The sequence below is a fragment of the Candidatus Pedobacter colombiensis genome, assembly GCA_029202485.1.
Lineage (GTDB): Bacteria > Bacteroidota > Bacteroidia > Sphingobacteriales > Sphingobacteriaceae > Pedobacter > Pedobacter colombiensis.
The window spans coordinates 403,700-461,370 of record CP119313.1 but is presented as its reverse complement, the minus strand read 5'-3'; the positions used below and the strand labels follow the sequence as shown (position 1 = coordinate 461,370).

Genomic DNA, 57,671 nt, shown 5'->3' with positions numbered 1-57,671 from the left:
TTTGGCGGAGTCCCCCTGGACCTTGGTGCCGGTGAATTAAAATTCAATACGTCAACCGTAAGGACTTCCAAACGCAATACCGTACCGGAAGTGTATACCAAAGGAATATTCCCCGATCTCCTGATAGCCATTGACCAATTGCCAGCTTCTGGCCGAGTGGTGGGCGGCGTTACAAAAACTGTTGCACGCCTATTTCTGGCAAAGGCCTATCTGACGTATGCCTGGTGGTTGCAAAATCCGAATAACATTCCTACCTACCCAAGTGCACAAAGAACTGACCCTGCAGGCCATGATGCAGCCTGGTATTTCCAACAGGCCTATGATGTAGCTGTAACCGCGATCCAAAATCCTGGGTCATCTGGCTTGCAACCAACATTCTATGATATAAGCATAGCAACCAACGACCGCAACAGTGAGACTATGTTGTATGCTGATCACACGCAAACCAGCAGTCTCTATAATGGTGGCGACCTGGGTTATAGCACCGGTGGTTTCAGTACCGATAGCTTCGCGCATTGGTTCTGGCAATGGAACTATACCAATATCCAGAGCAGTAAATCAAACACAAGCTGGACTCCTTATAATTCCGTACAGCGTGCGGCAGTTCAATCGTTAGGCCGTCCATGGACCATGCTAGCCCCTCCACAGGCTGTATTCAAGACAACCTTTGCGGATAAAACGAATGACTCACGTTATGATGGAACTTTCGTTACCCGTTATCGTAGCAATTTTAAAGAGGCCGGATTAAATGCCACTTACGTGTACAATGCTAATTTCTTGCCAGTGGCTAACAACGAGCCGATACTGACCTTCTTGCCTGCTGATGTAGGCGGTGTGGACTACTCGAATTCAACATTCAAGAGTACGGTTGGCGCGGGAGTTTTGCCTGCAAGAGCAGATTTTGTGATTGAGCCTAGTGCCTTTAGCCGTATTTGTTATCCGGGCAATTGGAAACTAGGCCCTTACCGCACAGACAATAATGGCGGTCTTGGGTCTCCAAACGGTAGTGTAACCCGCCCATTCCCTGTGGCTAAGTTCTCCGAACTATTCTTTATTGCAGCCGAAGCAGCAGTTAAAGGCGCTGTGACCAAAGCCGTTACCGGCGTCTATTCCAATGATGGAACGGCCCGAGGTTTGATCAATGTGATCCGCGCCCGCGCCGGCAAGTGGAGCTTTGACAACGGCAACAATGTCATTAAGATACAAGATAACAGCGTAGCTATGATCGCAGCTACTCCAGTTACCATTGATATCAACTATATCCTTGCCGAAAGAAGCCGTGAATACTTCGGTGAAGGCTATCGCTGGTTCGATTTGTCCCGCACGCAGAAGTGGATCGAACTCAGCAGTACCTTTGTCATCGCCGGTAAGACCAATGCTAACGATTGGAACGATCATACAGTCGGTACGTTCACCCGTACAATTACCCCGAACTATTATCTACGTCCCATCCCGCAATCACAGCTGGATGCTTTGGATATGACACCGGAGGAAAAGAAGAACTATCAAAATCCTGGTTATTAATTTCTATTGGTTGAGCAGGTGTGCCCCCTAAACGGATCATGCTCTCGGAGGGTGTCTTTTCAGACACCCTCTTTTTTTATAAAACAACTTTGAGAATATATATAGGAACCTGTATAAGACACGTTCCACATGCTCTTGGTATCAATCCGCAGTGAGTCCGCCATGAGTCCGCCTTTTTACTAGAAAAAGGCGGACTCATGGCGCTCTAATTGCATTAGGAAGGCGGAGTTACTATGAGCTTAAGTAAGGGGGCTAATACTACGATGTACATCAGTCCTACCATCTAAGTATCTGTTTGTCTTATTTTTTACATCTTTGTAAAATAATGAAATTTCCGATATACAGCTCAAGGTACTTTATTATCATAGGAATATTTATGTTTCTATGCTTTGCAGGGATATGGTTTTTCATGTCAGGTAAGCTGAGTAAACGCACAGAGCAGATTAGTATAGAGTTGGCTACTAAAATATACCAGCTAAAATCTAATATCATGCACAATGAATTTGAGGGATTTACAAAAGGAATTAACGATTCAGAAACCATTTTACCTGAAATTCATTCTAAAAACGATTTTATTGCTCATGAGAGAATGGTTGAAGCCCTCTTACTTAGTCACCCTAAAATAAATAAAGGCTGGTACGCCATCGCCAGTAAAAATGATACCATTTACAAAGCAATTCAAAAAAAAGGTAATGCATACAATCATACCCCTATTTTAAAAGATCAGAAAAACTGGGTTCAAAACCAGCTTCTTCATAAAGATACTACCGGCACTAATGGAGCACTGATTTCTGTAACAGATACCTTGCATTGGCTAATCGCCTCCAGGCATAAACTCGCAGACTCATCAGTACTGATGTTTGGTTTGGATATTAACCTTAAAGAACTTCAGCGTTACTTATGGAGTGTAGATACAGTAGGCCGAGCTTATGCATTTATTACTGATGAAAAGGGCTATTATGTAACCAACCCTGTTGAAAAACTAATAGGTACCAAAATGCTGGTCCCTGTAAGTCATTCTTCCGGAAAAACTTTACTTGCAGACAGCATTAGCAGTTATGAAATAGTAACTTCATCCTATTTACAACTTCCTGTGGTACGTTATTATACGCCTTTAAACATAGCCTCAATGAAATGGACAATGGTAATCGACACCCCTGTTCTGGCTGTAGACGAGGATGTAAAAATTATTGAAAAGTACATGATGATCATGTTCATTTCTGCGGCATTAATTATACTGCTACTGATTTCCTGGTCGCAGGCCAAATGGCAAAAGGAATTTATGCTTCGCCAACAATTGGAGATGAACAGGAAGGAATTATCACTTGAAAAACAAGCGCTAAGCCTTATTGCCGAACGCCAGCAAAAGGAAAATGCCTTGCTACAACTCAATACCCTTAAAGAAAAAGTAAACCCCCATTTTCTTTTCAATTCTTTAAGTTCATTGAATGCACTGATTGAGAAAGACCCTGAGCTTGCACAATCCTTTGTGGTAAAATTATCAAGGGTGTATCGATATGTGCTTGAGTCTTATCCTAATGGATTGGCCACCGTTGCCGAAGAACTCCGATTTGTAAATGAATACTTCTTTCTACTGAAGATAAGATTTGGCGATGCACTTGAACCTTTGGAATTGAGAATTTCTGATGTCCACCTTCAGGAGCACATCCCATTTATGAGTTTGCAAACCCTGATTGAAAATGCAGTAAAACACAATATGCTCTCGAAAGAGAAGCCGCTTAAGATCAATATTGAAAGTGTGGACGACTATATTGTAGTGACCAATAACCTCCAGTTGCGCAGTGATGTTAGAGACTCCAGCAAGCAAGGCTTAAACTATCTTCAAAGTACCTATGCCTATTTTGGCACAGGGCAGTTGAGGTATGGTGTGGAAGGCCAACTCTACAAATGTTATCTCCCGGTATTGCAACTCCCTGAAGCTTAACATAGGAATAACGCTCAATTAACATTTTTTTCACTCCCTAAAACTGCGCTTTCACACTACTAAAAGTGCCAGCCCACGCGGTATTGTTTCATAATACACAAACATTCAGGCATTTTAGATTTATGATTTTAAATAAGACTTCGCTTATAGCTTTATTTATTCTTATCTCAGGGATTGGTGTAAATGCGCAAACTTCTAAAAAACTTCCTAAAGCTGCAGTAAAAAAACTCAGCGCTGATTCGCTTAAAAAGAAAGCCGATCAGGATACGACTAAAAAAAACACATTAAAGGACTATAAATCCTTATTAAAGAAAGCAACAACTGTTAATGGTATATTCAAAGTACATCAGGTAGAAACAGATTACTATTTCGAGATTCCACTAAGACTGATGGATAAGGACTTTTTGGTAGTCAACAAAATTTCTTCGGTTCCTATGGCCATTAATGAGGCCGGCTTAAACAAAGGGATGAATTATGAGAATAAAGTTATTCGCTTTCATCCAAATAAGCTGGCAAAAACAGTTTGGGTAAAAACCATTGTTCCGCAAGTAGAATCCCCTGCAGGAGATGCCATTACCCAATCGGTAAAAGACAATTTCGTAGGTTCGGTAATTGAATCCTTTAAAATCGAAGCCTACTCACCCGATTCATCGGCAGTAGTGATTAAAGTAAATAAAGTATTTGATGGTACTGAAAAAAGCTTTAATGATGTATTTACTCTTATCGGTTTGGGCACAAGTCCAAAAACAGCGTTATCGGGCATTGAGCACATTAAAAGCTTCCCTGAAAATGTAGTGGTACGTTCATTATTGAGTACATCAGTAACAGAGGGACAAAGTAGCATTGCTATCAGTGTAGCAGTAACTACAAATATATTGTTGCTGCCTGAAGCACCTATGAAGCCTCGCTTTGCGGACAACAGAGTTGGCTATTTCACCACGCCAAGATGGTATTTTTCGGATACACAACAAAAACTGGAAACCAGGGAACTGATTACCAAATGGAGGCTAGAGCCTAAACCGGAAGACAGAGCACGTTACTTAAAAGGTGAGCTGGTGGAGCCGGCTAAGCCTATCGTGTTTTATATAGACCCCTCTACTCCAAAACAATGGAGACCGTATATCATTGACGGTATACACGATTGGCAGAAAGCATTTGAAGCTGCTGGTTTTAAAAATGCCATTCAAGCTAAATTGGTTACAGATTCAGCCGATTTTGATGGCGATGATGTTCGCTATTCTGTAGTTACTTATGCTGCATCACCAAAATCAAATGCAATGGGCCCTGCAGTAGTAGATCCTCGTTCAGGTGAAATTCTGGAATCAGATGTGATCTGGTGGCACAACGTGATGACTTCATTACAATACTGGATGCGCGTACAAACGGGCATTATTGATACCGGAGCAAGAAAAAACAACTTTAGTGTGGAACAAATGGGTCATGCTATCCGCTTTGTGTCCTCACATGAAATTGGTCATACTTTGGGTTTAAAACACAATATGGGTGCTTCGGTAGCTTACCCTGTTGATTCATTACGTTCTCCAAGTTACACAGCTAAAATGGGTGGAACAGCGCCTTCTATTATGGATTATGCGCGTTTTAACTACGTAGCTCAACCTGAAGATCACGTAACCAACATTACTCCGCAAATTGGCGTATATGATAAATATGCCATTGCATGGGGATACAGATGGTTAGATACTCAAGACCCACGCAAAGAGCTGGAAACACAAAAAGAGTGGATCAAAGCACATCAGAACGATCCCTTGTACCATTATGGTGAGCAACAAAGTGTGGTAGTAGATCCAAGAGCACAATCTGAAGACCTGGGCGATAATGCCATGAAAGCCAGTGAATATGGCTTAAAAAATCTGCAACGCTTGGTTCCTCAAATTTTAAACTGGGCGGCTGAACCTGGAGATTCTTATTACCAGGCAGGTAAACTTTATATGGCTACAGTATGGCAATGGAATACCTATGCAGATCATGTAATGGCTAACATTGGTGGCTATTACCTGGAAAACCCTGTAGCTGGTGATGGCAAAAAAGCCTATACCCCGGTACCTAAAGCCATACAGGAAGAAGCAATGAACTACCTGAAAAAAGAGTTGTTCAACCTCCCACAATGGTTGTTTAATCCACCCCTGTTGTCTAGCACTTTTGCCATTAAGGATACCCCTCTTGGACCTTTTGAATATGGACCTTATAACCTAAAACGTGAACAACAATCCTCATTGATGTACAATTTATTGGCAGATGATCGTTTATTAAGGTTATTAGAGATGGAATCCATTTATGGAAAAGATGACGTATATACAGTTTCGCAACTGCTGAGAGAGATTAGGGAGACAACATTTAAACAGACGCTAAAAGGTAAATCACTATCGCTTGAGGAGCGAATGACCCAACAAAACTATGTAGATGTTTTGCTTGTAAGTGCTGACAAGCTAATGGAAAAGGTAAGTAAAAAAGCCCTTCAACCCTTAGTAAAAAGCAATTTACCTGAATTGTGTGACCTTACCCCTCGTGCTTTTAAAGACAATACAGCTGTTAAAGGTGATGAACTTAGAAATATTCATGTAAGTTCTATGACCAGGGTTTCTGATGTGGCCTCGGCAAAAAGAGCTGAACTGATGAAGATCCTAAATCTGCTAGAAAAGAATAAAAACAGCGGTGATGAAGAGACAAGGAACCATTACATGGACCTTATGCTAAGAATACGTCAAAACTTAAAAATCAATTAAACCATCAATAAATAAGTACAAATGAATAAAATTTTATTATTTTTTCTGCTGCTCTCACTTGGCCTTAAAGGCTATAGCCAGGAACAAACCACAGTTACCGGAACGGTGCTGTCGGAAGACGACGGCAAACCCATCCCCGGAGCTTCAGTTTTCGTGGATAAATCCGGAATTGGTGAGCAGTCGAGCCCAGGCGTGATACAGAACACTGTTATTGGCGCAATGACGGATATGGATGGCCATTTTACTTTAAAGGTTCCTGCCGGAACTACTTATTTAAAAGTGAGCTATCTGGGTTACAATACAGCAATGGTAAATATTACCAACAAAACTAAGATTACGGTTTCTTTAACCAACGACAACAAGGTGTTGAGCGAGGTGATTGTAAACGGTTATACGGATATTTCTAAACGTAAGAACACGACCTCTATTGCGAAAGTTGACTATGACAAAATACGTCAGACTGGTGTTGCCGGTATTGACCAAATGTTAGAAGGACAGGTTGCTGGTGTTGCTGTTGGAAACCTTACTGGTGGTCCCGGTGCTGCGCCGCAGATCAGAATCCGTGGTACAGTTTCCTTAAACGGTTCACAAGATCCGTTATGGGTATTGGACGGCCTGCCTTTAGACGGTACCAATTTGCCAAATACCATTGAAAAAGACAATATTGATCAATTGCGCAACTTACCTATTGCAGGTTTAAACCCTGATGATATCGCCGACATCACGATCCTTAAAGATGCTGCAGCTACTGCCATTTATGGCGCCAGAGCAGCGAATGGTGTAATTGTTATTACTACCAAAAAAGGAAAGAAAGGACCGATGGCTATCAATTTCTCTGCAAATACATTTATTTCAGAGCGTCCAGACTTATCGAAGCTTAACCTGATGAATGCTACTGAAAAAGTGGACTTTGAATTGGGCATGGCTAATCGTACAGACTTAGACTACAGAGCCGGTAACGGTGAAATAGCCAGAATTTTGAAAAAAAACGGTGAATTGAATAAATACAGAACCGGTGGTTTTTCTGCTTTGAATTCTTCAACTCAGGAAGCGATCAATGCTTTAAGAGCAGATGGAACAGATTGGGGTAAAGAAATTTATCAAAATGCCATTAACCAGCAATATACTTTAGGTTTATCAGGTGGTAGCGACCAGGCTACTTATTATTTCTCTGGCGGTTATTACAATGAAAAAGGAACGACTAAACAAACCGGTTTAGAGCGTTACAACATGACCTTGAAAACTGATTTTAACATCTCTCAGAAGTTGAAAGCAGGGGCAGCAGTTTTTGGTTCAAAAACGACCCGTTCAAATTATCTGGCAGATGTTGATGCATTTACCAACCTTAGTACTTATACAAGGAATGTCAATCCTTACCAAACCGTGAGAAATGCAACTGGCGGTTTTAACTACGATCCTGATATTTTTGGTAACCGTGGTGGCGATGCCTATATTCCTTTTAATGCGGTTGAAGAACGTGAAAACACACGTTATACTTTAGATAACAAGAGCCTAAAAGCAATCTTGGACCTGAGCTATCAGATCCATAAAAATTTGAATCTTCGTACGGAATTGGGTCTTCAATTTGAAGATACTGGCATAGAGAAATTTGGTGGACAAGATTCCTATTATACGCGTAAATACAGACAGAAGTATGAGCTTTGGAACTCCAGCACCAAAAAATATGAATCTTTTATCCCTCAGGGAGGAACGATTTACAATCAAAATGCAAATAGTTTCCAATACAACTGGAAAACAATTTTAGAGTATAAAAAGGTTTTTGCTGAAAAGCATGAAATTGAGGCCCTTGCAGGAACGGAATTCAGAAGAACTAATAATGAAGCCATCTCAACAAGAGCTTTTGGTTTTAACGAACGTACCTTAACTAGTAAAGGAGTTATTTATCCAGACCAAGGTTATGCCAACGCAAGTGATTTGATTCCTTATAAAAAAGAGTTTGTTGAAAATGCTTATGCTTCTTTTTATAGTACCTTATCTTATACTTACGACAGAAAATATACCGCTTATGGTAGTATTCGTTATGATGGATCTGACTTATTCGGTGTAGACCCTAAATACAGATATTTACCTATTTATTCCTTGTCTGGTGCATGGAATGCTAGTGAAGAGCAATTTATCAAAAATATCTCCTGGATCTCGAGCCTACGTGTTCGTACTTCATACGGTTTACAAGGAAACATAGATAAAAGTACTTCTCCTTTTGTAGTAGGAACTTATACCAACACCGGTATTCTTCCAGGTCCAACACAGCCAACTATTGGAGTAACTAGTCCGCCGAACAATAAGTTGAGATGGGAAAAAACTTCTACTTTCAATGCGGGTGTTGACTTTGGAATATTCAAAAATGCTGTTCAGGTAACTTTTGATTATTACAACCGTTTCAGTAAAGATTTAATCGGTGTTGAAGAGTTACAACAAGAAAATGGTTTTGATTTTACCAGCTCTAACTTCTCTCAATTGAGAAATAAAGGATTAGAGTTGACCATTTCTACAAGAAACCTCAATACAGCTAACTTCTCATGGTCAACTGATTTCAATATTGCCCATAACAAAAGTAAGGTAATCAGAGAAAAGGTTCGTCCCAATCAGTTTATGCCGTCTAAGGAAGGCTATCCTGTAAATGGAATCTGGGTTATTAAAACGGATGGATTAGACAAAGACGGTCTTCCTATATTTGTTAGAGATGGCAAGAAGCTTTCTTTGGAAGAGTTTTACGGATTATATGATCCAAATGCCGATGTGGAATGGTTAGCAGGTTATGCTGTAAATAGCAAATACACAGGTAAAGCATTCCAGGATCTATATACTTATGCAGGTGATGGCGATGCACAGTTTATAGGTGGTTTGACCAACCGTTTCCGTTATTCGAATTTCGATTTATCGATCTCTGCACTTTTCAATATCAATAAATTAGTGAGAACTACGCCAACTTATAATCCTTCACAAGTAGATCGTGGAAGGAATTATTCAAGAGATATTCTTAATGCCTGGTCTCCAACAAATACAGGCAGTACCTTACCTGGAATTTATGGCAGAGATAGCTTTAATGGTGATAGATGGATGGCTTATAGCTGGCAGGATGGCAATGACCCAGCTTATAGCTACCAAGCCCTGGATATTTTCGTGAAAAATATGAGCTATGTACGTATCAACAGCATCCGTTTAGGATACACTATGCCAGCAGCAATCGCTGGGAAAGTAAAAGCAAATAGCTTGAGAATTAGCCTGGAGGCAAGAAATCCTTTCGTAATCGGTACAGATTACAAAGGTTATTTTGATCCGGAAACTTATGGTAACATCTATGCACAGCCGATCACGAGAAGTATTTCTGTTGGTCTAAACGCAACTTTTTAATTCAGAAACCATGAATAAGATTATAAAATTAACAGCCATTCTGTTCTTGATGATATCAGCCAGTAGCTGTAAAAAATATTTAGATATTGAGCCGGTAGGAAAAGTAATCCCTACCACAGTAGAGGATTTCAGAGCACTATTGAACTCAGGATATACTCAGTTTCCAAGTCATAAATCTAACCTGGCTTTTCGTACAGACGAATTGCTATTGAATACCGCTAAAACGGAAACAGCAAACTATTACGACCAGTACAAGTGGAATGACTTGAATCCAGATGCCAATTCTTTGGAAATGCCTTACGGTGCTTTTTATACCTCTATTTTCTATGCTAATTCTGTGATTGAAGATATTGAAGCAAAAGCAGGTGTATCAGCAGAAACGGCACAAATTAAGGGAGAAGCTTATTTGCTTCGTGCTTATGCAGAATTTGAGTTGTTGAACTTATATGCTAAACCTTTTGATAAGAATACTGCGGCAACAGATCGTGGTGTTCCAATTTCTTTGAAAATTGATTTGGAAACGAACTACAAGCCTTCAACAGTAGAGGTGGTGTACAATCAGATCTTTGCAGATCTTGCTGCAGGACAAGCCTTATTAAATGTAACTACTTTTCCTGCTGGTCAGAACTACCGCTTCACCAAACGTGCAGCTCTAGCTTTAACGGCAAGAATTTACGAGTATAGAGGAGAATGGAGCAGCGCATTAAAAGCAAGCCAAGATGCATTGGCAATCAATAACACTTTACAAGATCTGAATGCAGCAGGAGCAACTTTTGCGCCTAACCATTACCAGTCTGTAGAAAATATCATGTCGATGGAGAGAGCTTTTAATCCAGGGGCCTCCAATTCCTCGTTCATGTCTCCGCATTTGTTAGGGATCTATGACCCGATCAATGATAAAAGATATGCCTTGTATTTCCAGAAATACAACGTCATGCCTTGGGACGATGACTATGAAGAGAATAAAGATAAAATAGTGTCTAACAAAGGTAGTGATATTGCTTATAAAATTACCTTCCGTAATGCCGAGCTTTACCTGATTAAGGCAGAAGCAGCTTTACAAACAGATGACCTGAGTACAGCATTACAAACTTTACTGGCTTTAAAAGTGAAACGCTTAACGCCTGCATACTATGCAATAGAAAAAACTAGAATTTCCGGCTTAGGTAAAGCAGACTTATATCAGGAAATTATCAGAGAGAGAGAAAGAGAATTGGCATTGGAAGGACACCGTTGGTACGATTTAAGACGTTTCGGTCAGCCTGAAATGAAACATGAATTTAAAGGGGCAATTTATACCCTTCAGAAAAACGATCCAAGATATACGATCCGTTTCCCTCAATCTGCGATTAAAGCAAATCCGAACCTTCAATAGCACTAAAAGAGAGATAAGTGCGGGTGATTAACTCCGGTCTGTGTTTCACAGACCGGAGTTTTTTTTTACTTTTACGCTCAAGCATAAAAATTAATGAGGGTATTAATTATTGAGGATGAAGAGTTGGCGGCGGATACACTGCAGAAAACCCTCATGCACATTAATCCAAACATACAAATATTAGCCATTCTAGGCACCATAGAAGCTGCTGTAGCCTGGTTAAAGAAGAATACTGCCGACTTACTGTTTATGGATATTCACCTTGGTGATGGAGAAAGTTTCCAGATTTTCCAACGGGTAACTGTAAATAGTCCGGTCATCTTTACCACTGCTTACGATCAGTATACCCTAAAAGCATTTAAAAATCAGGGCATCGATTATTTGTTGAAACCATTTGATGAAGAAGATGTACGTGTGGCTTTGGCCAAGCTAAATACCATACGTAACGCATCAGATATAGCACTCCCTCAAATCCAACCAGAGCCTCCAACAGGTAAACTTAGGAACAGGTTTATGGTTAAAATGGGTAAGCTGATCAAGACGGTACAATCGGACGATGTGGCGTATTTTATGGCGGATGATAAATACCTTTTTCTGATGACTAAAGATCGGCAGAACTACATCATTGAAGAAACCATTAGTAGTTTGGAGCCACAATTGGACCCCGCTGATTTCTTCAGGGTAAACCGAAAATTCATCATCAACATTGATGCGATTAAAGAGATGTACAAGCTATCGAGAAACCGGGTAAGGATTGTACTCAACCCCGCTCCTGCTGATGGAATTGAAGTAATTGTTAGCGAAGAACGCGCCGAAGCGTTTAAGAATTGGCTTGATTTATAAGCCAACCCACCCTATTTCCCATACCCAGATTGTGATCATTTTGTTAAAATAATTCATAAAATTTGTATCTCTCAACCAAACATCGTAATATTGCGATGTATAATTATGGGACTTACTAAATCAGAAATATTTACCGAAGCGCAAAACCAACTTTCGCAGTTGTTGAAAGCAATGGCACATCCTGCACGTATCGCTATTTTACAGCAGATAATTTCTGCCAATGCTTGTATTTGTGGTGATCTGGTAGAAGAACTGGGTTTAGCGCAAGCCACCATATCTCAACATTTAAAAGAGCTTAAAAACGCAGGTATTATACAAGGAACCATTGAAGGTGTAACCGTATGTTATTGTATAAATCCTAAAACATGGAAACTATTGGAAACGCAATTGGGTGCTTTTTTGGGGTCATTTAAAGATCCTAAAAACTGCTGTTAACCCTTTTTTTATTCATATCAATCGTAAAATTGCAATATTATGAACACGACAGAATTAACTACCTGGAACACATTTAAAGCCACTTTACTGCAACATCCTGAATTGACACTTCAATTCCAATATGCTGCAAACCAGTGGGTAGATGCCTCTTATCACATCACCGAAATTAAACAGGCCCCTATTGTATCCGTAGATTGTGCCGGTATTATGAACGCCTGGACCGAAATCATTATACAACTTTGGGAGCCTACAGTAAAAGAAAGTGATAGCGCAATGCAGGTGAACAAAGCCCTGTCCATCATTGAGCTGGTAGAAAAAAGTTTACCGCTTAATCCTTTAGCTATTGTAAAAATAGAGTTTGGTAATTCCTCTTTCGACACCCGCCAGATGTATCCCAGCGATATCATCATTGAAGGAGCTAACCTGATTGTCAAGCTAAGCCCGGATTTCACACAGTGCAAAGCCATTAACAGAGGCGGAAGTTGTAGGACTACAGATACCGGTGAAGAATGCTGCGCGCCTGAACCAAAAACAGAAAAACCAAAACTAGTAATGATGAACCTGGCTGCTGACGGAAATGTTTGTGCTCCGGGATCAGGTTGCTGCTAACAAATAAGACGAATGAAAAAAGTATTGATTTTATGTACAGGTAATAGCTGCCGTAGTCAGCTGGCCGAAGGGTTTATCAGGCATTTTGCCGGTGATGCCGCAATCGTTTACAGCGCCGGAATTGAAACACATGGTGTGAATCCCAGAGCCATAGCCGTTATGGCTGAAAGTGGAATTGATATCTCTGGCCATACCTCCAATAATGTTAACGAGTATGCCAATATAGACTTTGACTACGTAATTACGGTATGTGACAATGCGAGAGAAAGCTGTCCGTATTTCCCCACTAAAGCACAAAAATTTCATTATAACTTTCCTGATCCGGCTAAAGCAACCGGAACGGAAGAGGAGATAATGCAGGAGTTTAGGAAAGTAAGAGACATGATTGAGGCCTACTGTTTTGATTTCGTTAAAACGAATCTTAGCAATTAAAAAACTTCTCCATGTTAGCAAACAATTGTGTACCCGCAACTGATAGGAAAAAACTTAGCTTTTTAAATCGTTATTTAACCCTATGGATTTTCCTCTCCATGGTTTTAGGTATTGGAATTGGCTATTTTATCCCTTCTTCGGCAGGCTTTATCAATTCATTTTCAAGTGGATCAACGAACATTCCATTAGCCATTAGCCTGATTTTAATGATGTATCCTCCACTTATAAAGGTAAGGTATGAGCAAATGGGTGAAGTGGCTGACTATCCCCTGTTTATACATCCTGCTTATACACCCTGCTTTAGAGAAAAATTACCTTCTCAGAAACGGCCTCAGCGTTCTTCGCTTCTTCAGCGAAGCAATGCAGCCGTAGAAGAGAACGGTTATTTTTCAAAGTTATTTTTCAACCCCAATAGAGTTAAACTGCAACTCGTATAACCTTTTGTAATACCCATTCAGTTTAAGTAGCTCCTGGTGCGTCCCCATCTCCTTAATCTCGCCTTTATCAAGTACCAATATCTTATCCGCTTTCTGGATTGTTGAAAGACGGTGGGCGATCACAATAGACGTTCTACCCTCCATCAAATTTTCTATCGCGTGCTGGATCAGCATTTCCGTTTCTGTATCTACAGAAGAAGTAGCCTCATCCAATACTAAAATAGAAGGATTATAAACCAATGCCCTGATAAACGAAATCAGCTGTGCTTGACCTGCAGAAAGCGTAGCACCACGTTCCATTACATTGTATTGATAGCCTCCAGGCAAACGCATTATAAAATCATGTGCACCGACTTTTTTAGCAGCATCAACAACGTCTTCCATTGTTATGCTGCTGTTATTTAGTGTAATGTTGTTGAAAATCGTATCAGAAAACAGGAATACATCTTGTAAAACTGTGGCGATGTTACTACGCAGGTAATTGAGTTCATAATCCTGAATTTTTATCCCATCAACCCTGATCTCCCCTTTCTGGATCTCGTAAAACCGGTTCAGGATATTGATCGTAGAAGATTTCCCCGCACCTGTAGCTCCTACGAGAGCAATGGTTTTTCCGGCAGGTACTTCGAAAGAAATATCTTTCAGCACATAGTTTTCCTCATTATAGGCAAACCATACTTTATCAAAAGAAATAGCACCTTTCATTTGTTCAGGTACAAATGAGCCATTGTTTACTGTAATTTCATCGGTATCTAACACTCTAAAAACACGCTCGGCCCCTACCATTCCCATTTGCAGGGTATTAAATTTATCAGCAAGCTCCCGGATTGGCCTGAACAGCATGTTGATATACAAAATAAACTCGGCAATAATCCCTGGGGTTACCGTTAAAGGTTTAGCTAGAATACTTCTTGAACCATACCATACCAATAAGCCTAGTGACATGGCTGAAATGATCTCAACAACCGGGAAGAAAATAGAATAGTACCAATTGGAACGGATATTTGCATCGCGATAGCGTGCATTGATCTTTATAAACTTTTTATACTCCTGCTCTTCGCGTGCAAAATACTGAATGATCGACACCCCTGAAATATGCTCCTGCAGGTAAGTATTAAGGTTGGACACCTCTGTTCGGATTTCCTGAAAGGCGGACTTAATGGCCTTTTGAAAAACAGAAGTCGCCACAATCAATAATGGCATCGGCAACAATACCATCAGGGTAAGCGCCCAATCTCTATAAACCATCACCCCAATAATCACTATGACCATTAAAATATCGCCAATAATCACAATTAAACCTTCAGAGAAGATCTCGGCAATGGTTTCGAGGTCAGATACTGTGCGGGTAATCAGCTGTCCAATGGGTGTATTGTCGAAATATTTAAGTCTTAGCTTGGTAATGTGATTGAACACATTAATCCGTAAATCGCGAATGGCTGACTGCCCTAAAGTATTGGTGAGCAGGGTGTGACTAAATTGTATCCCTGCCTGTAAAACCAGGAGTACCAACATGAGGATAGTCATCCCCAGCAGTCCATTGTACTGATCCTTCATGATGTAATTATCCAACGTATGCTGAATAAGAAACGGTCTGGCAGGTGCAATTAAGGCTAGTAGTATGGTTAAAACAATAGAAAGAATAAAGGTTTTGCGGTAAGGCTTAACGTACTGAAAAACTCTTTTCAATAAGCCCACATTAAATGCATCACCGGTTATTTTAGACATATTTATTTTACAAAAGGATAAATTACATTTACTAAATATAAACCACAGGCAGGAACGGATTGACCGGCATTGCTTCGGTTTTTGCTTTCAACAATTTGCTTAAACTCATCTAAGTTGAGCTCCTTTTTGCCAATTCTTATCAGCGTTCCTACAATTGCACGCACCATGTTTCTTAAAAAACGATCCGCCCTGATCGTAAACTGTAAACCTTCCTCTTTCTCTTCAAAAAAGGCAGTGGTAATTTTACAGTTGTTTGTAAAGGTTTGTGTATTTGATTTACTGAAGCAGGAAAAATCGGTATAACCTAAAAGCAGCTGAGCGGCTTTATTCATAGCTTCCATATCAAGCTCCCCTTTGTACAACCAGGAACGATTAAGTTTAAAAGGATCTTTATGAAAATGGATTTGATAATGGTAAGCTCGTTCTGTTGCATCAAAACGTGCATGGGCAGTATCATCTACCCGAAATACCCGCTTTACGGCAATTTGATAGGGTAATAAAGAATTGATGCCGGTTACTGACTTTAATGGATCCGGCACCTTAGCAGTAGATCTTTCATCGGAATTATCTGCATCCGCAATTTGCAGATCAAAATGTGCATAAAATTGTGTAGCATGTACACCACTATCCGTACGGCCGCAGCCTAAGGTACTTACCAGTTGTCTGAAATAAACAGATAAAGCTTTATCCAGGCACTCCTGCACTGTAATGGCATTTGGCTGTATTTGCCAGCCGTGATAAGCGGTGCCGTCGTACGACAATTCAATAAAATACCGTTGCATATTCAATTGTACAAAATTATCTTTTTAATCGGATATCGGATTGGTTACTATTTGCTTTTAATATATTTGTTGAAATTATTGAACTGATATGATACAACGCGTACAATCTATATGGCTGCTTTTAGCTTCATTCACCTTGATCTGCCTGTTTTTTATTCCTTTAATAACCAAAAGTGTCAACAATACAGAATATTTGCTGTACATAGATGGGCACCAACCATTGATTAAGGGAGCGAGCGCCGAATCAATTGTGGTTACTCCCATTGGAGCGATGATTATAAATGGCATAGCAGTTTTATTGTGCCTGACCTGTATCTTTCAATTTAAAAATCGCGTTATGCAAAAGCGTTTAATTATGATCAATATGGTATTGATCATCACCACAGCGATATTGTCGGCTTTAAATGCCTCATTGTTACCGGGTGGAATCGCCGGATCGTCGCTCCATATTGGCTCTTCTTTATTTATTTTAGCGCTTCTATTTTGCATGCTTGCCATACGCGGAATTAGAAAAGATGAGCAGTTATTAAGGTCGGCCGACAGACTCAGATAATTAATTGCTTGATTTTTATTTAGTTACAAAGATATAAAATACCAAAAAATAAACTTACCTTTGCGGCTTAATAAATTATTATACATGATAAACCCATTTAGTAAATTGGGGATAAGTGATGACGTTGTTAATGCTGTAAAGGATTTAGGTTTCGAAAATCCAACACCTATTCAGGAACAAAGTATTCCTGTGCTGTTAGAGGGCAATAACGATTTTGTTGGTTTGGCCCAAACAGGAACAGGAAAAACAGCAGCATTTGGTTTGCCGCTGTTAGAATTGATAGACTTTAAGAGCAATAAGCCTCAGGCATTGATTTTATGCCCTACCAGAGAGCTTTGCTTGCAAATTGCTAGCGACATCAAGAATTTCTCAAAAAACATCAGTGGTGCTAATGTCGTTGCCGTTTACGGTGGCGCAAACATTATGCAGCAGCTGCGTGAAATTAGAAACGGTGTACAAATTGTAGTGGCTACACCGGGCCGTATGTTGGACATTATTGGCCGTAAGGCTATAGATTTCAGTAACGTGAAATTTGTAGTGCTTGACGAAGCTGACGAAATGTTAAACATGGGTTTCCAGGAAGACATTAACGATATTTTGTCGACTACACCTGACGATAAAAAAACATGGTTATTCTCTGCAACTATGCCTCCTGAGGTAAGAAGAATAGCTAAGAACTACATGGACTCACCTGTTGAGTTAACCATGGGTACTAAAAACACCGGTAACGTAAATATCGAACACGAGTACTACATTGTACGTGCGAGAGATAAATACGCAGCTTTAAAACGCATTGTGGATTTTAATCCGGAAATTTTTGCAGTAGTTTTCTGTAAAACCAAACTGGATACACAAGATGTAGCTGAGCACTTAATTAAAGATGGTTACAATGCTGATGCTTTGCATGGTGATTTATCTCAGCAACAACGTGATAAGGTAATGCAGCGTTTCCGCGACCGTAACATGCAGTTGTTAATTGCTACTGATGTTGCAGCCCGCGGTATCGACGTAAACAACGTTACCCACGTAATCAACTACTCTTTACCTGATGAAATTGAAAGTTACACTCACCGTAGTGGTCGTACCGGCCGTGCAGGTAAAACCGGTGTATCTATCTGTATTGTGAACTCGAAAGAGTTAGGCAAAATCCGTCAGATCGAAAGAATCATAGGAAAACAGTTTACTAAAGCTGCACTTCCTACCGGTTTTGACGTTTGTGAGAAACAATTGTTTGCTTTGGTACACAAGGTTCACAATGTTGAGGTTAACGAAAACCAAATTGAGCAGTACATGCCACGCATCATGGATGAGTTTGCTGAGCTGAGCAAAGATGAGGTGATCAAACGTTTTGCATCTTTAGAGTTTAACCGCTTTTTAGAGTATTACAAAAATGCACCTGACCTGAACTCTTCTTCAGATGAAAGAGGTGAACGTGGTGAGCGTGGAGATAGAGGTCCAAGAAGCAGCGAAGGTTATACCCGTTTGTTTATTAACCTTGGTTCTGTTGATGATTTTACAAGAGGTGACTTGTTATCTTTTGTTTGCAACAATGGTAAAATCAGCGGAAAAAGCATTGGTAAAATTGACCTGAAAGGTGTTTATTCATTCTTCGAAGTTGAAAATGCTACTGTTGAATCGTTATTCAACAACTTTAAAGGTGTTGAATTTAACAACCGCGGAGTAAGGATCGAAAAAACAGCTGACGGTGATGGCGGTGGTCGTAGTCGTGGTGGTTTTGGTGGCGGTGGCAGACGTGAAGGCGGAAGCTACGGCGGCGGAAGACGCGAAGGCGGCGGTGAACGCAGAAGCTATGGCGGTGGAAACAGACGTGAAGGTGGTAATAGCGGTGGTGGTTTCAGAGATTTCTCTGGAAGAAGCCGTGAAGACAAAGGTGGATCTGGAAGACGCGAAGGTGGATACGGTGGTGGTGATAGAAGACGTAGGTCTTAATTACTACCAATCAATATATCATAAAAGGCCTCCGGAATTTTTTCTGGAGGCCTTTTTACTTTATAGATAGATATAGAGTTACATTTTATGCTCAGGTCTGTTTCTTATCTGACTAGCTTTCAGATAAACTCGCCCCCCTTTTTTGTTTACATAGTATTTCCTGTTTTTGCTATCGATATACACATCAGTTCCATCAGGTGCCATTTTACCTTTATACACTTTATCCGCAACCTTAGAGCTACCTTTTACAGCAACCTCAGCAGTTTTATGGCCCACATCCGTTGCAGCGTGACCAATAGCTTTACCTGTTTTATCAATCGCTTTACCTACTCCGGTTTTTTGTTTTTCTTGTGCACTAGCACTAAAGACAAGAGTGGTGCACATGGCCAGGGTTAAAATCCCAAATAAATACTTTTTTTTCATCGTTGTATGGTTTTTGTGTACTATAAAACCATTAACAATCAATACAGGCCTTTTGTTTTTTCAGTTAATTAAGCTGTTCGGTAAGCAGACGCATTTCAATATGTGGAGAATGTTTTTCATATAGGATAGCATATACCGCCCTACTTATGGGCATATCTACCTTATACTTCTTATTGATATGATGCATACAACTAACAGCGTAATACCCTTCGGCAACCATATTCATTTCCAGCTGAGCAGACTTTACGGTGTAGCCCTTTCCAATCATATTACCAAAGGTGCGATTACGGCTAAATTGCGAATATGCAGTAACGAGTAAATCGCCCAGATAAGCAGACTCCTTTATATCTCTTGTAATGGGATGAACCGCATCAACAAAGCGTTTGATTTCGCGGATGGCATTAGAAATTAATACCGCTTGAAAATTATCGCCGTAGCCTATTCCATGACAAATACCACTGGCTACAGCATAAATATTTTTCAGCACAGCTGCATATTCTGTCCCGAAAATATCATCCGAAACATTTGTTTTAATGTACCGGGTATTTAAAAGGTTAGCAAAAAAACCTGCAAGACCAACATTCACGGAGGCAATGGTTAGATAAGATAGTTTTTCCAAGGCCACTTCTTCTGCGTGGCATGGCCCACTAATCACCAGGATGTCTTCTAAGGGAACATTGTATTTCTGGTGAAGGAACTCACCAATGATCTGATTTTCATCCGGCACGATACCTTTAATGGCCGAAACGATCTTTTTACCTTTCAGCTGTTCCGGTGTAACAGCACTCAATGTTTCTTTAAGAAAAGCGGCAGGTACATTTAATACGATATAATCCGCTTTCTTAATAATCACAGCTATATCATCAGATATATTTTCTTCGGGAATCCTGACTTCAACCGAACTTAAATAATTAGGGTTGTGCTTATATTTTTGAATATGCGCTATGGCTTCTGCATTTCGCATCCACCAATAAATCTCTTTTGCAGAAAAGTTATCTGAGAGCATTTTTATAATAGCAGTAGCCCAACTACCCCCACCAATCATTGCGACTTTAGGTATCATACATTATAAATAAAAAATCCCGGTCTAATGTTTTAAACCGGGACAATTTACTCATTTAAAAAGTATTGATAAAGTTTACTTCTTACCAGGTTCAGCAAACAATTGATCCTTAGTCACTTTCTTTACTTTCATTCCATCCTTTAATTTGTTTTGTATGACAGAATAAGGGCCGGTTACCACTTCCTGACCAGCTTTAAGTCCGGATTTAATGATGATAAACTGATCGTTCTGGATACCTGTAGTAACTTCTACTTGCTTAACGGTTTGATCAGCGTTGTATACATAAACATACTGCTTCACTTTCTTGTCAGTAAGTTTATTTTTTTGTTTTTCAGCGTTCTCCTGATTGCCTTCCGGTTTTTTATCTTTATCATCTTTCTTTTTATCTATCGTAAAAACAGATTGAATAGGAACAGACAGGCCGTTTACAGTTTCGCTTTCTATGTCCACAGTCGCAGATAACCCTGGTCTGAATGGTGATGGAAGATCTTTAGCTCCACCGGTGATGTTACTGTAAGAATCGGCAAGGATACGAACCTTCACAATAAAGTTAGTCACCTGATCTACAGAACTCGTTGCCGAACCCACATCTTTAGAAGAACTAGCAATTTCTGTTACCGTACCTTTAAATTTTTTATCTGCAAATGCATCTACTTCAATAGTAGCCTGATCGCCAACCTTTACCCTGTTGATGTCGTTTTCGTTCACATCTACGTTTACTTCCATAGAAGAAAGGTTTGAAATCCGCATGATCTCTGTTCCCGCATTTTGAACGGTTCCCAAAATACGATCTCCCAGCTCTACAGAAAGCTTAGAGACTACCCCATTTACCGGGGCAAATATGGTCGCTTTGGCCAGGTTGGCACTTGCCTCCTGAACATTTGCGCCTGTTTGTTCTAAACTAAACTTTGCAGCATTAAGGTCCTCTTTTGCCCTTCCCAGATTAGTCTTTGCAGTTAAATATGCTGCTTTTGCTGCGTCAAATTCGGAAGCAGAGATTACCTTTTTATTGAACAATTCTACATTGCGTTTATAAGTTACTTCTCCATTTGCAAAATTAGCCTCAGCTTGTTTAAGCATCTGAGCAGCTCCAGCCACGCTGGCCTTTTGTGAGCTATAGGAAGCAACAGCGCGGTCGTACCCCGACTTAAGCACATCTGGACGCACTTTGACCAATAGCTGCCCCTTCTTTACAACATCGCCTTCTTTAACCAACAGCTCTGTTACCTCGCCCGATACTTCCGAACTTAGTTTAACTTCTGTCTCAGGTTGTATTTTTCCACTGGCAGTTACTGTTTCTATAACTTTTCGCTCTGCGGCCTTTTCAGTGGTTATTTTTTCGCTCTTATCACCACCAATAACTCCGGAATATACACCAACAGCAATCAGGACAATGATAATTCCTACTATAATTAATATGGGTTTTAGTTTCATCTGTTTTTATTTATTTGATTCAAGAGTGCTTTAAAATACAATAGGCTGTCCAAGGTAATAGTCAATCACTTTGGCTCTGAATACAATGTCATATCTTGCCTGGATCATATCTATTTCTGCTTTATTTAAATTCGTTTGTGAGGTATTAAAGTCTAAGGAATTAACTAAACCAACAGCATATCGTTGTTCAATAACACCAAATGCGTCCTTTTGCGCCTGAAATACTTTTGTGGTCGAAGCATATCGGCTCTCGGCAGCTCTTAAATCAGCAACAGCCTGATAGATCACCTTGCTCAGGTTGTTCTTTGCCAGCTGTTCCTGATTTTGATTTTGCAGATAATTAATTTTAGCCTTCCTAACGGAAGTTCTTACATTAAAACCATTGAAAATTGGGATTTGAAGACTTAAACCAACATATTGTCCAAAGTTATCTTTCAACTGATCTAGGAACTTATAATTATCCGTTACTGTAGTAAAATCAGCCACAAGCACCCTTTCATTCGTTGTTTCTGTCCTACCAATCTCCCTGAAGCCATTTGGCGTTATCGATATTACCCTTTGTCGGCCACTGGAATAATTAGTACTCAATCCAGCTGCAAATGATAAACTCGGGTAATAAGCTCCTTTAGCTATATCCATCCCTTTTTTAGCTGCTTCCGTCCGTAAAGCCGCCAACTTGATATCAGGGAAAGTGCTTAAAGCACCCTGGTAAACTTCATCGGCTTTATAATTTACCAGTGGTTTATCATAATTAGAAAGTATAGGCGCCTCCACACGGTAAACAGTTGACGGAGGGATATCCATTAGCTGGGCCAATGTTAAATATGATATTGCTAAAGCATTATCGGCATTGGTCACATTTAACTCAGAAGTAGCTACCTGAGACTTTGCCTGTGATAAGTCTGCAAGGGTTTTATTCCCTGCATCTAACAATTGCTGCTCACGTGCCAACTGTTGTTTAGAGACAGCCAGTTGTTGTTGAGCTGCCACCAAAAAATCTTTATTATACAATATCTGTAAGTAAGATGTAATTACCTGTAAAATAAGATCGTTCTTAACCTTTTCTGTATTCGTTTTATCAGCATCTAACAATAGCTTATTTTGCTTAATCAAATTTACTTTTTGATGGCCCTGAAAAAGACCAACACCTGCCGAAACACCTCCGGTTAATGAGGAGAACCTCTGACTAAGAAACTCGTTAGTTGTAGGGTTAATACTACGTCCAAAATTTATATTATACCCCGAATTCCCATTTACAGATGGCAACAACGCATTTTTAGATTGCGCCAGATTCTCTTCCGATAAATTTTGATTTAATCGGCTCTGCTTAACCTGCAAGTTATTTTGAAGTGTTATTTCTATAGCCCGCTGTACAGTAATCACTTCCTGAGCAGCGGCATGCTGCACGAAAGCGCTAAGAAAAACAAAGGATAAAGCCAGCGAAAGCTTAGATAAGGCATTATAGGAGATGATTGTCTTCATAGATTTTTTTCACAATATTAATATAAACAACTTACATTTGAACATGTACCTGGTCAAATCTCCACTTTTACTAAAATGGTATTACCCATCTTTAATCTGGAATAAACCCCGCAGTGAAAAAGTTATTTATTTAACCTTTGACGATGGACCTATCCCTGATGTTACAACCTTTGTTTTAAAAACTTTAAAAAGCTTTGATGCAAAAGCAACATTCTTCTGTATTGGCGACAATATCGTTAAACATCCTGATGTTTTTAAACAGATAAAAAAAGAAGGCCACCAAATTGGCAATCATACCTTCAATCACCTAAAAGGCTGGAAAACTGAGGACAAAAGTTATCTTAAGAATTTTAATGCCTGCCAGGAATTGACCAAAACTTATTTATTCCGCCCCCCTTATGGCAGGATAAAAAAATCACAGGTCTCAGGGATCAAATCCGCTCATCCCGAAATACAGATCATCATGTGGGATGTTTTAAGTGGCGATTTCGACATTAATCTTTCTCCACAAAAATGCTATGAAAATGTGATTAAAAATACGAGGAACGGATCAATTATTGTTTTCCATGACAGCTTAAAAGCTTTTGAAAGATTGGAGTATGCACTGCCTTTGACTTTAAAATTCTTCAAAGAACAAGGATACAGCTTTGGATTGCTGTAAACATTTTTGTTGCCTGAGTATCCCTTTTACGCCCTGCCACTATTTAGAAAAGGTATAAATAATACAATGATCTGCTTATGATCATTATCGCCTGTTTTTTTTTGTAAATTCGCTACTAATTATAGTAATAACTTACCCTTTTAACACATATTATCAATGGCTTTTGATATAGAAATGATCAAAAAGGTGTATGCAAACTTTGGCCCCCGTGTAGAGGCGGCTCGTAAATTAGTAGGCAGACCTTTAACACTTTCAGAAAAAATACTTTATACCCACCTTTGGGAGGGAAACACGAATACTTCTTACAACAGAGGTGTTGATTATGTAGATTTTGCTCCTGACCGTGTGGCCATGCAAGATGCTACTGCACAAATGGCTTTATTGCAGTTTATGCAGGCTGGCAGACCACAGGTAGCTGTTCCTTCTACAGTTCACTGTGATCACTTAATTACAGCTAAGCTTGGTGCTGCGATTGATTTACCGGCCGCAAATACAGAGAGTAAAGAGGTTTTCGACTTTTTAGCTTCAGTTTCGGATAAATACGGCATCGGTTTCTGGAAACCGGGTGCTGGTATCATTCACCAGGTAGTATTGGAAAACTATGCCTTCCCTGGTGGAATGATGATCGGTACCGACTCACACACTGTAAACGCAGGTGGTTTGGGTATGGTTGCTATTGGTGTTGGTGGTGCTGATGCCTGTGATGTAATGGCTGGCTTGCCATGGGAACTTAAATTCCCTAAGCTAATTGGTGTTAAATTAACAGGAAAACTGAACGGATGGACTTCTCCAAAAGATGTAATCCTTAAAGTTGCAGGTATACTTACCGTAAAAGGTGGTACTGGTGCAATTGTTGAATATTTTGGCGAAGGTGCACAAAACCTGAGCTGTACCGGTAAAGGTACCATTTGTAATATGGGTGCTGAAATTGGTGCAACTACTTCTACTTTCGGTTATGATGAAAGCATGGAGCGTTATTTGCGTGCAACCAACAGAGCTGATGTTGCTGATGCAGCCAATGCAATTAAAGAACACTTAACTGGTGATGCTGAAGTTTATGCAGAGCCTGAAAAATACTTTGACCAACTGATTGAGATCAACCTTTCTGAGCTTGAGCCTTACCTGAATGGTCCTTTCACTCCGGATTTGGCTACACCTATTTCTAAAATGAAAGAAGTAGCTGTTGCAAACGGATGGCCATTAAAGGTAGAATGGGGTTTAATTGGTTCTTGTACCAACTCATCATACGAAGATTTATCAAGAGCAGCATCTATTGCTAAACAAGCTATTGATAAAGGCTTAACGACTAAAGCAGAGTTTGGTATCAACCCAGGGTCTGAACAAGTACGTTATACTGCTAACCGCGATGGTTTATTAGGAACTTTTGAAGATCTGAATGCAACAATTTTCACCAATGCCTGCGGGCCATGTATCGGTATGTGGGACAGAGTTGGTGCAGAAAAACAAGAGAAAAACACCATCGTTCACTCGTTTAACAGAAACTTTGCTAAACGTGCTGATGGTAATCCAAATACTTATGCATTTGTAACTTCTCCGGAAATTGTAGCAGCTATTGCTATTGCAGGCGATCTTAGCTTTAACCCATTAACTGATACTTTAACTAACAATAAAGGCGAACAGGTTAAATTAGATCCACCAAAAGGTGATGAACTACCTGTAAATGGTTATGCTGTTGAAGATGCAGGTTATCAGAAACCGGCAGAGGATGGCAGTGGTGTACAAGTAATCGTTTCTCCTACTTCACATAGGTTACAATTGCTTGATCCATTTATGCCTTGGGAAGGCACAGACCTTAAAGGTTTGAAACTCCTGATCAAAGCAAAAGGAAAATGTACTACGGATCATATCTCTATGGCTGGTCCATGGTTAAAGTTCCGCGGTCACCTTGACAACATCTCTAACAACATGCTAATCGGTGCGGTTAACTACTTTAATGACAAAACCGACAATGTTAAAAATGAACTGACTGGCGAATATGGTCCTGTACCGGCAACTCAACGTGCTTATAAAGCAGCAGGAATTGGTTCTATTGTAGTTGGTGATGAAAACTATGGTGAAGGTTCAAGTCGCGAGCACGCAGCAATGGAGCCACGTCACTTAGGTGTTCGTGCTGTATTGGTAAAATCTTTTGCTCGTATCCATGAAACCAACCTTAAGAAACAAGGTATGCTTGGTTTAACATTTGCCAATAAAGATGATTACGATAAAATCCTTGAGGATGATACGATTGACATTGTTGGCTTAACTACGTTCACTCCTGACGTTCCATTAACATTGGTGTTAAACCATGCTGACGGATCTAAAGAAGAGATCTCTGTAAATCATAGCTACAATGCACAGCAAATCGAATGGTTTAAAGCAGGTGGTGCTTTAAATATCATCCGCAGAGATGCTGCTGCAAAAAATGCTTAATCAGCAATTGATATAAATGAAAATAGGGTGTACCAGCGGTACACCCTATTTTTTTGCACTTATCTTTTTATAATCGCTTAGAATTCGTGTTCACAGTTAAAACAGTGATAAGTTTTCTTTACATGAAAGGGATACACCGCTAAAAGGACCGAAACAATTATGGTAAATATTCCAAACCGTTTTTTTGTAGCTTGCACATACCCTACATTGGTAGAGCCACAATTGGGACAAACCTCTGCTCCCTCTACCTCTTCTAAGTCGATTTCCATATTCTCATCCTGAAGAATATTTCTTGCAGCTTCAACATCCTTTTCAAATAAATGTAGCTTAACACCACCCAGAGCTTGAGTATACAAAGGATTTATGGTGATCGTATTTTCATCAGAAAGGAAGCATTGTATACCTGCATCTATTAGCCTTGACTTTACAATATTAGCCTCTATAGGGTTATAAAAAGTTTCAAATACAATGATCTTATCCATTCATTCTTGCGTTTGCGTTCAATGTACTAAAAAAGCACTAATGTCCCAAAAAGTCTTTAAACCAAAGTCCCGAATCTTTAACTATACGTCGCTGTGTTTTAAAATCAGTATACACCAGCCCAAACCGGGCATTAAATCCTTCAGCCCATTCAAAATTATCCATCAGCGTCCAGGCCATATACCCCGTGATAGGAACCCCCTCCTGCTTTGCCTTTAACAAAGCAGCTAAGTATTGCTGAAAGTAAACAATGCGTTCCTGATCATGAACCTGCTGATTGATTACCTTATCATGATAAGCTGCCCCATTTTCTGTGATCATTAAAGGCGGAATATTTGGATAAGCAGCAAATTGTTTAATGATGTTATAAAAGCTGTCGGAATTAATTTCCCAGCCCATCGCTGTATGTGGTTTTTTTCGACTTTTAGCTTTTACCTCCCAGGCCTGCACCACAGGAATGAAGGGATTGTATTTTATAGTTAAAGGGAAATAATTCTGCAAGCCTATAAAGTCGAAATCGAAAGTAAGTCGTTTTGTATGCCGCCAGGTAGAATGTTGGATGGAAAACTTTTCCATCACCTCCCAATCTGCCGTAGGATAGCCCATCCCTAGCAAAGGCTCGATAAACAGGCGATTCATCAGGCAATCTACTCGCTTAGCAGCCAGCATATCGGATTCATTTTGCGTATAAGGGATAATCTCAGAACAGGAAAAGCTTGTTCCTATATACGCATCCTTAACTTCTGCCCTCAATATCCGACCACCATCCGCCTGCGCTATAGCAGCATGATGAACGGCAGAAAAGAAATTGGTTAAGCCCGTTTTCCCTGGTGCATGAACGCCTAACATATAACCGAGCGAGGTAAAGCCAAAAGGCTCATTCAATACGATCCAGTTCTTTACTTTATCCCCATATTCTTTTGCACAGATAGTAACAAAGAGATTAAAGCTTTCGTTAATTGAAAAAGCTGTCCACCCCCCCTCGTCTTCCAATGCCTCTGGTAAATCCCAATGATATAAGGTAACATAAGGTATAATGTTTTGTAATAAACACTCATCAATTACCTGATGGTAGAACCTAAGTCCTTCCTTATTAACATCCCCTTTACCGGTTGGCAAAATACGAGGCCATGAAATAGAAAAACGAAAAACACCAAAACCCAATAGCTTAACCAGCGCAATATCTTCCTTATAATGATGATAAAAATCACATGCGGTCGTTGGCTGATGCCCTTTTTTAATCTTTCCGGATCTTTTGGAGAAAGTATCCCAAATAGACAATCCTTTTCCGTACCCCTCCACAGCGCCTTCAATCTGAGCTGCAGCAGTAGCTACTCCCCATAAAAAACCCTTTCCAAAATCAGATGCCTTGATCATATCATTTCTGTATAAAGGGCAATATGCTAATCATTTATTAAGTTAATGTTAAGCCTATTCTATAGCTTATCATTTTTATATACAACATATCATAATAAAGTTTAATTTACAAATACTAAATGATGATAGCTTCATCACCATTGAAAAACAATTTTATACTGATGAAAACTCTATATTCAGCAATAGCATTAATATTATTCAGTAGCACTTTATTTGCTCAGGAACCCACTGGAACATGGTATGGCACATTAAATATTCAAGGAACTTCATTGCCCCTGATTTTCCATATTACAAAAGCCGGAAACGAATATACCACTACGATGGATAGTCCTCAGCAAGGCGCCAAGGGTATGCCTTCCAGTAAGACTACTTATACAAGTAAGACTTTAACCGTTGAGGCATCAAATATTGGGATGAAATACACGGGAATTTATGCCCCTGATAGTAATAAAATAAGCGGGACTTTTGAGCAGGGGCCAATACGTACTGCATTAGTGCTAAGCAGCAAACCGGAAAAGGCATCCGCAGTGCAACAAATAAGACCCCAGGACCCCAAAGATTTTCCTTACAAACAAGAAGAAGTAACCTTTACTAACACTGTAGGTGGAAATAGTCTTGCTGGCACATTAACCCTGCCTATCAATGGTAAAGCAAGTAAAATTGTAATCCTAATAACCGGATCAGGTCCACAGGACCGGAATGAAGAGCTGGCACCTTTTAATCATCGCCCATTCCTCGTACTTAGCGATCATCTGACCAGACAAGGTATTGCTGTACTAAGGTATGATGACAGAGGCGTTGGTAAATCAACAGGTATTTTTTCAGCAGCGACTACAGCCGACTTTGCAGATGATGCAGAAGCCGCAGTAAAGTATATACTTTCCAGACCTGACCTTAAAAATATGACTATAGGGCTTGTAGGGCATAGTGAAGGCGGCATGATTGCACCAATTGTTGCCAGTCGCAATCCAAACGTAAAATTCATCGTTTTAATGGCGGGACCGGGCGTTCCAATAACGCAGCTATGTGCCCGTCAAATTGGTGATGCCCTGAAGCTTGCAGGTGTACCTGCCGATGAGGTGGCACATAAAACGGCTAGTAATTTAAAGATATTCACTGTGATGAACGAGGTCAAGGACCTTCCATTACCAAATGCAGAGGTCGAAGTTGAGCTTGCTCTACGCAAAGAACTCGATCTGGAACCTTTAGAAAAGCTCAATAGAACAGCTAAGGAATCCATCGTTCAACAAACCCTGAATAAATACAAAACACCATGGTTTAGGTATTTTATAAGTTTTGACCCTGCAATTTATCTGACGAAGGTAAAATGCCCTGTTTTGGCGCTTAATGGTACTCTCGACTTCCAGGTAGAGTCTACTGCAAATTTAGCCGGCATTAAGACAGGGCTACAAAAAGCTGGGAATAAACGTTTTGAAATTGTTCCCATGGAGGGGCTAAACCATTTATTCCAAAAGGCAAATACGGGTGCAGAATCTGAATATGGAAATATTGAAGAGACGCTTAACCCTGCTGCCCTTCAAAAAATTTCAAGCTGGATAAATGGTATTTAAAGAATATGGCACGGCTTAATTCAAGCTTAAGCCGATCTGTTTTAATAAGAGTGCGGCATTAAAAGTTTTACAAGGGCCTTCTTTTAATTTATAATCAAACTCCATTTCCCCTTCGGAAATCTGTATATCGAAATGGTAGTTTCTGATTTGGTATGCATGATCAGCTTCCATTTCCGACAATTGCAGATCGTGCGTAGCAAATAATGCCGGAGTATTTTGTTCGATCAGTTTTTCTATAAATACCTTTGAACCCAGGTATTTATCCTTGCTGTTTGTACCCCGAAGCATCTCATCGATCAATACAAAGGAATGCTGATCAGTCTTTATGGCATCTAAAATCATTTTGAGTCTATTCAGTTCTGCTTTAAACGTTGAAGTTTGATCATTCAATGAATCTTTGATTCGCATATACGAAAGCACTTTAAAAATGGATAATGACATTTGTTGGGCACATACAGGTGCACCGGCAAAGGCTAAGGTCATGTTGATTCCAACAGTTCTCAGAAAAGTGCTTTTACCGGCCATGTTAGAGCCCGTAACAATGTCGACTGTAGGTTTAGCCTCAAGATTAAAGCTATTATATACCCTTACTTGTTCTGGAATAAGTGGATGCCCTAACGCTGTAGCTTTTAAATGAAAAGCAGGCTCTATGACCGGGAAGTTCCATTCCGGTTGATTATGGGTCAGTGTGGCAAAAGAAATCAGTTCTTCAAACCGGCCAATCCGAGTCATTCCTTCTATCGTTTGCTTCGCCGATTGATCGTGCCAGCTGCATAGTGAAATAGAACATCTTAAATCCCAAAGTGCAAAAAGATTCAGCACCATGCTTACAATAATATTAAGTCGGGCATCAAAAGCCTGAATAATGCCAGATAGCTTACGGATTTGCATACTAATCGGCACCGCAGCCTTTCCTTCACCAAAAAAATGTTGTATATAAGTGCTTTTCCAAGCCACATCTTCGGTCCATTTAATCGTATCGGCAAAGGCACTCAACAGACTTGATTCCTTACTAAAGCCATAATACACCTGATTAAGATGGCTCATGTTAAAAAAGGTTAGGGCCGCATTAAAAAGGGCAATAACAGCAAAGAGTTGCCAGGCCCAGCCACCAAACACAACCCCCAGCACGAATATGCCGATCGTGATGAAAGGAACAACCTTAACATACAACCGCAATGATTTTTTGCGGGTAAAGTTTAATTGATCCGGTAATTGATCCTGAAGTTTATTAATGATCACCTGTAGTTGTCCTGGTTTATGATTCTGAAGTTCTGCCCTAAAATGGAAAGTCTGATCAATGTGGCTTTTTAATTCTATAATTGCCTCCTGTCTTTGTTGAATAGTAAGCTGATCATTAGGCTGATTTAAATTGGCGGCCAAAATATCCAATCCCTGTTGCGTATTACAGCGATTGATCAATGAATACAAAGACCCTTGGCCAAATATATCTAAGTCGGAAGAATAATGATGGTATTCATCTGCATAACCTTCCCCATTACTGTAGCCATTTTTCCCACCACTTAACTGATCAATCTCATTTTGGTAAACCCATAACAACTTACCGGAATAAGTTAATTGCTTTTGTACAGCAGCTTGTTTTTTAACCAGAAATAAAAATACAATTAATGGTATGGTTAACAACACGGCAAACAGCCATTCAAACCCGAAATTAATGATCAAAGCAACAATCAGAATCTCGGCGATAAATAGTCCTAGTCGCGAAAACGAGATATTATTTAACTTACGTTTCAGGTTATTAACCTCTGTTTGCTGCTTATCTGCATTATTTTGATAGTCGGCTAAGATGCTATGTTTTGTTTTTACCATTATATTTGAAGTTCCTTAATAATTTATTGCGTTAAACTTTGACCTTGGTTAAGATTGTATGTTACGAATTGTTTAGACGATAAAGATAAAATAAATGAAGATCACTTTACTGGTTGTAGGTAAAACAGAAGACAAGTACCTGATTGAGGGCATTGAGAAATACCTGAACAGATTGAAACATTATATTGGCTTTAACCTGTTGGTTATACCCGAAATAAAGAACACGAAAAACCTGAGCGAGGCACAACAAAAATCTAAAGAAGCAGAGCTGATCCAAAAGCAAATTAACAACCTTGATACAGTGATTTTAATGGATGAGAAAGGAAAGAAATATACCTCTGTAGCTTTTTCAAATTATCTAAACAAACAAATGATTGGGAGTGTTCAACATCTGGTATTTATTATTGGCGGGCCTTATGGCTTTGACGAAAGCATTTATAAACGAGCCAATGGCAGTATGTCGCTTTCAGATATGACCTTCTCTCATCAAATGGTCAGATTGTTCTTTGTAGAGCAACTTTACAGGGCATTCAGTATTTTAAAAGGTGAACCCTATCACCACGAATAATTTGGAATCAGTTTGTGGAAATTAAAGCCACACAACATCATAAAATAAAAGGAGGTTATTTATGCGCTTACCGTCGGATTATAAAAGGGATTATAAATTTAAAAGTGACAGGAAAAAGGATCGGATGAGTTATATCATCGCCATTATCATATCGATCATTGCATTTTTACTGATCTGGTATTTATTTTAAAATACAAATTGGGTACAAAAACAAAAGGATACCTATTGGGGTATCCTTTTATTAATGATCAATATAAGTTAAGGTTAACTAAACCCCTTTTTTACTTGTCATATTAACTTTCTTAGCTGGCTGCGCAGTTTTGCTTGGCGCCTTAGCATTTGATGGCTTTGCTGCAGCTTTAGGCTTTTTCTCAAGCTTTTCTTCTGCTTTCAATGCTTCGTGTTCTTCACTTAACGCAGGAGCTTCTTCACTAAATAAAGGCAGATCTTTAAGGATATGGAACCAGCTTACAATTTTCTTCATATCTGAAGCATAAACTTTCTCTTCGTCATGACCTGGAGCAACTTCTTTAAAAAATGCTTTAAGCACGCTTGATTCAGCCTTTGCATCAGGAACATTTCCTTTAGTGGCAACCATATTTGCTAAAACATCTGTTAATTTTAAATCCTCATCCTCGCCATATACCGTAATGTCTTCCAATGACGCTAGTTTAGTTGTAGTCATATTGGCTATAATTTTAACTTTCTGTGCGTCCAGACTTTCAAGAACATACCCTGCTTTATTCTGACCAACAAGCTTAAACAACCCCGGTCTTCCAGATACTGCTACAATTCCTCTTAAATTCATATTGTTTGTTTTTGAGAAGCTTAGAATTAATCTTCTATTACTTCAATGCTTAAAATCTTATCACCTTGTTTAATACTGTCAACAAGATCAACATTTTCAATCACTTTACCGAAGCAAGTGTGATTTCTGTCAAGATGTGCAGTATTGTCTCTGCTGTGGCATATAAAGAATTGTGAACCACCAGTATTTCTTCCAGCGTGAGCCATAGATAATACACCACGGTCATGGAATTGGTTACCACCTGTTAATTCGCAATCAATTTTATAACCTGGGCCGCCTGTACCTGCCAAATGCGCTGTAGCAGCATCTTTTGAGTTAGGACATCCTGCCTGAACAACAAAATTAGGGATCACCCTGTGAAATGTTACCCCGTTATAAAAACCTTCTTTAGCTAATTTTTTAAAGTTGGCAACTGTATTTGGTGCATCCTGATCGTAAAACTGAACGGTCATGTCACCTTTATCTGTTTTAATTATTGCTTTGCTCATGATAAAATTTTGTAGACGGCAAACTTAGAGAAATTTGCGCTGATATGCAAAAGACACTGTATTAATCAAAAGAGTAGCAATTTTTTCTTATGATGAGTTAACTATACAGGTAAATTCTTGCCGTTCAAACGGCATATGGATCATTCAATTAAGTTGAACAGGACCACTATTGTAACAATTAAAATATTAATGCAACCGATTGCAATTTTAGAAAAATAACATTACTTTAGTCAAACCAAATGTAGCTAATTTTTACCCTCTTTATGCAAGACAAGGAAATTACCATATATGATTTAGCCGAGAAACTAGACATTTCCGCAGCTACCGTGAGCAGAGCTTTGCAAGATCATCCGGCTGTAAATAAGAAAACAAAGAAAAAAATATTAGACCTGGCAACAGAATTGGGTTACCGTTCTAACAAGTTCGCCAGTAACCTCCGCAAACAAAAAACCAATACAATTGGCGTAATTGTACCGAGACTAAATAGTCTCTTTATGTCCTCAGTTTTATCCGGCATAGAAAAGATTGTCAACACTGCCGGCTATAACTTAATCATCAGTCAATCCTTTGAGCAGGAAGCCAAAGAAAAAACCAATACAATAACCATGTTTAATAGCCGAGTGGATGGTTTAATTGTCTCACTAGCTTCAGACACCCAGAACTTCAGTCATTTCGACACCTTCATTAAAAAGAATATCCCTATTATCTTTTTTGATCGGGTTGCCGAAAATATTCAGTCCACCAAGGTATTAATCGATAATTTTCAGGCAGGGTATAAAGCAACCGAACATCTGATCATGCAAGGCTGTCAGGAAATACTACACATTACCGGAAACACCAAAAGAAACGTTTACAAGGATAGATTTGAAGGCTATAAAAAAGCACTTGCAGATCACAACATCCCTTATGACCCCAGCTTATTTATTTCAAATGAGTTAACCGAACAGGATGTGCAGGATGTCCTGGTTAATGATATTTTAAAGCGTGACAAACTGCCTGATGGCTTATTTATCACAAACGACTCATCAGCAGCATTTGCCTTAAGTATTTTAAAAGAAGCCGGAGTAAAAGTACCTGAAGACATGGCGATAGTCGGTTTCAACAATGATCTGATATCAAGAGTAACTGAGCCTGAAATCAGTACCATTAATTACCCCGGTAATGAAATGGGCGAAAACATTGCCCGAATTTTAATTAACCATTTAGACGGGGAAGGAGATTTAAGCTTTACCAGCACGGTAATACTCAATTCAGATCTAATTGTTAGAGCATCATCACAAAGAAAAAAGTAATAAAATGAATAAACAAATTGCCATTGTAACAGGCGGAGGAGCTGGATTGGGTTTGGCCATTAGCAAAAAATTGGTTCATGAAGGAGTACACGTCATCATGATTGGTAGAAATGAAGATAAACTAAAAACTGCTACTGTCCAATTTGGCCAGCTAGCAAGTTATCGTGTATTTGATCTTCAAAATTTGGCAGGCATCCCTGCGCTGATTGAAGAGATTCATACCTCATTTGGAAAGATTGACATCCTGGTAAACAATGCAGGCATAAATATGAAAAAGCCTTTTATAGAGGTAACAGATGAAGATTTTGCAAATATTATTCAAGTCAATTTATCTGCCGTATTTAGCATTAGTCGCGAAGTTGTAAAAAAAATGATTGACGTGCAAAGTGGCTGTATTGTAAACATCAGCTCGATGGCGGCACAATATGGTATTCCAAAAGTAATTGCTTATTCGGCAGCGAAAACAGGAATAGAAGGAATGACAAGGGCAATGGCTACGGAACTTTCTCCTTTGGGTATCAGGATCAACTGTGTTGCTCCAGGCTTTATAAAAACAGCTATGTCGGCCAAAGCCTTAGACGCCGATCCAGAAAGAAAGAATAAAGTATTTTCAAGAACACCCATGGCAAAAATGGGTGACCCGGAAGATGTTGCCGATGCAGTTCACTTTCTAAGTTCAACCAGTGCAAAATACATTACCGGTATAGTAATGCCGGTAGACGGAGGAAACGCAATCGGATTTTAACAAGATGAATATGTCCCCTAAAATATTAAGCGCCTTTAAACCTACATGCCTTTTTTTATGCGCATTGTTGATTTTCAATGCTGCTAAATCACAGCAAACTGCTAAAAATTATCAGACAGACAACAGGGGGCTGAAAGATTTTTACAAAGACTACTTCACCGTTGGTGTTGCTGTTGGAACAAAAAACTTAGTTGGCGACGAGGCCACGCTGATCAAAAGACAGTTCAATAGCATTACAGCAGAAAACGCAATGAAAATGGGCCTTTTACAGCCAAAGGAAGGTAAGTTTTACTGGAAAGATGCAGATTCGATTGTAAACTTTGCCATCAGCAATGGACTTAAAATCCGTGGACATAACCTTTGTTGGCACGAGCAAGCTCCCAATTGGATTTTTAAAGGAGAAAACGGACAAGAAGTTACAAAAGAAGTTTTATTACAGCGTTTAAAAACGCACATTACCACAGTTGTAAATCGGTATAAAGGCAAGATATATGCATGGGATGTAGTAAATGAGGCTATAGATGATGATCCCTCAAAGTTTCTGCGAAATTCTAAGTGGTATCAAATCTGCGGGGAAGATTTTATTCTAAAAGCTTTCGAGTATGCACATGCTGCAGATCCTAATGCAAAGCTATTTTACAACGATTACAATACCGAGCGCCCGGAAAAAAGAGAAAGGATTTATAAACTTTTAAAAAGCTTAAAAGACAAAGGTGTCCCTATTGATGGTATTGGCTTACAAGCACATTGGTCTTTACAAGAACCAACAGAAAATGAACTTAAGACCGCTATAGAAAGGTATAGTTCTCTTGGCTTAAAAATTCAATTTACTGAACTTGATATCTCTATTTATCCATGGGAGAAAAACAAAAGAGCCCCCCGGGAAGGAGAATCTGATGAATTTACAGCAGAATTAGCAGAAAAGCAGGCAGCTAAATATGCTATGGTTTTTAAAATATTCAGGGCCTATAAGGGTGTAATTACAAACGTTACTTTTTGGAACATTTCTGATCGCCATACCTGGTTGGATGAATATCCGGTAATGGGCAGAAAAAACTATCCCTTATTATTTGACACCTACTTACAGCCTAAAAAGGCGTATTGGGAGGTCATTAATTTTAAAAATAAATAAAATGAAGAAACTCATTCTCCTGATGATCATGGCTGGCTTAAATGCAGTTTGCCAGGCCGCCGGCACCAACCCTTTTATTGCTAAAAAGTATGTTTCTGGTAGTTTTTGTATTGCCGCAAATCAAAAATCCGCTTCCATTATCGTAAGTGAGAATGAATGGAAAGGTGTAATAAGGGCAGCTAAAGATCTGCAGGCGGACATCAAAAAAGTAACAGGGCTGAATGCAGATTTCTTAACCGATAAACCTGCAGGAATGGCCATCATTGTGGGCACAATTGGCAATAGCAAAGTTATAGATCAATTGATTAAAACCAATAAGATTGATGTTGCAGGGATTTCGGGCAGTTGGGAAAGCACCTTAATAGAGGTTGTAAAAAATCCAATGCCCGGTGTAGATAGTGCATTGGTTATTGCTGGCAGCGATAAGCGCGGAACGATTTATGGAATTTATGAATTGTCTTACCAGATCGGAGTTTCTCCATGGTATTATTGGGCAGATGTACCAGTACAAAAAAGCAATACACTATTTGCTATATCCGGTCGTCATGTGATTGCTGCTCCCGCTGTAAAATATAGGGGCATATTTTTAAATGATGAAGCTCCTGCCCTCTCGGGTTGGTCACAAAAAGAGTTCGGAGGCTTTAACCATAAGTTTTACGAAAAAGTTTTTGAGTTAATTCTGCGCCTGAAAGGCAATTATTTATGGCCGGCAATGTGGGGAAACGCATTTAATGATGATGATAAAATGAACCCTGTTTTGGCTGACGAATATGGTGTAGTGATCGGAACATCCCATCATGAGCCTTTAACTCGTGCACATGATGAATGGAAAAGATACAAAGGTGGCAAATGGAACTACGACCAAAACCCAGAGCAACTAAGAACCTTCTGGGAGAGTGGATTAAAACGAGTAGCGGATAAAGAACAGATTATTACCGTTGGCATGCGTGGTGATGGCGATGAGCCCATGACCGAAGGAACAGCCACTGCATTATTGGAGAAAATTGTTAAAGATCAGCGCGAAATCATCACAAAGGTAACCGGAAAACCAGCATCCCAAACTCCTCAACTCTGGGCCCTGTATAAGGAAGTTCAGGCATATTATGATAAAGGGATGCGTGTTCCCGACGACATTACACTTTTGCTTTGCGACGATAACTGGGGCAATATCAGAAAACTACCTGCATTAAATGAAGCACCCAGAGCAGGTGGTTATGGCATTTACTACCATTTTGATTATGTAGGCGACCCACGAAACTATAAATGGGTAAATACCAATCCTATTCAAAAAATTTGGGAGCAAATGAACCTAGCTTATAAATACGATGCTAATCAAATCTGGATTGTAAATGTAGGCGATTTAAAGCCTATGGAATTTCCAATAGAATTCTTTTTAGATTACGCCTGGGCACCTGATGCCATTCCTGTCGAAAAACTAAAACAGTATACAATTGATTGGTGCAGCAAACAATTTGGGGAGGACTACGCCTTAGCAACAGCCGACATTTTAGATTATTATTCGAAATACAATGGCCGAATAAAGCCGGAGTTGCTAAATGAAGATACTTACAGTCTGGTCAACTACAACGAATTTGAAACGGTAGTACATGATTATAAAAAACTCGAAAACAAAGCTAGATACATTTACAACCAGCTTCCGGCAAACCAAAAAGATGCTTATTACCAATTGGTTTTGCATCCTGTTGAAGCCTGTGCGAATTTAAATGAGCTTTATTATACCGTAGCGAGAAATAAGCTTTATGCCAAACAGGGTAGAGTATTGACGAACTCTCTGGCTGCAAAAGCAGACTCGTTGTATAAAAGAGATGCCGAGATCACTCACTTCTACAACAAAGTGATGGCTGGCGGCAAATGGGATCACATGATGGACCAAACCCATATTGGCTATACCAATTGGCAACAGCCTATAGAAAATGCTATGCCCAAAACATACAAAATTGCTGCAACAAAGGCTCGATTGGGGCTGGCTATTGAGGGCTCAGATTCTAGCTGGACAGGAAAAGCCCGTGTCAACAAAAGTTTCCCTGTACTAGATAACCTGAGTAACCAAAGTCATTACTTCGAAATCTTTAATACTGGAACAGGCACTTTGAAATACGACATTAAAGCCCCCTCTTATGTTTCAATAGACCAGAAAAAGGCAGAATTGCAAGATCAAAAACGTATCTACGTAAGCATAGATTGGGCAAAGGCACCTATTGGAAATACGGAATCCTTAATAACAGTTTCGGGAAGTGATGGCACCAAAATAACGCTGCCAATACGCACAACCAAAAACAACACATTTAACGAAAAGGATGAAAATGTATTTGTACCACAAAACGGGTACATTGCTATGGAGGCTGTAAATTATTCGAAAGCAGTAAACAGTCGCCCTATTTTCTGGAAAACTATTCCCAATTACGGAAAAACCCAAGGTGGAGTGATCCCGGTTCCGGTAACTACTTCCATCCAAAAGCCGGATAAAAGTACGCCACATCTAGCTTATAATATTTATCTGGATAATGCCGGCACATACACCTTAAATTCATTCATTTCACCAACTATAGACTTTACCAATAGTGATGGTTTAAAGTTTGCCATTTCGGTAGACGATGCTCCCATTACAATAGTAAACATTAGTACCGATTACAAGACTGAAGCTGCCTGGAGAGAGTCCGTTGCAAACAGCATCAAAATATTTAAAACACCCTTAAAGTTTGATCAACCAGGAAAACACACCATAAAATACTGGATGGTGACTCCAGGAGTTGTACTGCAAAAGCTAGTACTTGATTTGGGTGGCCTAAAACCAAGTTTCCTTGGACCACCTGAAACTTTTAAAAGCATCGCAAAATAAACTAGCAATCATTTATAACCAATAATAGACCATGAACAAATTTAAACAGCACTCCGCCCTCGCGCTTATGATGGCTATCCTGGCTACCAGCGCATGCCGGCAAAACACTAAAACAGTAGCAGCCGAAACCAGTGACACTACAAAAAAATCTAAGTATCTTTCTGAACCACTGATTTCATCGATTTACACTGCCGACCCTTCTGCGCATATTTTTGATGGTAAAATATACATTTACCCATCTCATGACATTGAATCTGGCACTCCGGAAAATGACAATGGTGACCACTTTGACATGCGCGATTACCACATCCTAAGCATGGATAGCATTAATGGAAAAGTCACTGACCACGGTGTGGCCTTGAGTATAAAGGATATTCCATGGGCCGGCCGACAACTTTGGGCCCCGGATGCAGCTTTTAAAAATGGCACCTATTACCTTTATTTTCCTGTTAAGGATAAAAATGATGTCTTTAGAATTGGTGTGGCTACCTCTAAAAATCCAGCAGGACCATTTAAGGCAGAACCTAAGCCAATAGAAGGAAGCTACAGCATAGATCCCGCAGTGTTTACGGATACTGATGGAAATTCTTACATGTATTACGGTGGAATTTGGGGCGGTCAGCTACAACGATGGAATAATGGAAAGTATGATATGAATGGCTCCAAAACTGACTCGGGAAAAGAAAATGAACCTGCCCTAACGGCCAAAGTTGCCAAAATGAGTGCTGATATGCTGAGCTTTGATGGGCCGGTAAAAGATGTAGTAATTTTGGATAAAGATGGTAAAGCACTTTTAACTAAAGACCATGACAGAAGATTTTTTGAGGGCGCATGGATGCATAAGTACAATGGCAAATACTACTTCACTTATTCAACAGGCGACACTCATTTTCTGGCTTCGGCAATTGGTAACACTCCTTATGGCCCGTTTACCTACCAGGGAACGTTTATGAATCCGGTTCAGGGATGGACTACTCATCATTCAATTATTGAAATAAAGGGCAAATGGTACATATTTTATCATGACACGCAACTGTCCAATAAAACGCACCTGAGAAATATCAAAGTAACGGAACTTACACACAATCCTGATGGAACCATCAAATTGATAGAACCAATGCAGAAATAAAACATTTATAATCCTGTTGATTGTCTTTCTACGATTGTAGGCTCCAGAATAACATTACGTATACCTTCATAAGGATTATTCTGCTTGATCATTTGTAAAAACATTTCAGCACAATCCCGGCCCATCTGATTAGGATGTTGATCCACTGTAGATAGACTCGGCGTGATGTAAGCTGAAAAAGCTTCATTCGCAAACCCGATTACCCCTATCTTCGGTGGGGCCTGGTTAACTTCTTTCAGCTTTTTAATCACCCCAAGGGCAGTAAAGTCATCTCCCGCAATAATAGCATCAGGCATATTATTTCCGCGCAAGAGTTTACCAGCGCCATATCTTCCGTCCTTTATAGAAAGGCCACCAAAGATGATATGTTCTTCATTTACAGTCAAATTATTGACTTTCATAGCTTCTTTATAACCTTCCAAACGATCATTAAAGATTCTGATCTGGTGAATGGTGGTTACAAAAGCAATATTCTTATACCCCTGATCAATAAGATGTTGGGCGGCCAAAAAACCCGCCTGAAAATCGTTAAGTGTAACAGTTGGCACTTTCAGCTTTGTGCTAATCCTATCGAAAAGAATAAGCGGCTTATTCTGCTTTATAATTTCCTGAAAGTGAGACACTTCATTCGTCTCTAATGACATTGACGCCATGATTCCATCTACCTGAGCTTCCAACAGTGTTTTTACACCTTTGATCTCATTTTCAACAGATTCATTAGACTGATAAAGAATAATTCTGTAGCCGCTGTCTTTTAAGCCCTCTTCTATGCTATGAATAATTGAGGCAAAAAAATGTGCCTGAACACTTGGTACAATTACACCAACAATATAGGTTTTCCCTGATTTAAGGGCAGAAGCAAGCTTATTAGGACTATAATTAAGTCTTTTCGCTGTATCAATTACAGTTTGTCTTGTTGATTCACTAATTGCGGGAAAACCGCTAAGTGCCCGGGACACCGTTGAAACGGTAACGTTCAGTTCCTTAGCAATATCGTATATAGTCGTTTTTTTCTTCAAGATTTATGAGATAGCAAAAAGTTGTGCAAGTATAATAAAAAGACCGTTACCTGATGCTACAAACACCAGATAACGGTTATAGGTTTTTACCAGTACACACTATAAAGTGCAACAAGAATGCCTACTATAATTAAAGCACCAACAGCAAAGCTGGTAGTGGTTTTGAACATCTTTGCATCAATTTCAAGTCCCTTAGCATCTGCCTCACCTTTATTGCCCACCAAACTAATGATAATCATTCCGATAATACAGAATAAAAACACAAAGCCCATTCTATCTAAGAAAGGAATTTCATATACACCGGTTGAACCTTTAACAGCAAAACCTACTTGCGACAACCAGGAAAGATCGGTCATACCTGGTAAAAATTTAAGCAATAATGAAAGTCCAAAACCACCAATAGTTGCAAATAATGCTGCATTAGATGTTGCTTTTTTCCAAAAGAATCCTAGAATAAACATGGCAAAAATACCAGGAGACACAAAACCAGTATATTCCTGAATGTACTGGAAGCCTCCTTTTTTATCAATTCCTAAATGCGGAGCAATCAATACACCCAAAATCATCGCTGCTATAATCGCAACTTTACCTGTTACAACCAAGTTACCTTCTGTAGCTTCGGGTTTAATCACTTTTTTATAAATATCCAATGTAAATATAGTTGCAATACTGTTTGCCTTTCCAGCTAAAGAAGCCACTACCGCAGCAGTAAGCGCAGCAAAAGAAAGCCCTTTTAATCCGGCAGGTAAAAGATTAAGTAATACTGGATAAGCACGATCAGGGTTTACAGAGCCATCTTGAAGCATTTCGGTTTGAAAAGCTCCATCTTTGTATAAAACGTAAGCTGCAATACCCGGCAATACCACAATAATAGGCATCAAAAGCTTTAAAAACGCGGCGAACAGGATACCTCCACGAGCTGTTTTCAGATCAGCACCCAAAGCACGCTGAGTGATATATTGGTTACAGCCCCAGTAATTCAAGTTCACAATCCACATTCCTCCTATAAGTACACTAAGTCCAGGCAAGTCAATATAATTTTCATTATCTGGTTTCAAGATCATGTGAAAATGCTCAGAAGCCTTACTGGTCATTAACTTATAACCGTTAAAAATCCCTGCTGTTCCATAATGATCCGATACTAAGCTAAGCGCAAGATAGGTCGTAGCAAGTCCACCGAGGATTAAAAAGAAGACCTGAATTACGTCAGTATAGCCAATAACCTTCATTCCGCCCAATGTAATAATGATGGCAAATGCAGCGATCGCATACATACAGAGATCAAGATTAAAGCCCGAAATACTGCTTACAGCCAGTGCACCCAAATAAAGGATGGAAGTTAGATTAACAACCACATATAACAGCAACCAGAAAACAGCCATAATCATAGCCACAGTCCCATTATACCTTTGATGGAGGAACTGAGGCATGGTAGAGATTTTGTTTTTCAGATATACCGGAATAAAGAAAACGGCCACCACAATAAGTGTTGCCGCAGCCATCCATTCATAGGTAGCAATTGCAAGCCCCATTTTAAAGCCCGAACCACTCATGCCGATAAATTGTTCAGCCGAAATGTTTGAGGCTATTAAAGAAGCTCCAATAGCCCACCAGGTAAGGGAGCCTTCAGCAAGAAAATAATCCTTAGATCCACTGGCTGCAGATTTTTTCTTGTTGTAAATGTAGATCCCATAGGTCGCTACAATTACGAAGTAAATAAAGAATACGATATAATCTTTCGTATCCAGCACGTTGGTTTTCATCAATTTGGTCTAGTTAGGTTTAGTGATTCATTTAAAATTTGCTTAATATAACTAAATATAGCGATTGATTAAATTTTCCAGGTATTCTTGTTTTCCACTACGGACTTCTGGCTCACCGTGTTGCACAGCATAATTCCTTAAATCTTCCAGATTTAACCTCCCTTGCTCAAATTCAGCACCTTTACCGCTGTCAAAAGAAGCATATCTATCAGTTCTTATTTTTTTATAATCAGATTTTTGAAGGATAGCATCAGCAGTTACGAGCGCACGTGCAAAAATATCCATACCACCAACATGTGCATAGAAAAGATCTGCAGGATCAGTTGAATTGCGACGGATCTTGGCATCAAAGTTTACACCTCCTCCTTTTAAACCGCCACCTTCTAAAATGATCAGCATCGCTTCAGTTAATTCATTGATGTCATTAGGAAACTGGTCTGTATCCCAACCATTTTGATAATCTCCTCTGTTTGCATCAATTGAACCCAGTAAACCATTATCTACGGCAACCTGCAATTCATGTTGAAAAGTATGTCCTGCTAATGTGGCATGATTTACCTCCAAATTGAGTTTAAAATCAGCGAGCAAATCATACTTCTGCAAGAAACCTCTTACTGTGGCCGCATCGTAATCGTATTGATGTTTTGACGGCTCACATGGTTTTGGCTCAATAAAGAACGTTCCCTTAAAGCCTTGTTTACGGGCATAGTCTTTAGCGGTATGCAAGAATTTGGCTAAATGCTCTTGCTCACGCTTCATGTTGGTATTCAATAAGCTCATATAGCCTTCTCTTCCACCCCAAAAAACATAATTCTCTCCACCCAATGCAATTGTTGCATCTAAAGCTGCTTTAACCTGGGCGGCACCGTGTGCAAGCACATGAAAATCCGGATTGGTTGATGCTCCGTTCATATAACGCTTGTGACTAAATAAATTGGCAGTTCCCCAAAGTAATTTTACCCCGCTGCTCGCTTGTTTTTGCTTTGCATATTCTACCAATGTTTGTAATCTACGCTCGTTTTCAACAATATCATCGCCGTAATCTACCACATCCACATCATGAAAACAGTAATAAGGCAATTGCATTTTAGTGATAAATTCAAAGGCAGCATCCATTTTATCTTTTGCTCTTTCTACTGCATCTTTCTTTTCATCCCATGGAAAAATATGTGTAGCACCACCAAAAGGATCAGCACCATTTCCATTAAATGAATGCCAATACGAACAAGCAAATTTAAAATGTTCGCTCATCGTTTTTCCTGCTACAACTTTATTTGCATCGTACCACCTAAAAGCCAATGGATTGTCACTATTCAGACCTTCAAATTGTACCTGATCAATTCCCTTAAAAAATTCCTTTGCTCCTGTTACTACTTTTGTCATGTTGATATATTTTTTAATTCTACGTTATAATGCTTTGTTTAAAAGATTTTTCCATTCAGTATATATGGGTTCATAAGCTTCAGAATTTTTAGGTTCCAAATACCTGATCAACTCATGCTGCGTAAATGCTTCTTCGGGTGTTGCAAAAATTCCCGCTCCAATCCCTGCTCCAAGTGCTGCACCCACGCTACCGTCATTTTCATACAGCTCTACAGGAACACCAGTTACGTCTACAAACGTCTGGGCAAATACATCACTTAAAAATAAATTAGCCAATCCAGCTCTGATCACTTTTGGCTGCATTCCATTTTCGCGCATAATATCAAGACCATAGCGAAACGCAAATGCGATACCCTCCTGTACTGCCCTGAAAATTTCGGCTTGTTTATGTAAATTGAGATCAATGCCTAATAATTGTGCACCTGTGTATTTATTATTTAGCATCCGCTCAGTACCATTGCCAAAAGGCAATACTTTCAAGCCTTTGCTCCCAATGGGTGCAGTAGCTGCAAGATCATTAAGTGCCGCATAAGACAAATGCGGTGCAAAATTGTGCTTTGCCCATCTGTACATACTTCCTGTGCCATTGATACACAACAATACGCCAGTATGCTTTTGTCCCTTAGCATAAGTAACATGGGCAAAAGTGTTTACTCTTGACTGTGGATCATAAGTCAGCTCATTGCTTACCCCATAAATTACCCCTGATGTTCCTGCTGTAGCTGCAACTTCACCCGGCTTAAGGACATTTAAGGATAAAGCATTGTTAGGCTGATCACCAGACTTATAGGAAACTGGTATCCCCTGCTGCAACCCCAGTAATGCTGCCACGTCAGCTTTGAGAGATCCGTGTACGGAGAAGAGTGGTTTTACATCAGGAATTAGTTTTTGATCAATCCCATAATAGTCCATGACTTCTTTTGACAATTCATCCGCTCTGAAATTCCAAAATATCCCCTCAGATAGTGCCGGAATACTAGTACTGATCTTTCCCGTGAATTTCATAGCGACGAAATCTCCAGGAAGCATTGCTTTGTCGATCTGATTATAAATCTCAGGTTCATTGTTCTTTACCCAAGCCAGTTTGGAAGCGGTAAAATTACCCGGAGAATTTAACATATCTTCTAAACATTGATCATGTCCTATGGCATCAAAGGCTTGTGCTCCCAACTCCACCGCCCTACTATCACACCAAATGATACTGTCACGCAAAACGTTTTGATCTTTATCGACAATAACCAATCCGTGCATCTGATAAGCAATACCTATAGCTTTAATATCCTTAGGATTAAAACTTCCAGTTGCATTTACCTGTAGAATGGCATGAACAGCATTTTGCCACCAGTCAACCGGAGATTGCTCGGCCCATCCAGATTTAAGGGATTTGATCTCCGCTTCCTCTTCCGGATACTGTGTTGTAGCAACCCGCTTCTGTGTATCCACATCAACAACTGAAACTTTTATAGAAGATGTGCCTATATCGAGGCCTAGTAAATACATATTATCATTAATTAAATATTCAATTGTGCAACCGTTTGCATAAAGGTAATTTTAAATTCATAAATCCCATATTTTTTTGCATAGAATTTGAACTTATTTTTTCATACCAACCAAAATCAAATAGTTAAAACCCTCACAAAACAAACACAATCTACTGATATACTGAGTCATGACCATTATACCCCAAATAAGAATAGGAAGCTTTATTTGTTGTAGGCTTACCAGAAGAAGTTGCATAAAGTGCAAACAATGCCCCCACAAATCCACCGGCTTCCTTTGTACTTAAGTACTTCCCATCTAACCCCGATTTCAGAACTTTCCACTGTCCAGATTTTGTTGCATAATCAAAATTATATTTCGCACCATCTGCGCTAATGCGAAACCAGACTTGGGTCCCTGCAATTGGCTCTTCTGTAATCAGCTCCATATCCTTTAGCTGACGATTACCACTGAACAGCTGAACCACAGGTTTACCCTTAGAAATGGATTTACATAAGTAATAAAAGTTGTACTCACTTTGATAAATCAGCATTCCGGCTTTTTCATTTTCATTTTTTGCCGAAAAACTCATTTCCGTAATTGCGTTACAGTCCTGGTGCTGCTGTCGTTTTCCTATAAATGCGGGATTGCCCGTCCCCATACAAGTTTCGGGTAATAAATTCATAGTCAACCCTTTCGACTTACTTAAACTAAACCAACTTTTATCCATTGTTCTGAGAAACAATAAAGCTGGATCTAAGGTCTTTTCAAAAGAAACCTTATAACTGAAATTTCCACTTTGCGGACGTGTATTTTCTTGTTTCACCTCTTTAAAACCCTCAGTATAATGATATTGAATTTCTTTAAAATCAGGGCTGATTACAGGCCATCCATCTGTCCATTTTACCGGAGCAATAAAAGTTTCTCTTCCTGTATTATAATAATCACCTTCATAGGGCCTAACCGCTAGAAATACCGCATAGGTTTTGCCATCAGGCCCTTCGATCAGCTCAGCATGGCCCGCAGAAGCAATCGGATCTTTTCGCCCAGGATCCAGGTCACGTTGGGTAAGGATAGGGTTTTTATCATAAGGAATAAAAGGTCCTGTGGCTGATTTACTCCTTAAAATCACTTGTGAGTGGTTTATGGATGTCCCACCTTCGGCAGCACATAAGTAATACCAATCGCCATGCTTAAAAATATGTGGCCCTTCTATCCACACCGGTTTTTTACTAATATCTACTCCCCCATTTACCAGTAACTTTTCTTCTCCTGTCACCTTTAACTTAACTGGATCAAACTCGTAAACCCTAATGGTTCTATGCCCATCATATAGAGGTTTACGATCTGGCGCATCACTATTGTAAACAATATAACTTTTATCAGTATCAAAAAATAAAGAGGGATCTATCCCCCTAACTTCCGGTAACCAGACCGGATCACTCCAAGGGCCTGCGGGACTTTTAGCAGTTACGACAAAATTCCCCTTTCTATCAATTAAAGTACAGGTAACATAATAAGTTCCTTTATGGTAATTGATAGATGGGGCAAACAGACCTCTTGACACCCCATCCCCCATAAAGTTCATCTGACTTGGCCGATCTATCACATTACCAATCTGTTTCCAGTTTTTCAGATCCTTACTATGAAACACAGGTATGCCCGGGAAATAAGAGAACGTAGAATTCACGAGGTAATAATCAGTTCCAACCTTGGTTACACTTGGATCGGGATAAAATCCAGATAAGATGGGGTTAGTGAACTTAATTTGAGCAAAGCCAGGAAGTGCTAGTGATAAGAGAAAAATGGTTAACAGTTTTTTCATCGAAATATAATTTGATTTTAAAAGATTATGAAACTATCATGTGCTACAAAAAATTTATTCATTTCGGTTTGGACCTGCTGTACATAATGGTTTCATCGGTATAAATTTATTTTTAATGAACATGAAGGTAAAGAGAAACAAGGAAAAATGCAATCGATTGCATTATATTTCTAAAATATACTTATTTTAGTCAAATAGAACCTTTCTTAAACCTAACCAAATAGTTAATTATGAAAAAAATTGTCCCCCAGATAGCATCCAGAAGCTTAAACTTTATTCTAATGAAACCATCATTAGTTTACACTCAGAAAACACAATGAATAAAAACTCGTGATAGCCTCATAACAATTAAAAAATAAATATATACTGATGAAAAAGTGGTTAATTACTTATGCCCTAATGTTGGGCTATTCTTTTTGCCCGGCGCAAATCAAACTTCCAAGGTTGATCAGTGATGGAATGATACTTCAACGCGACAACAATATCAAGATCTGGGGTTGGGCTTCAGCAAATGAAGCCATAAGCCTGAAATTTAAGAATAGAACATTACATACATCAGCCAATAAGGATGGGGAATGGGAAATACAACTCCCGGCGCAAAAAGCTGGTGGACCTTATGAAATGACATTAACAGGGCGTAATAAGATTATATTGAAAAACATTCTATTCGGTGATGTTTATGTGTGTAGTGGGCAGTCAAATATGGAATTGCCAATGGGACGTCTGATTGATAAATACCCCAATGAAATTGCCAAATCTAATCATACAAACATCAGGCAATTCCTTGTGCCTGACGAATATGATTTTAAAAACGAAAGAAAAGATCTATCAAGTGGCACCTGGGAAATTGCCAATCCGGAAACTATTCTTAATTTTTCTGCAGTTGCCTATTTTTTTGCTTTGGAGATTGTCAACAAACACCACATTCCTGTAGGTATAATCAACACTGCTCTCGGCGGCTCACCGGCAGAGGCATGGATAAGTGAAAGTACACTTAAAAAATTCCCAATGTATAGTGAACAAGTTAAAAAGTTTAAAGACGATCATTTGATCAAGCAAATAGAATCTTCCGATCGATTACGTGCTAACGATTGGTATAAAAGTTTAAATGCCAATGATGAGGGCTTAAAAAACAATTGGAAGGCCAACATTGATGATAAAGACTGGAATGAAATGAATATCCCTGGATACTGGGCTAAGGAGCCATTGGGTAGAGCTAATGGCGTTGTTTGGTTTAAAAAGGACATCATTGTCCCAAAATCAATGCTAAGCAAGCCAGTTAAATTACTTTTAGGAAGAATTGTTGATGCAGACTCTGTATTTATAAATGGTGAGTTTGTAGGAACGACCAGTTATCAATACCCTCCCCGGAGATATATTTTTAATACTGACATTTTAAAGGAAGGCAAAAACACTATCACCATCAGATTAATCAATAACGCTGGTGAAGGAGGTTTTGTGCCGGATAAAAACTATCAATTGATCGCTAATCAAGATACAATTGATTTACGCGGTAAGTGGAAATATAAATTGGGCGCTAAAATGGACCCCGCACCATCACAAACTTTTATCAGATGGAAACCAGCAGGCCTGTACAATGCCATGATTGCCCCATTGCTAAAATACAAGATAAAAGGTGTAGTCTGGTATCAAGGAGAATCCAACACAAGTAATCCAAAAGAATATGCTGCCTTGATGAAGGCCTTAATTGATAATTGGAGAATAGCATGGAATCAGGGTGACTTCCCATTTCTGTATGTACAATTACCAAATTTCATGGAAGCTACAAAGACCCCAATGGAAAGCAGCTGGGCAGAATTAAGAGAACAACAGCGAAGTCTCACAGCAGTTCCAAATACAGCAATGGCGGTCACCATTGATCTTGGAGAGTGGAATGATATCCATCCTTTAGATAAACAAAACGTAGGAAAAAGACTTGCGCTGCAAGCTGAGCATCTAATTTATGGAGACAATAAGTTGATCTATTCGGGCCCAGTATTCAAATCAATGGAATCAAAAGGGAATCAATTAATTTTAACGTTCAGTAATATTGGGGCAGGGTTGACCACAAAGGGGAACTCTGAATTAAAATACTTTGCTATAGCGGGTAAGGATAAAATATTTGTTTGGGCTAAAGCAGAAATAAAAGGAGATAAAATAGTTGTATGGAGTAATGACGTCGAAAATCCTAAGTTCGTTCGTTATGCATGGGCGAATAATCCAAAGGATGCAAATCTGTACAATCGAAACGGTATGCCTGCTTCTCCTTTCGAAGCCGCCTTAAAGTAAAAAGAAAACACTAAATTCGTATCTATGCCAGCCTTTATGATTTCGAAACGATTAAGCATTTTGTTTTTCTTACTACTCTTTAGCATCGCGCTTAAGGCATCATCGATTTTAATCTATATGGATGAAGATCAAAAAAATCATTTGAAAGCTTATGGCATAGCTTATTGGGGTATTAAACAACAAGCAGACGTAAGCTGGCTTTTAAATTATAGAGGCGGAAGTTTTTTAATCAAATACAATAAGGCTGTGGAGGAGGAATGTAAAGCTCGCGGCGTATCATATCAGGTTTTAGCCGATGGCAAAGTTACAGCAATCTTAAATGAGATCAGCGACCCACAGGTAAACATGGAAATGGTAAAACTCGAGAAGGCACCTAAAATAGCCGTATACTCACCCAAAAGCAAATTACCCTGGGATGACGCCGTAACCTTAGTACTTACCTATGCAGAGATACCATACGATGTGGTATACGATGATGAAGTCTTAAAAGATAAACTCTCAGGCTACGACTGGCTTCACATGCATCATGAGGATTTTACTGGCCAATATGGGCGTTTTTGGAGTGCTTTTAAAAATGCAACCTGGTATCGTGAAGATGTAAAAAACCAGGAAACAGCAGCAAAACGCAATGGGTTTAAAAAGGTTTCGGAAATGAAACTTGAAGTTGCTAAAAGAATAAAGGAATTTTGTTCTGGAGGTGGTTTTCTGTTTGCCATGTGCTCCGGAACCGACAGCTTTGACATTGCATTGAGCGCTGAGGGAGTAGACATATGTGAAAGCATGTTTGATGGCGACCCGGCAGATCCACAAGCTCAAGCTAAGCTGAAATATAGCAAAACCTTTGCTTTTAAAGATTTTCAGTTAGACCTCAATCCTGCCAATTACGAATTCTCAGATATTGATGTAACCCAAACCCGCACCTTAGTCCAAAACAACGACTTCTTTACCTTATTTGATTTCTCAGCAAAATGGGATCTTGTACCAACCATGCTAACCCAAAACCACGACAAGGTAATAAAAGGCTTTATGGGACAAACCACAGCCTTTAGAAAGCGCCTGGTGAAGCCAAATGTTACCGTACTGGGTGAAAATAAGGGGGCAGAAGAAGTGCGCTATTTAAATGGCGAAATTGGAAAGGGGCAGTTTACTTTTTACGGTGGACACGATCCCGAAGATTATCAACATATCGTTGGCGACCCGCCAACTGATTTAAGCTTGCATCCAAACTCCCCCGGCTACCGTTTGATATTAAACAACGTATTATTCCCTGCGGCTAAAAAGAAACCCCAGAAAACTTAATCATAAAAATTCCATTGTACCCCAAACTTAAACAAGAGCCTGTCTTGCATTGGATATTGATTAACAGTGTAATACCCGTTAATTGGGAGACCCTGATTTATATAATCACACTTTAAAAACAGATTAGCCTTTCTTAAACTCGCCTTTACCCAAACATCAACAATTGGTGTGGTTTCGAATGTCCTCACTCCTCCTACATAAAACTGACCCAATGCAGGCGAATAAGAATAGTTTTTATATGGTGTATTGTATCTAACATCAAAACCTACATTGGTTTTAAGCGCTTTAAAAAAGGTTTGATTTACATAAAAAGTATTAAAAGTGTAAAGCTCCGGAGTACGAAGCACACCAGGATTATCCGTCTTCTGATAAACAACATAACTATCCAAATGAAATCTACCGAAAGTAAATTTCTTGCCAACGGCAATTTTTAACAGATTCAGACTTGAGCTAAGTTGTGCCGGTGTAATAGAAGCAATCTCAGCAACAGTTGGAGCACCGCTCGTTGGCAAATCTGCTTTAAAATACAGATAGTTATTAATCAGGTAATAATTTGCGGTTGCATCCAGCTTCAGTTTCTGATTCTCATATTTAAAAGATAAATTAACTGTTTTCGTACGATCAAAATCATTGATCCAGTGGTAGTGGTTACCAAAATATCTGGTATAAATCTCTGCTGGCGATTTATTTTCAAAATAACCGCCCAAAACTATCCGACCGACTGAATTACTGAGTAACACATTGCTTTTAGCCTCATATAGAAAATCGCCCATATTCCTCCCCTGAAATATCTGCTCCACGTCTACATTCAAGTCGATACGGTTGCTAAACCGGTATCCTGCAGCCCCCAATAAAGTAATATTTTGAAAAGTGGTCGTATAGTCATAAAAGCTACTACCATCCCTATATAGACCCAATTGAGAATAATTATAGAGATCGTGTCTGATTCCTACATCTAATTTCAATTCATTTTTAATGAAGGTATTTGACTTTGCCCTAAGAAAGAAGCTATATACAAATTCATTTTGAATGCGTGTGTATCGGGTTGAATCATTCGTAAAAACACTGTCTGCATATCCCTTTGGAACTGCGGTATGATCGTCGGCTTCATCCTTCTCAAAAGAATAAGCATTTTTATCATACTTAAATGTATAGGTAATTTTATTGGTCGGTAATATTTTATCTGATATCTCTTGGGCTGTGCTATCAATACGACCAACAAAATAAGATTGTTTGATCATCAAAGATCCTTGACGCCATAATTGCTTAGCCGTATTTAGTCTTACCCGCTCGGCAATCCTATTGATAACCTGATCAGAAGGGTTGGTATAAATCGAATCGTTCGCAATGGAACCATTTTCCATTGCCTTTAGAGTGTTAAACACAGCACTGGTCCAAAGGTTATAACGCTTATTTGGCGATTGATACCAGCTAAAAATTGTTCCATTTAGGTCGTCACCCCTTTGTCTGGCAAATATTCCATTGGCACCGATCCGGTTAAAGTTGGCACCGATATTCCAGTTTCTCTTAATATTTTGTGAATGGATTACCTTAAAAACCTGCTCAGCATCCCCACCCGAAACATAATACAGACTGGTAAATGGGGTTCTGGCCTGATAATATTTAATGTCATCATGAGTCATCGCATAATAATCAAGCGCATGAAAACCTACGTCAAAACCAATAGTTTTTGATGGTTCAAACAACATGGGCATGGCAGACAAACCTAGATTTCCAATACCCACAGTTGGCGTGCGTGGCTGCACAAGCACACTAAAGTTTTGAAAACCATTTAAACTTGTATCCAAAGCCACTGTCTGAATGCTGTCTTTAGACAATTTAAGCGTCGTATACCTGATGTATTTAGAAGTAAACACGACTGAATCCAATCCCCCCTCTTCTTTTTTTCTGAGAGAATCTAATTCTTTATTGTTCCTAACCGTAGTCTTTAAATCCTGCGCACACAGTCGCCCAACACCAATGGTAAACAGCAAACAAACAAATAAAACAATGCGTTTATACATTACAGCGTTGAAATTAACTGGCTCAATATTTTTGTCATCTTAGGTTCAGCAGTTCTAGCAGTCTCAAGTATTTCTTCTAAACTAACCGGCAACAACACTTCTGGGAAACCTTCATCAGTTAATACAGAAATTGCAAAAACGGGTACATTCATATGATTCGCCACAATAACTTCGGGCACAGTACTCATTCCAACAGCATCCCCACCAACTATCCTAAGATAATTGTATTCAGCTTTTGTTTCCAGATTGGGACCCGTTACAGAAACATAAACCCCCTGGTGACAATTGATACCATTTTCTCCTGCAATTTCCATTGCACGATCAATTAGTTTGCGACTATAAGGCTGGCTCATATCCGGAAACCTTGGTCCCATATCAGCATCGTTATGTCCCCTTAACGGACTTTCAGGTTGCAAATTGATATGGTCATTAATGATCATCAAATCCCCCTTTTTAAAGTTCGGATTCAGGGAGCCTGCAGCATTCGAAACAAACAGGCAGTGTATACCCAATGCTTTCATCGCCCTTATTGGGAAAGTAATTTGCTGCATACTGTACCCCTCGTAATAATGTAGACGGCCCTGCATGGCAATTACTTTCTTACCCCTTAAAGTTCCAAAGATTAACTTTCCGGAATGAAACTCAAGTGTAGAGATGGGAAAGTTAGGGATATTAGAATACATCAAATTGTATTCTACTTCCATTTCGCTAACCAGACCACCAAGTCCTGTTCCTAAAACAATTCCAATTTCTGCTTGAAAATTATTCGTTTTGCGTTTTATATATTCAACGGTTTCGTGTAGTGCTTGAAACATAGTCTAAAATCTTTTGGTCAAATGTATTTTTATCTTCTTTCTGCAGTTCTATTTTAATCGGCAAATAAAACACAGGTAAATTTAACAGTAATTCTTTGAAAGTAACATCTAATAAACGCTGTGCATCCTTTTCTGTTGTAACAATGATTTTTTCTTTTGAAGAATCATCATTAAAAGCCTGAACCAGCTTCATCACATTCTGCATACTAAACTGATGATGATCAGGATAATCATGGTGCTGAATAGCTCCCGAATAGCTCTTTAAGTGGGTAATTAAAGGTAGAGGATTAGCAATACCAGTAAGTAAAAACACCGATGTATTGGAAGTAATCAATGCGCAAGGCTGTATGACATCCGAAAATAAATGCTTTAATTCGCCATAAGTGATAAAAGAAAACGACAACTCATTTTTGGTTTTCCCATTAAATTTCCCGGCACATTTTAATCGTTCTGCTTCAGTCAGCGCTATTGGCCCCTTAGTAACGAGCAGTGCCTGCGCCCTTCTATACCCAGCAAATGGTTCCCTTAAATTCCCTGCTGGCAACAAAAACTGCGGACTTAATAATTTTTGATATTCGAAAAGCAAGATACTAAATCCTGGGCGCACAGCTCGGTGCTGGTAGGCATCATCCATTATGATAAGATCGTGATCATCTTTTAACAGATTAATTCCCTTTACCCTGTCTTCACAGACCGCCACGGTAACTTGCTTAAATTTGCTGTAAAATTGCATGGGTTCATCTCCGATGGTTTGCGCAGTTGCCGTATCATCAGCTAATATGAAACCTTCGGTTTTTCGTCCATACCCCCTGCTTAAAATAGCTATTTTATGCCCATCGAACAACCGGATCAGGTATTCAGTTACCGGACTTTTACCCGATCCCCCTACCACCAGATTACCTACGCAAATAACAGGGATGTCAAAATGCGTTGATTTAAACAACCCCAGATCATACAACTTATTCCTAAATATAATCACCATTCCATAAAGAATGGAAAAAGGGAACAACAGTAATCTTAGGTATTTAATCATGCTTAGGGTTCAAAAATAAGAATTATATCAGCGTATTGTATGAAGATAATACAGAATGCACCATTTTACCACTCTAATAAAAATAAAAACTACCTTTGTAAAAACAACTTATTATATCATGCTTAAAGGATTTTTTAACGTACCAACTCCTGTTAATGAGCCCATTTTGGGTTATGCACCAGGAAGTAAAGAACGTGAACTTTTAATGGCAGCTATTGCCGATGCCCGTGCTAAACAGATTGAAATACCAATGCACATTGCCGGTAAGGAAGTTCATACAGACAATAAAGGCAAGGTTACTCCTCCTCACGATCACCAACATATTCTTGGACAATACAGCAAAGGCGAAAAAGCTCATGTAACACAAGCAATTGATGCCGCCTTGGCAGCTAAAGCCAATTGGGAAAACCTGGCTTGGGAGCATCGTGCAGCCATCTTTTTAAAGGCAGCAGATTTAATTGCTGGTCCTTACCGTTATAAATTAAATGCAGCAACCATGCTTGGACAGAGTAAAAATGCTTACCAGGCAGAAATTGATTCAGCATGTGAGTTGATCGACTTCTTACGTTTCAACGTGAGTTACATGGCTGATATTTATAAGCAGCAACCTCCTGTATCACCTAAAGGATCATGGAACAGAGTAGAACAACGCCCACTTGAAGGTTTTGTATTCGCTTTAACACCTTTCAACTTTACTGCCATTGCAGGTAACCTACCTACTTCGGCAGCAATGATGGGTAATGTTGTAGTATGGAAACCGGCAAACACTCAAATTTATGCAGCAAACGTATTGATGCAGATCTTTAAAGAAGCTGGTTTACCTGATGGCGTAATTAACCTGGTTTATGTATCAGGTCCTGATGCAGGTGATGTGATCTTTAGTCACCCTGATTTTGCAGGCATACACTTTACAGGTTCTACCGGAGTTTTCCAAAACATCTGGAAAACCATTGGTAACAACATCCATAAGTTTAAAACCTATCCACGTATAGTTGGGGAAACAGGTGGGAAAGACTTTATTTTAGTTCATGGTTCTGCTGAGGCTGAAGCTTCAAGTACTGCAATTATTCGTGGTGCATTCGAATACCAGGGACAAAAATGCTCTGCAGCTTCACGTGTTTATGTAGCTAAGAGCATATGGCCTAAAGTAAAAGAATTTATGCTGCGCGACATGGCTACCTTTAAAATGGGTGGTACAGAAGATTTCGGCAACTTCATTAATGCAGTTATAGACGAGAACTCTTTTGATAAGCTAACTAAATATATTGATGAGGCTAAAAAAGATAAATCTGTAGAGATTATTACAGGTGGTGGTTACGACAAATCTAAAGGTTACTTTATTGAGCCTACAGTTTTAGTTGTTGATGATCCAAAATATACAACGATGTGCGAAGAGTTGTTTGGTCCTGTTTTAACCGTTTACGTTTATGAAGACAAAGACTTTGATCAGGTATTGGAAATTATTGACACTACTTCCATCTATGCATTAACAGGTGCTGTAATTGCTCAGGATCGTTATGCAATTGAGAAAGCATCGCATGCTTTGAGAAATGCTGCCGGGAACTTCTATATCAATGATAAATGTACAGGTGCAGTAGTTGGACAGCAGCCATTTGGTGGTGCCAGAGGATCTGGTACTAACGATAAAGCTGGTTCAATGATCAACCTTTTACGTTGGGTATCTCCACGCGCAATCAAAGAAACCTTTGATATGCCTAAAGATTACCGTTATCCATTTTTAGGGTAAAACAACTAAACGATTATATCTATAAAAACAAAACCTCCCGGTGGTGCCGGGAGGTTTTGTTTTTATAGTCTACTTTTAAATTACATCTGGCTTCTCAACTGTAAATAATACACTATGGTTAACACGATGCCCAAAACGAAGCCTGTAACAGAAACTACATTTATTTTTGCTCCTTTAAACCAGTTTACAATAATGAACAACATCCCCAATGGTGGTATCAAACCTAATAAGGAATAAGTTGCTACTATATCTTTATAATTGTCCTTTTTCATGTTTACAGATTTAATATGGACCAAATCCACTTTTTCGCATACTACTAAATTAGCATTTTTAATACAACAACCTGTCTGAATTAAAAATAAAAAATAAAAGGCTTCCGCTGTCATTAAACAGATACCGGAAGCCTTTATTCTCTTAAGCAATAAGAATTACCCTAAGTTATTTTTGAGCCTGCATTTTAAATACCGGAGAAATATCCGCTGCACTC

The 57,671-nt window shown here is 39.3% G+C and carries 44 protein-coding genes and 1 pseudogene (2 of these 45 running past the window's edge); 24 read left to right on the top strand and 21 right to left on the bottom strand.

Features of this window, described 5'->3' with window-relative positions; all coding sequences use genetic code 11:
- From P0Y49_02010 to P0Y49_01965, 10 genes and pseudogenes are all read left to right on the top strand, one after another.
- Positions 1-1,524, top strand: the 3' portion of a protein-coding gene (locus P0Y49_02010) for a RagB/SusD family nutrient uptake outer membrane protein (protein ID WEK19927.1). 453 nt of this gene lie to the left of the window's left edge; 1,524 of the gene's 1,977 nt are visible here — the last part of the coding sequence; its start codon lies off the left edge, out of view; the stop codon is at positions 1,522-1,524.
- 325 nt (positions 1,525-1,849) lie between these two features.
- Positions 1,850-3,469, top strand: coding sequence for a histidine kinase (locus P0Y49_02005; GenBank protein ID WEK19926.1), 1,620 nt, complete (start codon positions 1,850-1,852; stop codon positions 3,467-3,469).
- Between the two features lie 122 nt (positions 3,470-3,591).
- Positions 3,592-6,213: a zinc-dependent metalloprotease gene (locus P0Y49_02000; GenBank protein WEK19925.1), complete on the top strand. Its 2,622-nt coding sequence runs from the start codon at positions 3,592-3,594 to the stop codon at positions 6,211-6,213.
- 21 nt (positions 6,214-6,234) lie between these two features.
- Entirely contained in the window at positions 6,235-9,588 is a 3,354-nt protein-coding gene (locus P0Y49_01995; GenBank protein ID WEK19924.1) for a SusC/RagA family TonB-linked outer membrane protein, read from the top strand.
- 10 nt (positions 9,589-9,598) lie between these two features.
- A complete protein-coding gene (locus P0Y49_01990; GenBank protein WEK19923.1) occupies positions 9,599-10,963 on the top strand; it encodes a RagB/SusD family nutrient uptake outer membrane protein in 1,365 nt (454 codons plus the stop codon).
- Between the two features lie 93 nt (positions 10,964-11,056).
- Entirely contained in the window at positions 11,057-11,806 is a 750-nt protein-coding gene (locus P0Y49_01985) for a LytTR family DNA-binding domain-containing protein (GenBank protein ID WEK19922.1), read from the top strand.
- Positions 11,807-11,911: 105 nt separating this feature from the next.
- A complete protein-coding gene (locus P0Y49_01980; GenBank protein ID WEK19921.1) occupies positions 11,912-12,241 on the top strand; it encodes a metalloregulator ArsR/SmtB family transcription factor in 330 nt (109 codons plus the stop codon).
- Between the two features lie 39 nt (positions 12,242-12,280).
- Positions 12,281-12,850 (top strand): DUF6428 family protein, encoded by a 570-nt coding sequence (locus P0Y49_01975; protein WEK19920.1) that lies wholly within the window; start codon positions 12,281-12,283, stop codon positions 12,848-12,850.
- Positions 12,851-12,862: 12 nt separating this feature from the next.
- Positions 12,863-13,282 (top strand): arsenate reductase ArsC, encoded by a 420-nt coding sequence (locus tag P0Y49_01970; protein ID WEK19919.1) that lies wholly within the window; start codon positions 12,863-12,865, stop codon positions 13,280-13,282.
- An 11-nt stretch (positions 13,283-13,293) separates the two neighbouring features.
- Positions 13,294-13,539: pseudogene (locus P0Y49_01965) on the top strand (arsenical-resistance protein).
- Positions 13,540-13,677: 138 nt separating this feature from the next.
- On the opposite strand, the gene P0Y49_01960 reads toward P0Y49_01965, so the two are convergent.
- Complete coding sequence (locus tag P0Y49_01960; GenBank protein WEK19918.1) at positions 13,678-15,447, bottom strand: ABC transporter ATP-binding protein; 1,770 nt, start codon at positions 15,445-15,447, stop codon at positions 13,678-13,680.
- 2 nt (positions 15,448-15,449) lie between these two features.
- Complete coding sequence (gene truA / locus P0Y49_01955) at positions 15,450-16,229, bottom strand: tRNA pseudouridine(38-40) synthase TruA (protein ID WEK19917.1); 780 nt, start codon at positions 16,227-16,229, stop codon at positions 15,450-15,452.
- Between the two features lie 88 nt (positions 16,230-16,317).
- Between truA and P0Y49_01950 the strand changes: the two genes are divergently transcribed.
- Both P0Y49_01950 and P0Y49_01945 read left to right on the top strand, forming a co-directional pair.
- Positions 16,318-16,782, top strand: coding sequence for a DUF4293 domain-containing protein (locus P0Y49_01950; GenBank protein ID WEK19916.1), 465 nt, complete (start codon positions 16,318-16,320; stop codon positions 16,780-16,782).
- A gap of 84 nt (positions 16,783-16,866) precedes the next feature.
- Positions 16,867-18,732: a DEAD/DEAH box helicase gene (locus P0Y49_01945; protein WEK19915.1), complete on the top strand. Its 1,866-nt coding sequence runs from the start codon at positions 16,867-16,869 to the stop codon at positions 18,730-18,732.
- Between the two features lie 78 nt (positions 18,733-18,810).
- Here the strand turns inward: P0Y49_01945 and P0Y49_01940 are convergent, their stop codons facing one another.
- The 4 genes from P0Y49_01940 to P0Y49_01925 form a co-directional block, all read right to left on the bottom strand.
- The gene (locus tag P0Y49_01940) at positions 18,811-19,155 is read right to left on the bottom strand and encodes a hypothetical protein (protein ID WEK19914.1); all 345 of its coding nucleotides are present in this window, start codon (positions 19,153-19,155) and stop codon (positions 18,811-18,813) included.
- Positions 19,156-19,219: 64 nt separating this feature from the next.
- A complete protein-coding gene (locus P0Y49_01935; protein WEK19913.1) occupies positions 19,220-20,218 on the bottom strand; it encodes an NAD(P)H-dependent glycerol-3-phosphate dehydrogenase in 999 nt (332 codons plus the stop codon).
- Positions 20,219-20,293: 75 nt separating this feature from the next.
- Positions 20,294-21,652 (bottom strand): efflux RND transporter periplasmic adaptor subunit, encoded by a 1,359-nt coding sequence (locus tag P0Y49_01930; protein WEK19912.1) that lies wholly within the window; start codon positions 21,650-21,652, stop codon positions 20,294-20,296.
- Positions 21,653-21,682: 30 nt separating this feature from the next.
- Positions 21,683-23,134, bottom strand: a complete 1,452-nt coding sequence (locus P0Y49_01925; protein WEK19911.1) for a TolC family protein — start codon at positions 23,132-23,134, stop codon at positions 21,683-21,685.
- Between the two features lie 43 nt (positions 23,135-23,177).
- On the opposite strand from P0Y49_01925, the gene P0Y49_01920 reads away from it, so the two are divergent.
- Together P0Y49_01920 and P0Y49_01915 are read left to right on the top strand one after the other, a co-directional pair.
- The gene (locus tag P0Y49_01920; GenBank protein WEK21766.1) at positions 23,178-23,795 is read left to right on the top strand and encodes a polysaccharide deacetylase family protein; all 618 of its coding nucleotides are present in this window, start codon (positions 23,178-23,180) and stop codon (positions 23,793-23,795) included.
- A gap of 156 nt (positions 23,796-23,951) precedes the next feature.
- The gene (locus tag P0Y49_01915) at positions 23,952-26,228 is read left to right on the top strand and encodes an aconitate hydratase (GenBank protein ID WEK19910.1); all 2,277 of its coding nucleotides are present in this window, start codon (positions 23,952-23,954) and stop codon (positions 26,226-26,228) included.
- Between the two features lie 77 nt (positions 26,229-26,305).
- Here the strand turns inward: P0Y49_01915 and P0Y49_01910 are convergent, their stop codons facing one another.
- Together P0Y49_01910 and P0Y49_01905 are read right to left on the bottom strand one after the other, a co-directional pair.
- Positions 26,306-26,710 (bottom strand): DUF2007 domain-containing protein, encoded by a 405-nt coding sequence (locus tag P0Y49_01910; protein WEK19909.1) that lies wholly within the window; start codon positions 26,708-26,710, stop codon positions 26,306-26,308.
- 37 nt (positions 26,711-26,747) lie between these two features.
- Entirely contained in the window at positions 26,748-28,085 is a 1,338-nt protein-coding gene (locus P0Y49_01905; protein WEK19908.1) for a GH1 family beta-glucosidase, read from the bottom strand.
- Positions 28,086-28,246: 161 nt separating this feature from the next.
- Here P0Y49_01905 and P0Y49_01900 point away from each other — a divergent pair, with 161 nt between their 5' ends.
- On the top strand, positions 28,247-29,656 hold the full coding sequence (locus tag P0Y49_01900) for an alpha/beta fold hydrolase (protein WEK19907.1): 1,410 nt from the start codon (positions 28,247-28,249) through the stop codon (positions 29,654-29,656).
- Between the two features lie 15 nt (positions 29,657-29,671).
- Here the strand turns inward: P0Y49_01900 and P0Y49_01895 are convergent, their stop codons facing one another.
- Positions 29,672-31,486, bottom strand: a complete 1,815-nt coding sequence (locus P0Y49_01895; protein WEK19906.1) for a DNA mismatch repair protein MutS — start codon at positions 31,484-31,486, stop codon at positions 29,672-29,674.
- 94 nt (positions 31,487-31,580) lie between these two features.
- On the opposite strand from P0Y49_01895, the gene rlmH reads away from it, so the two are divergent.
- A complete protein-coding gene (rlmH, locus tag P0Y49_01890; GenBank protein ID WEK19905.1) occupies positions 31,581-32,054 on the top strand; it encodes a 23S rRNA (pseudouridine(1915)-N(3))-methyltransferase RlmH in 474 nt (157 codons plus the stop codon).
- A 268-nt stretch (positions 32,055-32,322) separates the two neighbouring features.
- Here the strand turns inward: rlmH and P0Y49_01885 are convergent, their stop codons facing one another.
- Together P0Y49_01885 and P0Y49_01880 are read right to left on the bottom strand one after the other, a co-directional pair.
- The gene (locus tag P0Y49_01885) at positions 32,323-32,862 is read right to left on the bottom strand and encodes a DUF5606 domain-containing protein (protein WEK19904.1); all 540 of its coding nucleotides are present in this window, start codon (positions 32,860-32,862) and stop codon (positions 32,323-32,325) included.
- Between the two features lie 26 nt (positions 32,863-32,888).
- Positions 32,889-33,350: a peptidylprolyl isomerase gene (locus tag P0Y49_01880; protein ID WEK19903.1), complete on the bottom strand. Its 462-nt coding sequence runs from the start codon at positions 33,348-33,350 to the stop codon at positions 32,889-32,891.
- A 263-nt stretch (positions 33,351-33,613) separates the two neighbouring features.
- On the opposite strand from P0Y49_01880, the gene P0Y49_01875 reads away from it, so the two are divergent.
- The 5 genes from P0Y49_01875 to P0Y49_01855 are packed head-to-tail and all read left to right on the top strand — an operon-like array spanning position 33,614 to position 40,508.
- Entirely contained in the window at positions 33,614-34,642 is a 1,029-nt protein-coding gene (locus P0Y49_01875) for a LacI family DNA-binding transcriptional regulator (protein WEK19902.1), read from the top strand.
- A 4-nt stretch (positions 34,643-34,646) separates the two neighbouring features.
- A complete protein-coding gene (locus P0Y49_01870) occupies positions 34,647-35,387 on the top strand; it encodes an SDR family NAD(P)-dependent oxidoreductase (GenBank protein ID WEK19901.1) in 741 nt (246 codons plus the stop codon).
- A gap of 10 nt (positions 35,388-35,397) precedes the next feature.
- Positions 35,398-36,519 (top strand): endo-1,4-beta-xylanase, encoded by a 1,122-nt coding sequence (locus tag P0Y49_01865; protein ID WEK19900.1) that lies wholly within the window; start codon positions 35,398-35,400, stop codon positions 36,517-36,519.
- 1 nt (position 36,520) lies between these two features.
- Entirely contained in the window at positions 36,521-39,379 is a 2,859-nt protein-coding gene (locus P0Y49_01860) for a glycosyl hydrolase 115 family protein (protein ID WEK19899.1), read from the top strand.
- Between the two features lie 31 nt (positions 39,380-39,410).
- Positions 39,411-40,508 (top strand): glycoside hydrolase family 43 protein, encoded by a 1,098-nt coding sequence (locus P0Y49_01855; protein WEK19898.1) that lies wholly within the window; start codon positions 39,411-39,413, stop codon positions 40,506-40,508.
- 5 nt (positions 40,509-40,513) lie between these two features.
- Here P0Y49_01855 and P0Y49_01850 read toward each other — a convergent pair whose 3' ends face one another.
- The 5 genes from P0Y49_01850 to P0Y49_01830 all read right to left on the bottom strand — a co-directional run bounded on the left by P0Y49_01850 (position 40,514) and on the right by P0Y49_01830 (position 47,977).
- On the bottom strand, positions 40,514-41,527 hold the full coding sequence (locus P0Y49_01850; protein WEK19897.1) for a LacI family DNA-binding transcriptional regulator: 1,014 nt from the start codon (positions 41,525-41,527) through the stop codon (positions 40,514-40,516).
- 86 nt (positions 41,528-41,613) lie between these two features.
- Complete coding sequence (locus P0Y49_01845; GenBank protein ID WEK19896.1) at positions 41,614-43,290, bottom strand: sodium/sugar symporter; 1,677 nt, start codon at positions 43,288-43,290, stop codon at positions 41,614-41,616.
- Positions 43,291-43,341: 51 nt separating this feature from the next.
- Positions 43,342-44,673, bottom strand: a complete 1,332-nt coding sequence (gene xylA, locus P0Y49_01840) for a xylose isomerase (protein WEK19895.1) — start codon at positions 44,671-44,673, stop codon at positions 43,342-43,344.
- 24 nt (positions 44,674-44,697) lie between these two features.
- Entirely contained in the window at positions 44,698-46,173 is a 1,476-nt protein-coding gene (locus P0Y49_01835; GenBank protein WEK19894.1) for an FGGY family carbohydrate kinase, read from the bottom strand.
- A gap of 151 nt (positions 46,174-46,324) precedes the next feature.
- The gene (locus P0Y49_01830; GenBank protein WEK19893.1) at positions 46,325-47,977 is read right to left on the bottom strand and encodes a glycoside hydrolase family 43 protein; all 1,653 of its coding nucleotides are present in this window, start codon (positions 47,975-47,977) and stop codon (positions 46,325-46,327) included.
- Between the two features lie 369 nt (positions 47,978-48,346).
- On the opposite strand from P0Y49_01830, the gene P0Y49_01825 reads away from it, so the two are divergent.
- Both P0Y49_01825 and P0Y49_01820 read left to right on the top strand, forming a co-directional pair.
- Positions 48,347-50,266 carry a sialate O-acetylesterase gene (locus P0Y49_01825; GenBank protein ID WEK19892.1) on the top strand — a complete coding sequence of 640 codons (1,920 nt, stop codon included), beginning with the start codon at positions 48,347-48,349 and terminating at the stop codon, positions 50,264-50,266.
- Between the two features lie 117 nt (positions 50,267-50,383).
- Positions 50,384-51,565, top strand: coding sequence for an asparagine synthetase B (locus P0Y49_01820; protein WEK19891.1), 1,182 nt, complete (start codon positions 50,384-50,386; stop codon positions 51,563-51,565).
- Here P0Y49_01820 and P0Y49_01815 read toward each other — a convergent pair.
- Genes P0Y49_01815 through lpxK form a run of 3 tightly spaced genes read right to left on the bottom strand, consistent with a single transcriptional unit; the run spans position 51,562 to position 55,437 of the window.
- Complete coding sequence (locus tag P0Y49_01815) at positions 51,562-53,589, bottom strand: putative porin (GenBank protein ID WEK19890.1); 2,028 nt, start codon at positions 53,587-53,589, stop codon at positions 51,562-51,564. The genes P0Y49_01820 and P0Y49_01815 overlap by 4 nt on opposite strands.
- On the bottom strand, positions 53,589-54,404 hold the full coding sequence (locus P0Y49_01810) for a purine-nucleoside phosphorylase (GenBank protein ID WEK19889.1): 816 nt from the start codon (positions 54,402-54,404) through the stop codon (positions 53,589-53,591). Before P0Y49_01810 ends, P0Y49_01815 begins: the two co-directional genes overlap by 1 nt.
- Positions 54,376-55,437: a tetraacyldisaccharide 4'-kinase gene (gene lpxK / locus P0Y49_01805; GenBank protein WEK19888.1), complete on the bottom strand. Its 1,062-nt coding sequence runs from the start codon at positions 55,435-55,437 to the stop codon at positions 54,376-54,378. The genes P0Y49_01810 and lpxK overlap by 29 nt, the downstream gene beginning before the upstream one ends.
- Positions 55,438-55,555: 118 nt before the next feature.
- On the opposite strand from lpxK, the gene pruA reads away from it, so the two are divergent.
- Positions 55,556-57,184, top strand: coding sequence for an L-glutamate gamma-semialdehyde dehydrogenase (pruA, locus tag P0Y49_01800; protein WEK19887.1), 1,629 nt, complete (start codon positions 55,556-55,558; stop codon positions 57,182-57,184).
- A gap of 80 nt (positions 57,185-57,264) precedes the next feature.
- On the opposite strand, the gene P0Y49_01795 is transcribed toward pruA, so the two are convergent.
- The gene (locus P0Y49_01795; GenBank protein ID WEK19886.1) at positions 57,265-57,456 is read right to left on the bottom strand and encodes a hypothetical protein; all 192 of its coding nucleotides are present in this window, start codon (positions 57,454-57,456) and stop codon (positions 57,265-57,267) included.
- Positions 57,457-57,622: 166 nt separating this feature from the next.
- A protein-coding gene (locus P0Y49_01790; GenBank protein ID WEK19885.1) for a carbonic anhydrase crosses the window boundary here: on the bottom strand, positions 57,623-57,671 show its final stretch. Its footprint extends 623 nt past the window's final position; the window shows 49 of its 672 coding nt (coding positions 624-672); its start codon lies beyond the right edge, outside the window — the gene reads right to left on this strand; the stop codon is at positions 57,623-57,625.

Coding starts and splice junctions, on each gene's coding strand:
- P0Y49_02005 (WEK19926.1), top strand. CDS start 1,850: ATGAAATTTCCGATATACAGCTCAAGGTACTTTATTATCATAGGAATA.
- P0Y49_02000 (WEK19925.1), top strand. CDS start 3,592: ATGATTTTAAATAAGACTTCGCTTATAGCTTTATTTATTCTTATCTCA.
- P0Y49_01995 (WEK19924.1), top strand. CDS start 6,235: ATGAATAAAATTTTATTATTTTTTCTGCTGCTCTCACTTGGCCTTAAA.
- P0Y49_01990 (WEK19923.1), top strand. CDS start 9,599: ATGAATAAGATTATAAAATTAACAGCCATTCTGTTCTTGATGATATCA.
- P0Y49_01985 (WEK19922.1), top strand. CDS start 11,057: ATGAGGGTATTAATTATTGAGGATGAAGAGTTGGCGGCGGATACACTG.
- P0Y49_01980 (WEK19921.1), top strand. CDS start 11,912: ATGGGACTTACTAAATCAGAAATATTTACCGAAGCGCAAAACCAACTT.
- P0Y49_01975 (WEK19920.1), top strand. CDS start 12,281: ATGAACACGACAGAATTAACTACCTGGAACACATTTAAAGCCACTTTA.
- P0Y49_01970 (WEK19919.1), top strand. CDS start 12,863: ATGAAAAAAGTATTGATTTTATGTACAGGTAATAGCTGCCGTAGTCAG.
- P0Y49_01960 (WEK19918.1), bottom strand. CDS start 15,447: ATGTCTAAAATAACCGGTGATGCATTTAATGTGGGCTTATTGAAAAGA.
- truA (WEK19917.1), bottom strand. CDS start 16,229: ATGCAACGGTATTTTATTGAATTGTCGTACGACGGCACCGCTTATCAC.
- P0Y49_01950 (WEK19916.1), top strand. CDS start 16,318: ATGATACAACGCGTACAATCTATATGGCTGCTTTTAGCTTCATTCACC.
- P0Y49_01945 (WEK19915.1), top strand. CDS start 16,867: ATGATAAACCCATTTAGTAAATTGGGGATAAGTGATGACGTTGTTAAT.
- P0Y49_01940 (WEK19914.1), bottom strand. CDS start 19,155: ATGAAAAAAAAGTATTTATTTGGGATTTTAACCCTGGCCATGTGCACC.
- P0Y49_01935 (WEK19913.1), bottom strand. CDS start 20,218: ATGATACCTAAAGTCGCAATGATTGGTGGGGGTAGTTGGGCTACTGCT.
- P0Y49_01930 (WEK19912.1), bottom strand. CDS start 21,652: ATGAAACTAAAACCCATATTAATTATAGTAGGAATTATCATTGTCCTG.
- P0Y49_01925 (WEK19911.1), bottom strand. CDS start 23,134: ATGAAGACAATCATCTCCTATAATGCCTTATCTAAGCTTTCGCTGGCT.
- P0Y49_01920 (WEK21766.1), top strand. CDS start 23,178: ATGTACCTGGTCAAATCTCCACTTTTACTAAAATGGTATTACCCATCT.
- P0Y49_01915 (WEK19910.1), top strand. CDS start 23,952: ATGGCTTTTGATATAGAAATGATCAAAAAGGTGTATGCAAACTTTGGC.
- P0Y49_01910 (WEK19909.1), bottom strand. CDS start 26,710: ATGGATAAGATCATTGTATTTGAAACTTTTTATAACCCTATAGAGGCT.
- P0Y49_01905 (WEK19908.1), bottom strand. CDS start 28,085: ATGATCAAGGCATCTGATTTTGGAAAGGGTTTTTTATGGGGAGTAGCT.
- P0Y49_01900 (WEK19907.1), top strand. CDS start 28,247: ATGAAAACTCTATATTCAGCAATAGCATTAATATTATTCAGTAGCACT.
- P0Y49_01895 (WEK19906.1), bottom strand. CDS start 31,486: ATGGTAAAAACAAAACATAGCATCTTAGCCGACTATCAAAATAATGCA.
- rlmH (WEK19905.1), top strand. CDS start 31,581: ATGAAGATCACTTTACTGGTTGTAGGTAAAACAGAAGACAAGTACCTG.
- P0Y49_01885 (WEK19904.1), bottom strand. CDS start 32,862: ATGAATTTAAGAGGAATTGTAGCAGTATCTGGAAGACCGGGGTTGTTT.
- P0Y49_01880 (WEK19903.1), bottom strand. CDS start 33,350: ATGAGCAAAGCAATAATTAAAACAGATAAAGGTGACATGACCGTTCAG.
- P0Y49_01875 (WEK19902.1), top strand. CDS start 33,614: ATGCAAGACAAGGAAATTACCATATATGATTTAGCCGAGAAACTAGAC.
- P0Y49_01870 (WEK19901.1), top strand. CDS start 34,647: ATGAATAAACAAATTGCCATTGTAACAGGCGGAGGAGCTGGATTGGGT.
- P0Y49_01865 (WEK19900.1), top strand. CDS start 35,398: ATGTCCCCTAAAATATTAAGCGCCTTTAAACCTACATGCCTTTTTTTA.
- P0Y49_01860 (WEK19899.1), top strand. CDS start 36,521: ATGAAGAAACTCATTCTCCTGATGATCATGGCTGGCTTAAATGCAGTT.
- P0Y49_01855 (WEK19898.1), top strand. CDS start 39,411: ATGAACAAATTTAAACAGCACTCCGCCCTCGCGCTTATGATGGCTATC.
- P0Y49_01845 (WEK19896.1), bottom strand. CDS start 43,290: ATGAAAACCAACGTGCTGGATACGAAAGATTATATCGTATTCTTTATT.
- xylA (WEK19895.1), bottom strand. CDS start 44,673: ATGACAAAAGTAGTAACAGGAGCAAAGGAATTTTTTAAGGGAATTGAT.
- P0Y49_01835 (WEK19894.1), bottom strand. CDS start 46,173: ATGTATTTACTAGGCCTCGATATAGGCACATCTTCTATAAAAGTTTCA.
- P0Y49_01830 (WEK19893.1), bottom strand. CDS start 47,977: ATGAAAAAACTGTTAACCATTTTTCTCTTATCACTAGCACTTCCTGGC.
- P0Y49_01825 (WEK19892.1), top strand. CDS start 48,347: ATGAAAAAGTGGTTAATTACTTATGCCCTAATGTTGGGCTATTCTTTT.
- P0Y49_01820 (WEK19891.1), top strand. CDS start 50,384: ATGGATGAAGATCAAAAAAATCATTTGAAAGCTTATGGCATAGCTTAT.
- P0Y49_01815 (WEK19890.1), bottom strand. CDS start 53,589: ATGTATAAACGCATTGTTTTATTTGTTTGTTTGCTGTTTACCATTGGT.
- P0Y49_01810 (WEK19889.1), bottom strand. CDS start 54,404: ATGTTTCAAGCACTACACGAAACCGTTGAATATATAAAACGCAAAACG.
- lpxK (WEK19888.1), bottom strand. CDS start 55,437: ATGATTAAATACCTAAGATTACTGTTGTTCCCTTTTTCCATTCTTTAT.
- pruA (WEK19887.1), top strand. CDS start 55,556: ATGCTTAAAGGATTTTTTAACGTACCAACTCCTGTTAATGAGCCCATT.
- P0Y49_01795 (WEK19886.1), bottom strand. CDS start 57,456: ATGAAAAAGGACAATTATAAAGATATAGTAGCAACTTATTCCTTATTA.